General features: G+C 47.1%; 53 protein-coding genes, 5 tRNA genes and 1 other annotated feature (1 of these 59 cut by a window edge). Of the genes, 35 read left to right on the forward strand and 23 right to left on the reverse strand.

Going from position 1 to position 56,476, the window contains the following annotated elements; genetic code table 11:
• Window positions 1–108: 108 nt before the first annotated feature.
• Together Q5L94_RS11545 and Q5L94_RS11550 are read left to right on the forward strand one after the other, a co-directional pair.
• Window positions 109–184 (forward strand) — tRNA-Glu (locus Q5L94_RS11545).
• 35 nt (window positions 185–219) lie between these two features.
• Window positions 220–295: transfer RNA gene (locus Q5L94_RS11550), tRNA-Glu, on the forward strand.
• Between the two features lie 45 nt (window positions 296–340).
• Here Q5L94_RS11550 and Q5L94_RS11555 read toward each other — a convergent pair.
• Window positions 341–958, reverse strand: coding sequence for an arylesterase (locus Q5L94_RS11555; RefSeq protein ID WP_317498546.1), 618 nt, complete (start codon window positions 956–958; stop codon window positions 341–343).
• Window positions 959–961: 3 nt separating this feature from the next.
• Between Q5L94_RS11555 and Q5L94_RS11560 the strand changes: the two genes are divergently transcribed.
• From Q5L94_RS11560 to Q5L94_RS11575, 4 genes are all read left to right on the forward strand, one after another.
• Window positions 962–1,642 carry an ABC transporter ATP-binding protein gene (locus Q5L94_RS11560; RefSeq protein WP_317498547.1) on the forward strand — a complete coding sequence of 227 codons (681 nt, stop codon included), beginning with the start codon at window positions 962–964 and terminating at the stop codon, window positions 1,640–1,642.
• A complete protein-coding gene (locus Q5L94_RS11565; protein WP_317498548.1) occupies window positions 1,632–4,136 on the forward strand; it encodes an ABC transporter permease in 2,505 nt (834 codons plus the stop codon). Before Q5L94_RS11560 ends, Q5L94_RS11565 begins: the two co-directional genes overlap by 11 nt.
• A gap of 22 nt (window positions 4,137–4,158) precedes the next feature.
• Window positions 4,159–5,049 carry a TIGR01777 family oxidoreductase gene (locus Q5L94_RS11570; protein ID WP_317498549.1) on the forward strand — a complete coding sequence of 297 codons (891 nt, stop codon included), beginning with the start codon at window positions 4,159–4,161 and terminating at the stop codon, window positions 5,047–5,049.
• Window positions 5,050–5,112: 63 nt separating this feature from the next.
• Window positions 5,113–5,520 carry a septal ring lytic transglycosylase RlpA family protein gene (locus tag Q5L94_RS11575; RefSeq protein WP_317498550.1) on the forward strand — a complete coding sequence of 136 codons (408 nt, stop codon included), beginning with the start codon at window positions 5,113–5,115 and terminating at the stop codon, window positions 5,518–5,520.
• A 26-nt stretch (window positions 5,521–5,546) separates the two neighbouring features.
• Here Q5L94_RS11575 and Q5L94_RS11580 read toward each other — a convergent pair whose 3' ends face one another.
• The 13 genes from Q5L94_RS11580 to Q5L94_RS11640 all read right to left on the reverse strand — a co-directional run bounded on the left by Q5L94_RS11580 (window position 5,547) and on the right by Q5L94_RS11640 (window position 18,957).
• Window positions 5,547–6,161, reverse strand: a complete 615-nt coding sequence (locus Q5L94_RS11580; RefSeq protein ID WP_317498551.1) for a thiol:disulfide interchange protein DsbA/DsbL — start codon at window positions 6,159–6,161, stop codon at window positions 5,547–5,549.
• 66 nt (window positions 6,162–6,227) lie between these two features.
• Window positions 6,228–7,355 carry a DSD1 family PLP-dependent enzyme gene (locus Q5L94_RS11585; protein WP_317498552.1) on the reverse strand — a complete coding sequence of 376 codons (1,128 nt, stop codon included), beginning with the start codon at window positions 7,353–7,355 and terminating at the stop codon, window positions 6,228–6,230.
• A 25-nt stretch (window positions 7,356–7,380) separates the two neighbouring features.
• Complete coding sequence (locus tag Q5L94_RS11590; RefSeq protein WP_317498553.1) at window positions 7,381–8,643, reverse strand: MgtC/SapB family protein; 1,263 nt, start codon at window positions 8,641–8,643, stop codon at window positions 7,381–7,383.
• A 41-nt stretch (window positions 8,644–8,684) separates the two neighbouring features.
• Window positions 8,685–9,533 carry an alpha/beta fold hydrolase gene (locus Q5L94_RS11595; protein ID WP_317498554.1) on the reverse strand — a complete coding sequence of 283 codons (849 nt, stop codon included), beginning with the start codon at window positions 9,531–9,533 and terminating at the stop codon, window positions 8,685–8,687.
• A gap of 18 nt (window positions 9,534–9,551) precedes the next feature.
• Window positions 9,552–9,854 carry a YciI family protein gene (locus Q5L94_RS11600; RefSeq protein ID WP_317498555.1) on the reverse strand — a complete coding sequence of 101 codons (303 nt, stop codon included), beginning with the start codon at window positions 9,852–9,854 and terminating at the stop codon, window positions 9,552–9,554.
• A complete protein-coding gene (ispZ, locus tag Q5L94_RS11605) occupies window positions 9,854–10,396 on the reverse strand; it encodes a septation protein IspZ (RefSeq protein WP_317498556.1) in 543 nt (180 codons plus the stop codon). Before ispZ ends, Q5L94_RS11600 begins: the two co-directional genes overlap by 1 nt.
• 20 nt (window positions 10,397–10,416) lie before the next feature.
• Entirely contained in the window at window positions 10,417–11,226 is an 810-nt protein-coding gene (gene trpA / locus Q5L94_RS11610; RefSeq protein ID WP_317498557.1) for a tryptophan synthase subunit alpha, read from the reverse strand.
• On the reverse strand, window positions 11,223–12,446 hold the full coding sequence (gene trpB / locus Q5L94_RS11615) for a tryptophan synthase subunit beta (RefSeq protein ID WP_317498558.1): 1,224 nt from the start codon (window positions 12,444–12,446) through the stop codon (window positions 11,223–11,225). The genes trpA and trpB overlap by 4 nt, the downstream gene beginning before the upstream one ends.
• Entirely contained in the window at window positions 12,443–13,897 is a 1,455-nt protein-coding gene (trpCF, locus tag Q5L94_RS11620) for a bifunctional indole-3-glycerol-phosphate synthase TrpC/phosphoribosylanthranilate isomerase TrpF (protein ID WP_317498559.1), read from the reverse strand. Before trpCF ends, trpB begins: the two co-directional genes overlap by 4 nt.
• Window positions 13,890–14,903 carry an anthranilate phosphoribosyltransferase gene (trpD, locus tag Q5L94_RS11625; protein ID WP_317498560.1) on the reverse strand — a complete coding sequence of 338 codons (1,014 nt, stop codon included), beginning with the start codon at window positions 14,901–14,903 and terminating at the stop codon, window positions 13,890–13,892. The genes trpCF and trpD overlap by 8 nt, the downstream gene beginning before the upstream one ends.
• Window positions 14,900–15,535 carry an anthranilate synthase component II gene (locus tag Q5L94_RS11630; RefSeq protein ID WP_317498561.1) on the reverse strand — a complete coding sequence of 212 codons (636 nt, stop codon included), beginning with the start codon at window positions 15,533–15,535 and terminating at the stop codon, window positions 14,900–14,902. The genes trpD and Q5L94_RS11630 overlap by 4 nt, the downstream gene beginning before the upstream one ends.
• Entirely contained in the window at window positions 15,535–17,133 is a 1,599-nt protein-coding gene (locus Q5L94_RS11635) for an anthranilate synthase component 1 (protein WP_317498562.1), read from the reverse strand. Before Q5L94_RS11635 ends, Q5L94_RS11630 begins: the two co-directional genes overlap by 1 nt.
• Before the next feature lie 55 nt (window positions 17,134–17,188).
• Window positions 17,189–17,293 (reverse strand) — a sequence feature (Trp leader region).
• A gap of 128 nt (window positions 17,294–17,421) precedes the next feature.
• A complete protein-coding gene (locus Q5L94_RS11640; protein WP_317498563.1) occupies window positions 17,422–18,957 on the reverse strand; it encodes a S10 family serine carboxypeptidase-like protein in 1,536 nt (511 codons plus the stop codon).
• 122 nt (window positions 18,958–19,079) lie between these two features.
• On the opposite strand from Q5L94_RS11640, the gene Q5L94_RS11645 reads away from it, so the two are divergent.
• The 8 genes from Q5L94_RS11645 to Q5L94_RS11680 all read left to right on the forward strand — a co-directional run bounded on the left by Q5L94_RS11645 (window position 19,080) and on the right by Q5L94_RS11680 (window position 26,661).
• A complete protein-coding gene (locus tag Q5L94_RS11645) occupies window positions 19,080–19,778 on the forward strand; it encodes a hypothetical protein (RefSeq protein ID WP_317498564.1) in 699 nt (232 codons plus the stop codon).
• An 80-nt stretch (window positions 19,779–19,858) separates the two neighbouring features.
• On the forward strand, window positions 19,859–21,880 hold the full coding sequence (locus Q5L94_RS11650) for an NADPH-dependent 2,4-dienoyl-CoA reductase (protein ID WP_317498565.1): 2,022 nt from the start codon (window positions 19,859–19,861) through the stop codon (window positions 21,878–21,880).
• Window positions 21,880–22,716, forward strand: coding sequence for a PHP domain-containing protein (locus Q5L94_RS11655; protein WP_317498566.1), 837 nt, complete (start codon window positions 21,880–21,882; stop codon window positions 22,714–22,716). The genes Q5L94_RS11650 and Q5L94_RS11655 overlap by 1 nt, the downstream gene beginning before the upstream one ends.
• 9 nt (window positions 22,717–22,725) lie before the next feature.
• On the forward strand, window positions 22,726–23,349 hold the full coding sequence (locus tag Q5L94_RS11660; RefSeq protein ID WP_317498567.1) for an L-threonylcarbamoyladenylate synthase: 624 nt from the start codon (window positions 22,726–22,728) through the stop codon (window positions 23,347–23,349).
• Between the two features lie 27 nt (window positions 23,350–23,376).
• Window positions 23,377–24,192: a ScpA family protein gene (locus Q5L94_RS11665; protein ID WP_317498568.1), complete on the forward strand. Its 816-nt coding sequence runs from the start codon at window positions 23,377–23,379 to the stop codon at window positions 24,190–24,192.
• On the forward strand, window positions 24,173–24,745 hold the full coding sequence (gene scpB / locus Q5L94_RS11670) for an SMC-Scp complex subunit ScpB (RefSeq protein WP_317498569.1): 573 nt from the start codon (window positions 24,173–24,175) through the stop codon (window positions 24,743–24,745). The genes Q5L94_RS11665 and scpB overlap by 20 nt, the downstream gene beginning before the upstream one ends.
• Window positions 24,745–25,605, forward strand: coding sequence for a 23S rRNA pseudouridine(2605) synthase RluB (gene rluB, locus Q5L94_RS11675; protein WP_317498570.1), 861 nt, complete (start codon window positions 24,745–24,747; stop codon window positions 25,603–25,605). The genes scpB and rluB overlap by 1 nt, the downstream gene beginning before the upstream one ends.
• Window positions 25,606–26,661 (forward strand): agmatine deiminase family protein, encoded by a 1,056-nt coding sequence (locus Q5L94_RS11680; protein WP_317498571.1) that lies wholly within the window; start codon window positions 25,606–25,608, stop codon window positions 26,659–26,661.
• Here the strand turns inward: Q5L94_RS11680 and Q5L94_RS11685 are convergent.
• Window positions 26,651–28,495, reverse strand: a complete 1,845-nt coding sequence (locus tag Q5L94_RS11685; RefSeq protein WP_317498572.1) for a diguanylate cyclase — start codon at window positions 28,493–28,495, stop codon at window positions 26,651–26,653. The genes Q5L94_RS11680 and Q5L94_RS11685 overlap by 11 nt on opposite strands.
• A 71-nt stretch (window positions 28,496–28,566) precedes the next feature.
• The gene (locus Q5L94_RS11690; protein WP_317498573.1) at window positions 28,567–29,286 is read right to left on the reverse strand and encodes an SIMPL domain-containing protein; all 720 of its coding nucleotides are present in this window, start codon (window positions 29,284–29,286) and stop codon (window positions 28,567–28,569) included.
• 50 nt (window positions 29,287–29,336) lie between these two features.
• On the opposite strand from Q5L94_RS11690, the gene Q5L94_RS11695 reads away from it, so the two are divergent.
• The 9 genes from Q5L94_RS11695 (at window position 29,337) to Q5L94_RS11735 (ending at window position 36,650) form a co-directional block, all read left to right on the forward strand.
• The gene (locus tag Q5L94_RS11695; RefSeq protein ID WP_317498574.1) at window positions 29,337–29,804 is read left to right on the forward strand and encodes a regulatory protein RecX; all 468 of its coding nucleotides are present in this window, start codon (window positions 29,337–29,339) and stop codon (window positions 29,802–29,804) included.
• A gap of 81 nt (window positions 29,805–29,885) precedes the next feature.
• Window positions 29,886–32,483, forward strand: coding sequence for an alanine--tRNA ligase (gene alaS / locus Q5L94_RS11700; protein WP_317498575.1), 2,598 nt, complete (start codon window positions 29,886–29,888; stop codon window positions 32,481–32,483).
• A gap of 148 nt (window positions 32,484–32,631) precedes the next feature.
• Window positions 32,632–32,820 (forward strand): carbon storage regulator CsrA, encoded by a 189-nt coding sequence (gene csrA, locus Q5L94_RS11705; protein WP_317498576.1) that lies wholly within the window; start codon window positions 32,632–32,634, stop codon window positions 32,818–32,820.
• A 162-nt stretch (window positions 32,821–32,982) separates the two neighbouring features.
• Window positions 32,983–33,075, forward strand: a tRNA-Ser gene (locus Q5L94_RS11710).
• 21 nt (window positions 33,076–33,096) lie between these two features.
• Window positions 33,097–33,173 (forward strand) — tRNA-Arg (locus Q5L94_RS11715).
• A 21-nt stretch (window positions 33,174–33,194) separates the two neighbouring features.
• Window positions 33,195–33,271 (forward strand) — tRNA-Arg (locus Q5L94_RS11720).
• A 178-nt stretch (window positions 33,272–33,449) separates the two neighbouring features.
• Window positions 33,450–33,710, forward strand: a complete 261-nt coding sequence (locus Q5L94_RS11725; protein ID WP_317498577.1) for an oxaloacetate decarboxylase subunit gamma — start codon at window positions 33,450–33,452, stop codon at window positions 33,708–33,710.
• Window positions 33,710–35,521, forward strand: a complete 1,812-nt coding sequence (gene oadA / locus Q5L94_RS11730) for a sodium-extruding oxaloacetate decarboxylase subunit alpha (RefSeq protein ID WP_317498578.1) — start codon at window positions 33,710–33,712, stop codon at window positions 35,519–35,521. Before Q5L94_RS11725 ends, oadA begins: the two co-directional genes overlap by 1 nt.
• A 1-nt stretch (window position 35,522) precedes the next feature.
• Entirely contained in the window at window positions 35,523–36,650 is a 1,128-nt protein-coding gene (locus tag Q5L94_RS11735; RefSeq protein ID WP_317498579.1) for a sodium ion-translocating decarboxylase subunit beta, read from the forward strand.
• Here the strand turns inward: Q5L94_RS11735 and Q5L94_RS11740 are convergent.
• Together Q5L94_RS11740 and Q5L94_RS11745 are read right to left on the reverse strand one after the other, a co-directional pair.
• A complete protein-coding gene (locus Q5L94_RS11740; protein WP_317498580.1) occupies window positions 36,647–36,820 on the reverse strand; it encodes a hypothetical protein in 174 nt (57 codons plus the stop codon). The two genes, Q5L94_RS11735 and Q5L94_RS11740, sit on opposite strands and share 4 nt — an antisense overlap.
• Before the next feature lie 9 nt (window positions 36,821–36,829).
• Window positions 36,830–39,430, reverse strand: a complete 2,601-nt coding sequence (locus tag Q5L94_RS11745; protein ID WP_317498581.1) for a response regulator — start codon at window positions 39,428–39,430, stop codon at window positions 36,830–36,832.
• Between the two features lie 168 nt (window positions 39,431–39,598).
• Here Q5L94_RS11745 and gshA point away from each other — a divergent pair, with 168 nt between their 5' ends.
• Both gshA and Q5L94_RS11755 read left to right on the forward strand, forming a co-directional pair.
• The gene (gene gshA, locus Q5L94_RS11750) at window positions 39,599–41,212 is read left to right on the forward strand and encodes a glutamate--cysteine ligase (protein ID WP_317498582.1); all 1,614 of its coding nucleotides are present in this window, start codon (window positions 39,599–39,601) and stop codon (window positions 41,210–41,212) included.
• 127 nt (window positions 41,213–41,339) lie between these two features.
• A complete protein-coding gene (locus Q5L94_RS11755; protein WP_317498583.1) occupies window positions 41,340–41,978 on the forward strand; it encodes a hypothetical protein in 639 nt (212 codons plus the stop codon).
• On the opposite strand, the gene Q5L94_RS11760 is transcribed toward Q5L94_RS11755, so the two are convergent.
• Both Q5L94_RS11760 and Q5L94_RS11765 read right to left on the reverse strand, forming a co-directional pair.
• Window positions 41,975–43,273: an HlyC/CorC family transporter gene (locus tag Q5L94_RS11760; RefSeq protein WP_317498584.1), complete on the reverse strand. Its 1,299-nt coding sequence runs from the start codon at window positions 43,271–43,273 to the stop codon at window positions 41,975–41,977. The genes Q5L94_RS11755 and Q5L94_RS11760 overlap by 4 nt on opposite strands.
• 68 nt (window positions 43,274–43,341) lie before the next feature.
• Window positions 43,342–44,136, reverse strand: a complete 795-nt coding sequence (locus tag Q5L94_RS11765; RefSeq protein ID WP_317498615.1) for an inner membrane protein YpjD — start codon at window positions 44,134–44,136, stop codon at window positions 43,342–43,344.
• Between the two features lie 157 nt (window positions 44,137–44,293).
• Between Q5L94_RS11765 and ffh the strand changes: the two genes are divergently transcribed.
• The 7 genes from ffh (at window position 44,294) to tyrA (ending at window position 49,557) form a co-directional block, all read left to right on the forward strand.
• On the forward strand, window positions 44,294–45,658 hold the full coding sequence (gene ffh / locus Q5L94_RS11770) for a signal recognition particle protein (protein ID WP_317498585.1): 1,365 nt from the start codon (window positions 44,294–44,296) through the stop codon (window positions 45,656–45,658).
• Window positions 45,659–45,777: 119 nt separating this feature from the next.
• Window positions 45,778–46,026 (forward strand): 30S ribosomal protein S16, encoded by a 249-nt coding sequence (gene rpsP, locus Q5L94_RS11775; protein ID WP_011234962.1) that lies wholly within the window; start codon window positions 45,778–45,780, stop codon window positions 46,024–46,026.
• Between the two features lie 28 nt (window positions 46,027–46,054).
• On the forward strand, window positions 46,055–46,579 hold the full coding sequence (rimM, locus tag Q5L94_RS11780; protein ID WP_317498586.1) for a ribosome maturation factor RimM: 525 nt from the start codon (window positions 46,055–46,057) through the stop codon (window positions 46,577–46,579).
• Window positions 46,579–47,337, forward strand: a complete 759-nt coding sequence (gene trmD / locus Q5L94_RS11785) for a tRNA (guanosine(37)-N1)-methyltransferase TrmD (RefSeq protein ID WP_404396845.1) — start codon at window positions 46,579–46,581, stop codon at window positions 47,335–47,337. The genes rimM and trmD overlap by 1 nt, the downstream gene beginning before the upstream one ends.
• A 32-nt stretch (window positions 47,338–47,369) precedes the next feature.
• On the forward strand, window positions 47,370–47,729 hold the full coding sequence (gene rplS / locus Q5L94_RS11790; protein WP_317498587.1) for a 50S ribosomal protein L19: 360 nt from the start codon (window positions 47,370–47,372) through the stop codon (window positions 47,727–47,729).
• Between the two features lie 71 nt (window positions 47,730–47,800).
• Window positions 47,801–48,403 carry a DNA-J related domain-containing protein gene (locus Q5L94_RS11795; protein ID WP_317498588.1) on the forward strand — a complete coding sequence of 201 codons (603 nt, stop codon included), beginning with the start codon at window positions 47,801–47,803 and terminating at the stop codon, window positions 48,401–48,403.
• Between the two features lie 11 nt (window positions 48,404–48,414).
• The gene (tyrA, locus tag Q5L94_RS11800) at window positions 48,415–49,557 is read left to right on the forward strand and encodes a bifunctional chorismate mutase/prephenate dehydrogenase (protein WP_317498589.1); all 1,143 of its coding nucleotides are present in this window, start codon (window positions 48,415–48,417) and stop codon (window positions 49,555–49,557) included.
• Window positions 49,558–49,634: 77 nt separating this feature from the next.
• On the opposite strand, the gene Q5L94_RS11805 is transcribed toward tyrA, so the two are convergent.
• Window positions 49,635–49,991, reverse strand: coding sequence for a response regulator (locus Q5L94_RS11805; RefSeq protein ID WP_317498590.1), 357 nt, complete (start codon window positions 49,989–49,991; stop codon window positions 49,635–49,637).
• 78 nt (window positions 49,992–50,069) lie between these two features.
• Between Q5L94_RS11805 and Q5L94_RS11810 the strand changes: the two genes are divergently transcribed.
• On the forward strand, window positions 50,070–50,717 hold the full coding sequence (locus Q5L94_RS11810; RefSeq protein ID WP_317498591.1) for a cytochrome b/b6 domain-containing protein: 648 nt from the start codon (window positions 50,070–50,072) through the stop codon (window positions 50,715–50,717).
• Here Q5L94_RS11810 and Q5L94_RS11815 read toward each other — a convergent pair.
• Window positions 50,714–51,178 carry a cytochrome c gene (locus Q5L94_RS11815; RefSeq protein ID WP_317498592.1) on the reverse strand — a complete coding sequence of 155 codons (465 nt, stop codon included), beginning with the start codon at window positions 51,176–51,178 and terminating at the stop codon, window positions 50,714–50,716. The two genes, Q5L94_RS11810 and Q5L94_RS11815, sit on opposite strands and share 4 nt — an antisense overlap.
• A gap of 141 nt (window positions 51,179–51,319) precedes the next feature.
• On the opposite strand from Q5L94_RS11815, the gene Q5L94_RS11820 reads away from it, so the two are divergent.
• Both Q5L94_RS11820 and Q5L94_RS11825 read left to right on the forward strand, forming a co-directional pair.
• Window positions 51,320–54,400: an amidohydrolase family protein gene (locus tag Q5L94_RS11820; RefSeq protein WP_317498593.1), complete on the forward strand. Its 3,081-nt coding sequence runs from the start codon at window positions 51,320–51,322 to the stop codon at window positions 54,398–54,400.
• Window positions 54,400–55,701 (forward strand): amidohydrolase family protein, encoded by a 1,302-nt coding sequence (locus Q5L94_RS11825; protein WP_317498594.1) that lies wholly within the window; start codon window positions 54,400–54,402, stop codon window positions 55,699–55,701. Before Q5L94_RS11820 ends, Q5L94_RS11825 begins: the two co-directional genes overlap by 1 nt.
• 99 nt (window positions 55,702–55,800) lie before the next feature.
• Here Q5L94_RS11825 and Q5L94_RS11830 read toward each other — a convergent pair whose 3' ends face one another.
• A protein-coding gene (locus tag Q5L94_RS11830) for a response regulator (RefSeq protein ID WP_317498595.1) crosses the window boundary here: on the reverse strand, window positions 55,801–56,476 show its 3' portion. It continues 119 nt past the right edge of the window; the window shows 676 of its 795 coding nt (coding positions 120–795); its start codon lies beyond the right edge, outside the window — the gene reads right to left on this strand; its stop codon occupies window positions 55,801–55,803.

A 56,476-nucleotide genomic window follows, 5' to 3' on the forward strand; every position in this document is an offset into this window, starting at 1 on the left:
TCCCCTTCGTCTAGTGGTCCAGGACACCGCCCTTTCACGGCGGTAACAGGGGTTCAAATCCCCTAGGGGACGCCATTCAAATACAAAAATGTAAAAAGTAATTTCTGCGTCCCCTTCGTCTAGTGGTCCAGGACACCGCCCTTTCACGGCGGTAACAGGGGTTCAAATCCCCTAGGGGACGCCATTACTTTTCAGCATGTATTAAATTAAGTTCCATGGGTCCCCTTCGTCTAGTGGCCTAGGACACCGCCCTTTCACGGCGGTAACAGGGGTTCAAATCCCCTAGGGGACGCCACTTAAATCAACCGCCCGCAGGCGGTTTTTTTGTTTCTGGCTTTCGCTACTGCGCCAACTCCAGCAAATAAGGTTCCAGAAAATCAGCTATCTTCGGCTGGGCTTCCGCGGTGGGGTGAATACCATCATCCTGCACATAATCTGGGTTGGTCGCTATTTGCTCCATAAAAAAGGGGATAAGCGTTACATTTTTTTCTTCTGCAACTTCCTCAAACATTTTTCGGAACTGTTCAGCAAAACGCTGACCATAGTTTGGTGGCACCATAACCTGACTTAAACCGACTTTAACGCCTTGTTGCTGCGCCTGGTCGATGATCTGTTTCAAATTTGAACGAACTGTGTTTAGGTCGAACCCACGAAGTCCGTCATTACCACCCAGCTCAATAAATAATGCATCGGGTTGATGACGCTCTAAAACGCCTTCTAAGCGACGCAAACCACCACGAGTGGTTTCGCCACTAATGCTGGCGTTAATGATGTTAATATCGGGGTGAGAGCTCTCCCAGCGGCGATCTAACTCGGCAACCCAGGTTTGTTCCTGAGAAAGCCCATAACCGGCGCTTAAGCTGTCACCTAAAACGACAAGTGAGACATTTGCGGAAACGCTGCGTATAACCAACAACAGCGCTAAAAATAAACACGTTTTCAAAAGGAAGTTTTTCATTTTATGCTCATTCAAGCTCAACAACTGGAAAAAACCGTAGACACCTCTGAGGGTCCATTACAGATTCTGCAGCCAATTAACGCCAGTATCAATGCCGGTGACACCGTAGCTATTGTTGGCGCTTCCGGTTCAGGTAAGTCGACGTTATTGTCACTACTGGCGGGTTTAGACCTCGCATCCTCCGGAGAGGTTCTTATAGAGAACGAAAAATTAAGCGAATTGGATGAGGAGCAGCGGGCAAAAGTTCGCGCAGACAAAGTCGGCTTCATTTTCCAGTCGTTCCTGCTGGTACCTAGCTTAAGTGCCTTAGAGAACGTTATGCTGCCGGCGGAACTGGCCGGTCATAAGGGAGCAGAAAAAGAAGCCCGGGAACTGTTGGCAAAAGTGGGGCTGGAAGATCGCTGGCACCATTACCCGAACCAGTTGTCTGGCGGTGAGCAACAACGAGTCGCTATAGCCAGAGCCTTTGTCGGACAACCCAAAATTCTGTTTGCTGATGAACCTACCGGTAACCTTGATGCGAAAACCGGCGGCAAAGTTGAAGAATTGCTTTTCGACTTAAACAAGGATTACGGTACCACACTCGTTGTGGTCACTCACGATCAGCGACTTGCAGAGCGCTGTCAGCGCGTGTTGCAAATGGACGCCGGGCAGTTATCGGAGGCAGCTCAGAATGTGGCATAAGATTTCATTTCGTCTGTTAAAGCAGGAGCTGAGACGCGGCGAACTGACCATTATGGCACTGGCCATTATATTATCGGTTACCGCGGTATTGTCGTTATCGATATTCAGTGATCGGCTGCAGGCCGGGCTTACTGAACGTAGCAGTGAATTTTTAGCAGCGGACAGAGTATTAAGCTCCAGACGGGATATTCCGCAGGAATGGCTTGAACAAGCCGGTCAAATGCAGTTGGAAACGGCCTGGAAAGTGGTTTTTAATTCAATGGCTTTTGCTGACGGAAACATGACCCTGGTTGATATTAAAGCCGTGAGTAACGGTTATCCGCTACGCGGTGAGCTGGAAATAGCGGATCAACCTTTTGGACAGGGTTATGTTGCTGAGGGCCTCCCTGCAGAAGGTGAAGCCTGGGTGGCGTCGCAGCTGTTTCAGGCGCTGCAGTTAGATATTGGCGACGATATTGAAGTCGGCAACAGCAGCTTTAAAGTCACTAAGGTCATTACGTATGAACCTGACGTCGGCTTTTCAGTTTTTACTGACAGTCCAAATGTACTGATTCGCCATTCGCAGCTGGAAGAGACCGGCTTGATCCAGCCAGGTAGCCGGGTGCGCTTTAATGTGCTGATGGCTGGTAATAACAACGATATTGATGCTTACGAAGAATGGCTCTTACCACGCCTGAATGACGATACACACAGCTGGCGTAGTATTGAAGACGGGAATAGTCCGTTGTCGCGTTCTCTGAACCGTGCTGAGCGTTTTATGATGCTGGCAAGCCTGCTGGGTGTGGTTCTGGCTGCAACCGCCGTTGCGGTTGCAGCACAGCGTTATTGCCAGCGAAATTACGATGTGGTCGCCATATTCAAGACCTTAGGTGCCAGTCGTCAGCAAATCCGTCGTATTTTTATGCTGCACCTGTTGCTATTAACCGCTGCGAGTGTGGCCATCGGTATGGCGCTTGGCTGGGCTCTTCAGTATCTGGTTATTGAGTGGGTCGCACAGAAACTGGATGCGACTTTACCTCAGGCGGGCTGGCAGCCTTATGTTTTAGCCGGAGCCACCGGTGTTATAAGCGCCGTTATGTTTACTCTGTATCCGTTATTCCGGCTGGTCTCTATTCCGCCGCTGCGCGTATTGCACCGTCAGTTAACGGCGGGTAACGCGGTACGCTGGCTGCAATGGGTGTTAAGTGGCGGAACTATTTACGCATTGCTGGTTATTTACAGCCAGCAGTGGTGGTTGTCGACAGCCTTATTTGCAGGAGGTGCGGTTGCTGCCGTTCTACTTCTTGGGTTAGGTCGATTGTTTATTTCTGCCAGCCGCAAAGCCGGTATGCAGGCAGGCAGTAGCTGGCGTTTGGCTATGGCTGGCCTTCAGCGAAGAGCCGCAGCCAATAGCGTACAGATGCTCAGTTTTTCGACGGCCATTATGCTGCTCTTGCTCGTTATTGTTTTGCGTAACGACTTACTGGAAGACTGGAAAAGTCAGTTACCGGAAGATGCACCGAACTATTTTGCTATTAATATCGCTGAAGATAAAGTCGATGATATGCAGACTATGTTTGAGCGGGAGAACATTCCGTCGACGGATCTGTATCCTATTGTACCAGGGCGTTTAACCCATATTAATGGGGAGAAGCTGCTAGACGAAGTCACCAAGGAAGATCGCGACGACAATGAAGCGGAAGGCCGCGAGGGCGTAGGACGGGAGCTTTCACTGACCTGGCGGGATACTTTGCCACCCAACAATGAACTTACAGCCGGTGAGTGGTGGGGAGACAATGCTGAACCTCAAGTTTCGGTTGAACTAAATGTATCCGAACGACTGGATATAAAAGTGGGTGATGAACTACGCTTTAACTTAGGTGGCGAAGAGTTCACTGTGCCTGTAACCAGTTTACGTAAAGCCGACTGGAATACCCTGCAGCCAAACTTTTACATGATCTTTAACACTTCGACACTGGAAGATTTTCCGGCAACTTACATCACCAGCTTTAGGTTAGGTGAAGACCGAAAAGACGAATTGTACCAATTGTTTAAACCTTTTCCGCAAACGTCGTTGATTGATCTGGACGCTATGATTAATCAGATTCGTGAAGTGATTGGACAGGTCAGTTTAGCCATTGTTTTTGTACTGGTGCTGGTCATTATTGCCGGAGCTTTAGTGCTGGTTGCGCAGGTGCAGGCCAGTATGGAAGAACGGCAGAAAGAACTGGTGATTCTGCGCACGCTCGGAGCGCCGGGTAAATTATTGAGTCGCAGTATTACTTATGAGTTTTTGGTGCTTGGGGCAATTAGCGGGCTAATAGCAACCTTAGCCATGGAAGTCTCGCTATTTATATTGCAAAACCAGGTGTTCAATATGACGCCAGTTATTCATTGGAAACTTTGGTTGTTAGGACCGGTATTTGGTGCTGTTGTGGTGGCTGTTTTAGGTCGTTTATCCTGCCACCGGCTCATTCAGAGAAATACGGCGCAGCTAATACGTAAGCTGGCCTGATGGAATTTAAAAGAGGTGACCGATGAACATTTTAATGACAGGTGGAACCGGGCTTATTGGCTCAGCTTTTATTCATAAGTATCAGAACACGCACCAGTTTACGGTGACCACTCGCAACAAAGAAGGGGCGAGAAAAAAGCTGGGCGACAATGTAACTTTGCTGTCTTCGGTCGATGAGATTGCTGATATTGGTCAGTTTGATGCGATTATAAACTTACAGGGCGAAGGTATTGCTGATAAACGTTGGTCTGATTCCCGTAAGCAAGCTTTAAAAGACAGTCGTTGGCAGGTTACAGAAAAGCTCGCCGTCATGATTAACAAAGCAGAAAAGCCGCCTAAAGCCTTTTTGAGTGGCTCGGCAATTGGCTATTATGGCCCGCATGATGCGGAGCCGGTTAATGAAGACCATGTCGCTGAACATAAGGACTTTGCGGTCACTTTGTGTCAGGGGTGGGAGCGACGAGCCCTGGCTGCGGAGAAGGCTACTCGTGTGGTTTTACTGCGTACCGGTGTCGTTTTGGCAAAAGGTGAAGGGGCTTTAGCTAAAATGCTGCCGCCTTATAAGTTTGGTTTAGGCGGCCCGTTGGGTGAGGGCAATCAGATGATGTCCTGGATCCAGCTGGACGATATGATTCGAGCTATTGAGTATTTGTTGGAGCACGATAATTTGTCCGGGCCCGTAAATATGACGGCGCCAGGACCGGTGACTAACGAAGCCTTTAGTCGTACCCTGGCATCGGTTATGAATAAACCGCACTTTATGAGAGTACCGGCGTTTGTTCTTAAGTTAGGCCTGGGTGAAATGTCGTCGATGCTACTTGAAGGGCAAGCTGTGGTGCCGGATAAACTGCGCAATCATGGCTTTCAGTTTGAGTATCCGACAGTTCGTGAAGCTTTTAAGGTAAGTGTATAATTCTTTACACGTCTTTTGGGTTTCTTAACGGACAGTGTTTTCTGAACTCAGTAAAATTAAGAAATGAAAACAAAAAACCAGTATCCACTTAAACAATTCACCCTTGGCGTTGGCATTTTTATGCTGGCGCTTACCGGGTGTACTTCAATTCCCGCTGAAAGTCCTCAAAACTTAGTGGGTTCTCAAGAGTCTGGTAAAGCCTCTTATTACGCTATGAAATACCAATTCAGAACGACCGCAAGCGGTGAGACTTATAACCACTTTTCCAGCACCGCAGCTCACCGAACCTTGCCGTTTGGAACCAAAGTACGTGTCACCAATATTGCTAACAATAAAAGCGTCGTGGTCAAAATTAATGACCGCGGACCTTTTATTGACGGCAGAGTTATTGATTTGTCGCGTTCCGCTTTCGATAAAATAGCTGATCTTGATTTAGGTGTTATCAAAGTGACTACTGAGGTTATCAGGTAACGTTATTTGCTGTTTTTTCTGATAACTCACTTATCCATCAACTGCTCAATAACGAGCTTTAAGTCACCGATAAGATCATCGCTGTCGCGAAATCCATTCATCAGAATTTTGTATTTGCCGTTCACAATCAACGTTGGAGTACCGGTAATATTTTTATCGCGGACGTCTTTTTCCATCTGTTTGGCGCGAGCTTTGACCGAAAAGCTATTAAACCCACGGTTAAACTCGCTTTCAGAAACGCCTGCCTGAACAAATATGTCTTTAATTTTTTCCTGTGTATCAATTGACTGGCGTTGTCCAAATTGCCGTTCGAAAATACGCTCGCTAATAGCTTGCTCTTTATTCAGCATTAAGGCCAATGAGTAAGCTTGAGTCATTTTGCTACCCATACCCGGTTTAGGGCTCAACCCTGAGGTGTGTGACTTCTTAAAGGCTTCAGGAAAGGTAGCGGCAAGCTCTTTTGCGATAGGTTCAAAACGGTAACAGGCCATGCAATAAAAAGAGAAGTACTCAATAATTTCAGGCTCAGATGAAGCTGAGGTATCAAGAACTTCGTAATGTTCGTTCTCGCTAAACTCTTTAGCCTGCAGTGTTACTGCTATAAATAGTGCGCAAACTAACGTCGTGATTCTTACTAACATAGTGAACTCCTTTTCGTTGTTCTTGGGCATTGAAGTATTGCAAGTAATGATTTCAAGAACAAGTAGTTACCAGCCAGTAATGCGTTGCCAGGTGTTATGTGAGCCGTCACTCATTAGCAAATGGTAAACCGGATGCATAGCTGCCGTAGCACAGGCGTGGTTAGGCAAAATGCGTAGCTGATCGCCAACGGGGAAGTCTTCTAATGGGTAAGCGTCGTTTAACTCTATAACGCCGTGCTCTTGCGAGGTGCTGTTAACACAAAGGTCATTAAGCACTGAACCGTCTGCTCTGCACACTTGTCCGTAGCCAAAGTCCTGACGCTGACCAGCGGTACCGCGATCACGCGATAGCGCCATCCAGCCGCTATCGGTCAGCAGCCAATTCTTCTCTTTGTTGTGGCCAATGACTGTTGTGACCACTGACATGGCTATATCAGAAAAGTCGCATACACCGATGTTTTTCATCACTAAATCAAAGGTGGTGTAAACGCCGGCTCTGACCTCACTTATGTCACTAAAGTCCTCGCCAAAATGAGCTGTCGGCGTTGAACCAACGCTGGTTATAGCGCAGCGAATACCGGCGGTTTTCAGCTTGTCTTGTGCCATTCGAACGGCATCGCATTCTTGTTTGGCGAAGTTTTTTAACCCTTGTTCCGTATTGCAGGCGTATGAGCCCCCGGCGTGGGTCATTAAGCCGGTAAAATGTGAGCCTAAAGATTTGGCGATAGTGATTAGTTGAGGAGCCTGAGGTTTAATACCGCCACGGTGGTCATCGCTGTCTATTTCAATAAAAACGGAAAAGTCTTGCCCGAACTCAGCAGCAAAATCAATAACCGCCTGCGCCTGTGTCATATTGTCTAACAGAACATGAAGGTTAATACCTTGCTGCCTTAGTGCGGCTACTCGCCTCAGTTTTGCCGGCGCTATGCCAACAGCATAAAGTAAATCGGTATAACCTGCCTTCGCGTAGGCCTCTGCCTCAGCTAAAGTTGATACCGTGGCCGGAGCATTCTTATTATCGAGTAGATATTCAGCCGCTTCCAGAGTACGCAGAGTTTTCAAGTGCGGGCGTAAATGACTTCCCAGTGACTCAACCCGTTGTTTAAGATACCGAATGTTACTCTTCAATTGAGCTTCATCGATGAGCAAATAAGGTGTGTTCGGTTGTGATATCCAGTCAGGAGCGGATTTCATAGTGGTTGTCCTGCGTTTGTGATAACTAAAACTGCCAAAAGGCGTAAAGCAAGCCAGGAATAACGCTTAAAATCATGTAAACAGCGTAACGATAGTGCAGTTTAATGCCGGCAACAGAAGCGAACATAATGCCTTTAAGCAGAGTATTACTGACACAGGCTAAGATAATTCCCGTAGCGGCTACCTGGCGCGAGAGTTCACTCTGAGCTGAGCGTGACAGTGACAAGGTAATAGCGTCAACATCCATCAGACCGGATATTATAGCAAGGCCGTATATCCCGGCATCACCAAACCAGTTTTTCATTCCCTCAGCCAATAACAAAATAACCGCTAATAAAATACCAAATTGGATGGCGGTGGTTAGTTGCAGTGGGTTACTGATGGTTATCTCTCCGGTTTCGGTCGGAGACGTGCGTCTTTGTTGTCTATACATGAGTGCCATGACAGCTAATAACCCGGTGAACATAAGAAGAATAGGCGGCCACAATAGTGGTAAAAGTTCACGGTTAACCACAAAGACCTCAATAAGAACACGTGGGAACATAATGCTACAGGCGAGCAGCATGCCGCTGACGTAAATGACGCTCTGAGAGTTCTTTTTCGCAAAACGAGCCATAGTTAAGGTAACCGCGGTGGATGATGCGAAGCCTCCGGCGATTGCGGTGATTAAAGTGCCGCGCCTCTCTCCCAACAGTTGGGTAAACAGGTAGCCAATAAAAGACAGACCCGAAATTAAAACGACCATCCACCATAGCCAGTAGGGGTTCAATGCCTGCCAGGGACCGTACCCTTCATTTGGCAGCAAAGGCAGGACAACCACAGATATCAGCAGTAAAGTGATACCTGAGTAAAACGTCTTTGGTGAAATACGCTTAAGTAATTTGTGCAGACTCTTTTTATGGCCAAGAAGCGCAACCACGACAGCCCCGCAACTGAGCGCCGGTAGTGGGTCGCCGGAGGCTGCCCAAATTGCCAGCGCAAAAGTCAGCAGCATGGAGAATTCGGTAGTGATACCCGCGTCATCAGAGAGCTTGCTATGACTGATATAAGACGATGCAATGAGTATGGTTACAACAACGAACCCCGTAACGATAAGCCATACGCCCCATTGTTGAGCTAAAATGGCAAAAACGCCGCCACTAAGGCCTATTAAACTGAAAGTTCGCACACCGGCAACACGCGTGCCGTCATCACTGTCTCTGCCGCTCCAGCCGCGCTCAATGCCTATCATCAGACCGAGAGCAAGGGCTGCAAGCAAAGATAACGCCAGTTCAATTTGGTAGTGCATTACAAAGCGTCCTTATTAATTGCTTTAATTTTATAATGACTTTAATTGACTTGCAGGGCGCCCAGCAAGCGTTCACGCCAGAGAGACTCTTTGAATTGGCTGCGAAAAAAGTTGAAGTGACCAATACCTTTGCTCTTAGTCATTTCTGGATTCAGGTCTTGCAATACCTTGGGTGCATTAGGGTAGTGCGCGAGCAGGTTTTCGATATTGGATCGTTGCAGCAACTCGTCGTCAGTAATATGAAAGGCGCTGATGGGTGCCGAAAATACTTTATATCGGTCTTTCTGTTCCGTACTGATGTTATCAAACAAGTAGTCCTTACTGCGGCACCAGCGACTCCATTGTTTCATGGCTGCCGCTGGCATATCGCCGACCATATTTAAACGTTTACCCGGGAAATAACCGGCAATGGGTGTACTAATAGGGGCGGCAAAATACCAGAGTAACCACGATGTCCAACGAACCTGTTTACTGGCTTTCAACCAATAACCGGTACCGCTGGCTATGGTTATCATCTTATCTATCTTATTGGCGTTATGTGCCATGGCGACAATTTGCCCGCCCAGGCTGTGTGCCAGCCAGATTAAGGGCTCGCCCTTTTGGCAAGATTGCGCATAGTCAAGTACAGAGGTAATATCGAGCTCGGCCCATTCGGTAATGTCGGACTTAATTTGTTTCAGCGGTTTATCAACTGACTGGCCAATACCGTAGTAGTCAAAAGTAATGACCCGGTAACCTTGTTCGCTGAGCCACCGGGCTATGGGTTGGTAAAAACGTTGTTTTACACCTAACGCCGCAGCTATAACAACAGTGGCCTTAGGGCTCGATTCAGGTTCAAAGAGGACACAGTGCAGGTAGCGATTATTGGTGGTGAGTTCGACGCTCTGCATAGTAACTGATTAACTTGGTTAGTTCGGTAAAACGGCGTTAAATGGCTTAACCGTTGCTTTTTTATAGACACCGGCTTGCCAGTAAGGATCGTCGTTGGCCCATCGTTCCGCTTCTTCCTGAGTATCAAATTCAGCGATAACGACTGAGCCGGTAAAGCCCAGTACGCCTGGGTCAAGCTCTGCAATAGCCGGGCAGGGACCGGCAACCAGCAGCCTGCCGTCGTTTTGTAAGGCTTTTAAGCGCTCAAGGTGAGCAGGGCGTGCCTGCTTGCGACCTTCCAGTGAGTTTTCATGGTCTTCTGCGAAAATAACAAACCACATTAGTCCTGGGGCTCCTCATCAATGGCGTGATGGTACATATAGAATCCGGTACCAATTGTGAATACGAGTGAAATACCCAGTATGCCAAAGACTTTAAAGTTAACCCATGCCTCCTGGCTCCAGAATTCCGCAATGTAAAGGTTTACTGCTGCCAGTGCCAGACAGAATACGATCCAGGCGTAGGTTAAGCGGAACCAGGCCGTATCGGGCAGCTTTATATCTTTACCCATCATAGCCTGAATTGGACTGCGTTTTTTCCATATCAAGCCGCCTAAAAGCATGAGTGCTATGGCCACGTAAACGACGGATACTTTCATTTTAATGAACCAGTCGTCGTGTAATAACAGTGTTACTGCTCCAAATACCATTACTACAGCCAGTATTACCCAATGACGAGTCGTTATTGGCTGCTTAAGTAGCTTCAGCGTCAGAATTTGTAACACAGTACCTGCCATTAGCACGCCGGTAGCGACGTAAATATCGGCCATTTTGTAAAACACAAAAAAAGCGATTATGGGTAAATATTCTAACAACAGGGCCATTAACTACTCCGGTGGCAACTTTAAGACAATTGGGTTGCGGCCTTCATACCTTTTACAAAAGCTTTCAGGTCCGCTATTTGCTGCGCATTATTGTCGAGGTTTTTCTCGATAAGCGCAACCACAGCCGAGCCACTAATGGCACCGTCTGCGCCTGCTGCTAACGCTCGCTGAACATGTTCAGGCTGGGATATACCAAACCCAAGCAACGTCGGTGGCGCACCGGCTTCCTTCAGTTTGTTAATCAGTTCCGACGCAGGTGCCTGCATTTGTGTGTCAGCGCCGGTAACCCCTGAGCGACTCAGTAGATAAACATAGCCGGCACATTGCTTCGCAATATCAATTAACAGCGCATCACTGGCGTCTGGTGGCGCAATAAACACCGCTTCAACTCCAATTTCTTTGGCTATGTCGGCGAAGCGCTTGGCTTCTTTGGTCGGAACATCAGCAATAAGTACTGAATCTACGCCAGCATCTTTCATTTGCTGATAAAAGTTGCGAACACCTTTCGCGTAGATGAGGTTTGCGTAAACCAATAAACCTATCGGTATCTGTGGTGAATAGTCTCTAACTTCCTTTAAAATCTCTAAAATGTGTTTAAAGGTTGTTCCCGACTCTAAGGCTCGTAAATTTGCCCGCTGGATCATGGGGCCATCGGCAACCGGGTCCGAAAATGGCAGGCCGAGTTCCAGTGCATCGGCACCGCCATCAATAAGAGCCTTGATAACTTCCACACTTTGCCCGGGAGTTGGGTCACCAAGCGTGACAAAAGGCACGAAGGCACCCTGGTTATTAGCTTTTAACTGTGCGAAACAGGTTTCATACCGGCTCATTTTTGTTCTCCTTTCGCGCTAACTTCAGCATTTTCCTGAGCACTAAAAATACGACGTACGTGGTCAATGTCTTTATCGCCGCGGCCGGATAAGTTAAGTAATAATATTTCCGGAGCGTCCGGTTCGGCGGCCCGTTTGAGCGCGTAAGCCAGCGCATGAGCGGGTTCCAGCGCAGGAATAATGCCTTCATGACGGGAGAGCAGTTTAAAGGCTTCCAGCGCTTCTTCATCGGTTACTGACTCGTAACGCGCGCGGCCACTTGCTTTTAAATGCGCATGTTGAGGGCCCACGCCAGGGTAGTCCAGACCGGCTGATACTGAATAGGACTCTTCAATTTGTCCTTCGCCGTCCTGCATTAGAAACGACAGGCAACCATGCAAAATTCCGGGTTTACCTGCAGCCAGTGTGGCGCCGTGCTGCTTGGTTTCCACGCCTTTACCTGCGGGCTCAACACCCACTAGATCAACACCCTCTTCGTCGATAAAATCGGCGAACATGCCAATAGCGTTGGAGCCGCCGCCGACACAGGCAATAACTTCGTCCGGTAAGCGACCCGCCTGCTCTATAATCTGGGCTTTAGCTTCTTCGCCAATCATGCGGTGAAATTCACGCACTATAGTCGGGAAGGGGTGTGCGCCTGCAGCTGTCCCTAATAAGTAATGGGTGTCGGGGTAACTTGCAGTCCAGTCACGCAGAGCTTCATTGACCGCATCTTTCAGCGTACCGCTGCCGGTGTCCACAGGTACCACTTTTGCGCCCATTAATTCCATGCGAAAAACATTGGGCTGCTGGCGCTCAACGTCTTTTTTGCCCATATAAATAATGCATTCCAGGTCCAGCAGGGCACAGGCAAGGGCTGTTGCGGTACCGTGCTGTCCGGCGCCGGTTTCGGCGATAATGCGCGTTTTGCCCATGCGCTTAGCCAGTAACGCTTGTCCCAGCACCTGGTTGGTTTTGTGGGCGCCGCCATGAAGTAAGTCTTCACGTTTAAGGTAAATTTTGGTTTTATTCGGGCTGTTCAGCGGCAGGTTACGGCACAAACTCAGTGGTGTCGGTCTGCCTAAGTAGTTTTTCAGTAATCCGCGAAACTCAGCCTGAAATTCTTCGTCCTGCTGCGCTTCGATAAAGGCCTGCTCCAACTGCTCTAATGCCGGTAGCAAGATTTCAGGAACGAACTGGCCGCCGAAATCGCCAAAATAAGCGGGTAATGACTGACTCATACAGCCTCCTGTTGGGTATTCTTGTTTAAAAGATGACTTTCTGAAAAACGACCATAATGGCGGATTTTCGTGAATGTTTGAGCTACTTTTCGGCTGTTTTTAATGCCGGGTTTCCATTCGGCTTGTGAGTTGATGTCCACTCCGGCAAAGCCTAATTCAATTGCACTGGCAATACTGTCGGGGCCAATCCCCCCGGCTAGCAAACAGCGTTGACGTTCTTCAGTACTTAATGGTTCCAGCAACTCCCAGTTAAAAGCCTTGCCGCTGCCGCCACCGCGGTTGTCCAGAACAAAAGCGTCAACCGGAAGATCCGGCAATTGTGCCGGGCTTTCAATAGCTAAGGCTTTCCATATTTTTACTGCTTCCAGATCGGCCTGACGCAATTGTTGACGTAATTGAACCACATAGTCGATATCTTCATGACCATGCAGTTGAATAGCGGAAAGCCCGATTTTTTTAGCCGTGTCGATTAAGCTTTCTAATGGTTGGTCGGCAAAAACACCGACGTACTCGAGGCCAGGGGCTTCTGCTGTTATTTTCTTCGCCTGCTCCTGGGTCACGCAGCGGGGAGAGTGCTCAACAAATATCAGCCCCCCGAATACCGCACCCTGAGAACGTGCGTTTATAGCATCTTCAGCGCGAGTCAGGCCGCAAACTTTATTTTGCCCATAAAGCAGTTTGCGGGAGGCTAAATCAACGTCCGGCTGGGCGCTCAATGCGCTGCCGATAAGAAAGCCGTTAACAAAAGGGGCAACCCGGCGAATGTCGGCGTGCTCAGCAAAACCTGACTCTGCAATAAGTAAAGCATTTGGGGGAGCCAACGGAGCTAACTGCGCACTGCGTTTCGGGTCAATGCTCAAGTCTGTTAAGTCGCGGTGGTTAATTCCTATAATGTTTGCGTCCAGTTTTGCCGCACGTTTCATTTCCTCTTCGTTGGCAACTTCAGTGAGTACATCCATCGCGAGCGATTTGGCGATATCTCGCAGGGCGATATATTGTGTATCATCCAGGACTGATAACATAAGCAAAATAGCGTCTGCACCAAAGTAACGGGCACGATAAACCTGCTCTTCATCAATAAAAAAGTCTTTGCATAAAACCGGCTGGGTCACTTGTCGGCGCACGGCGGTCAGATAATCTAACCGGCCCTGAAAGAATTCAGGCTCAGTTAATACGGAAATTGCTGCAGCATACGGCTGGTAGCTTTTTGCCAACTGCGGTGCGTCAAAATTAGCCCGGATTAACCCTTTTGAGGGAGAGGCTTTTTTACATTCCAGAATAAAGCCTGCATGCTTACTGCTCAGAGCTTCAAATAAGCTGCGGTCACTCGGACTGAGTTGAGAGTGAATTTCCGCTAACGGCATCAGTTCAGCCTGAGCTTTGTTTTGCTCAACTTTGCGCTCAACAATGGTTTTAAGTACGTTCTTTTTTAAATTAATGGTCTCAGACATGGTACGTCTCCTGAGCATCTTGTACGCGACGTAAATGCAAGAGTGCCTGGCCGGTGTCTAAATGCTCCAGCGTTGCTGCGGTTGCGGCTTTCATATCGCTGTATTGTCCACTTAAATACAGCAAAGCGGCAACGTTCATTGCAACCGAGTGGCGCTGGGCCGGGCTACCGCCTCCGGCAAGAATGTCTTCCAGAATACGAGCGTTAAAGTCAGCGTCACCGCCTTTTAATTCGTCAAGCGGGGCGCTGGGAACACCAAAGTCACTAGGTGTCATCTGGTAGTCGTTAAGTTTGCCGTTGCGCAGTTCAATAACTCGCGTTGGGCCGTGCAAAGCCAGTTCATCCAGCCCGCTTCCGTGCACGACCATAGCACGTTTAAGCCCCAGTCGTTGCAGGGTTTCAGCCATTGGCCTTACCCATTCCTCACTATAAACGCCAAGCAGTTGAGCATCGGGGCGCGCGGGGTTAACTAAAGGACCAATCAGGTTGAATAAGGTGCGTGTTTTCAGCGTTTGTCTTACCGGCATCGCATGCTTAATGCCCGGGTGATAATGTGGAGCAAATAAGAAGCAAAAACCATTGTCGGCCAACTGAGTCGAGGCATCCGACGGGTCCAGATTAACGCGAAGTCTGAGTGCTTCGAGTACATCGGCCGATCCAGAACGTGAAGACACACTGCGATTACCATGTTTGGCCACAGCCAGACCCATACTGGCAGCAACCAAAGCCGCCGTCGTAGAAATATTGATGGTGTTGCTGCCATCGCCGCCGGTGCCGCAACTGTCGATGACCGTGGTGTCGGGGCGTAAAAATGGCTTCGCTGCGGATAATATGGCTTCCGCGGCGCCAGCTAATTCAGCGGGGGTTTCGCCCCGCATTTTCATAGCGATAAGCGCTGCGGATACCTGAATATCGTTGAGCTCGCCTTTAATTAAGCGCTGGAAGAACTCACGGGTTTGATCTTGTGTCAGAGCCTCACCAGACATCAGAGTTTGTAGGGCTTTCATGGCTTTGCTCCTGTTAATAAATACTGAATACTGTTGCTAAGTAATTGCTTTCCCTTTGGCGTTAGAAGCGATTCAGGGTGAAACTGAAAACCAATAGCATTGGTGTTGTTTTCTTCTTTACCGAAGAACTCAGCCGCCATAGGAATAGTATCGTCAGGGCCATCCAAACTGGCTATTACCCTCGCTGTGTCCGGAAGGTCGTAACCACTTAATGAGTGATAGCGCGCTACAACACATTGGTTGTTATCGGTTGCGGAGGTAAATACCGGATGCGTCACAGTGTCGACCTTAGCGGTTTTGCCATGAACAATTTCCCCACAGGTATCCACGCGGCCACCGGCGTGTTCAATGAGCGCCTGAAAGCCGAGGCAAATACCCAGCATGGGTATACGTCCGCTGCAGTATCGGATCACTTCCATTAAGTTGCCGGCGTTTGCCGGGTGCCCGGGGCCGGGTGACAAGCAGACCAGTTGAGGGCCACTGTAACTTTCCAGCTGTTCAATCACATCGGCTGCTGCCAGCTGGTTACGATAAACGACCAAGGGAAAGCCTAACTGGCGCAACTCATCCACCAGGTTGTACGAGAACGAGTCGACGTTATCTATCAGTACGATACGAGCTGACTGAGTCATTATATCGCCTCCTGGTCAGGTAAAGTGTGAGCCTGCTGAATTGCCAGGATAACGGCTTTAGCTTTGTTCTCGGTTTCGGCGACTTCGCTGGCCGGATCCGAGTCATGCACCACGCCAGCACCGGCTTGCACTATGGCTTCGTTGTTTTTAACAAAAGCGGAGCGAATAACAATACAAGTATCCATGTCGCCATTCCCGGCCAGATACCCAACAGCGCCGCCATAGCTGCCGCGGCGTTGCTTCTCTACCTGACGAATGAGAGTCGCTGCGCTTACTTTGGGTGCACCTACCAAGGTGCCCATATTCATGCAGGCACGGTAAGCATGCAGCGCATCGCAGTCGTCTCGTAGTTTTGCCACCACGCGCGACACCAGATGCATGACATGAGAATAACGGTCAACCTGAAGTAGGTCTGCAACGTAACGAGTGCCGGTTTCGCTTATGCGGGCTAAGTCGTTGCGGGCTAAATCAACCAGCATTAAATGCTCTGCCAGTTCTTTTTGGTCTAGGCGCAGTTCCAGTTCCATGCGGCTGTCTAAATCCGGATTAATGCTGCCATCAGCGCTTTTCCCGCGCGGACGCGTGCCGGCTATAGGGTAAAGTTCTACCTGATTGGTGTCCTGCTGGTATTTCAATGCGGACTCAGGTGAGGCACCAAAGAGGGAAAAGTCTGGGTGACTCATAAAAAACATATAGGGCGAGGGGTTATTCTTTTTCAATTGCTGGTAAGCGGCTAACGTATCGGGGCAGGGCATTTTGAAACGTCGTGACGGCACCACCTGAAAAATATCGCCCGCGACAATGTTTTTTTTTAGCCGGGTAACAATGCGTGCAAATTCTTCCGCTGAGGGTGTCGCTGTTACTTGTACATCAACCGGCTGAGGCTGGGGTTCTATTACCGGTAACTGACAACGTGCAGCCAATTCTCCTATTCGCTGGCTCATAGCCTGATAACGTTGGTCGTGGCCTTTACCGCTGAACACACTGCCAAGCAGTTCAGTGGTTTGCTGCTGATGATCAATAATCAGCAAGGTTTCCGCCAGATAAAAGACGTAGTCAGGGCAGTTGTTTTCTCCTTCTTCAACTTCGGGTAACTGCTCGTAACTGGCAACAAAGTCATAGGCGAAAGCACCGCCAAGAAAAACCGAAAACGGATGCCGTTTTGCTGTGTCGTTGGCTTTATTGAGTTTTTGCTGCAGCAACCGAAGCGGTTCCATGTTACTGGTTTGACGCAAGCGGGAGTCTTCATCAAGCGGTGTATTGGCCGCACTGAAGGTTAATGTCAGTTGTTCAGGCGCTTTCTCAATGGCGGCGCTGTCTCTGAGCTGCTCTTCAATCCAGCTGAGCAGGGCAGCACCGTTGTCGGTCAGTCCATTAATAGTGACTTGCTGGTCGTTACAGGTAATTCTTAACGCCGCATCAATCAGGAGCAAGCTCTTTACTTGTTGCTTGGTGCCAATATCGGCTGAGTCCAGCAGTAAATGTTCACCTTGTGTGCTGCAAGTATTCTGAAATACCTTTAGTGGCTCCGCCTGATAAGGCAGTGATACTCGCAGTGTTTCTAAATTGCCGTTTTGTTCAGTTGTCAGGTTTTTCACCTCAGACCTCGTATTCTCTTGTTGTTGTTGTTCAAACCTGCTCCAGTGAAACGGCAATAAAAAACCCGCTCAAAGGAGCGGGTTTTTCAAAGTGAAGCTATTTACGTTACACGCACAACTACACCACCCGCTCGTTTGGGAAGTGCCACCACCAATGTTGTGTTGTTGTGCGTAAAAACATAAGTTGTATAGCTCTCTTAATTCAATTTAATGCTGACAAACTAACGCTTGCGCGAAAGTCTGTCAATAGTTGTTTTTATTTCTGTCTAGATTCTTTATTTATACTTTCTATTTATATTCTGCCGGTTTGCCTTTTGAATCAGATTTACGAATAAATTCGCGTAAATCATCATTCGCCTTCTCCAGGTCGGCACGGCGTAGATACATCATATGACCGCTACGGTAACCTTTAAAGTCGATACGGTCGCTCATTTGGGTGCTAGGATCCAAGTGCCACATGTTGTACTTCGCATCGAAGTAGTTAGTTGCACCGTCAAAGTAACCTGACTGAATTAACACATTCAGATAAGGGTTTTGCGCCATGGCCTGACGTAACTGTTTACCTGTGTTGTTATTTGAGCGATCCCAAGGATGAACCGGACCGAACATGTTGTATTTAATGTCGGTTACAAAGTCTAATTCTTCACGCAGATAGTAGTTAATAGCCGGCGTAAACGAATGTAACCATGACGTCAGCTCGGCGTTGTAGTCGGGACGGTCGCCTGAGCGCTTCTCATCAAGGCCTAAATAGCGTGAGTCAAGGCGGCCAATAGTGCGATCGCGGTCACGCAGGAGTTCTTTCCAGAAATACCAGGTGCTCGGTGCCAGATTGTTATCTAATACTGCTTGTTTCGACAAACCTGAATAATAAGCGACGCGCTCAGCCATTTGCTCGCGGGCTTCGCCGGTTAGCATGGCGCCTTTCGCCAGTGCCGGTAAGTACTGGTTCAGCGTGAATTGCTCAACTTCTGGTAGTAACTCGTCCAGATCCTTGCTTTGTAAGGCTTCAGGCAGCGCATCGTGATACCAGGCGGCTGCAGCAAAGTAAGGTAACTGGTTCGCTTGTTTTACCGGGCCGTCGCGGTCAATGCCGATGTCTGTTGGTGACACTAAAATCACACCATTTAAGTACATCCATTGACTGTTTTGAAGCTCTAAAGCAAGGCCAGACACGCGCGTTGTACCATAGCTTTCGCCAATTAAGTACTTAGGCGACTGCCAGCGGTTCATGCGTGAAGTAAAAGTATTCATCCATTCGGCAAGGTATTTCACGTCGGCATTAACGCCAAAAAACATGTCTTTTTGCTTCTCGCGAGAGGGCATTTCGCCATTTTCATTTGGCAACACGCGCGAGTAGCCGGTATTCACCGGGTTAATAAAAACAATGTCAGCTACATCGAGAATGGAGTGCGGGTTGTCCTGCACGCCATAAGGCTGAACCGGGTAACCTTCGTCACTCAGGTTTAGGACCTTTGGACCTGTGTAGGCAATGTGCATCCAGACCGATGCGGAGCCCGGGCCACCGTTAAAAGAGTAGACAACTGGGCGAGATTCACGGTTATCAACGTCCTGACGTTCGTAATAAGTATAGAATAACGATGCGGTCGGGTTACCTTCGTCATCCCACACGGGTTGAGTGCCGGCGGTGGCTGTGTAGTCCACGGTTTCGCCGTTAATTTCTACGCTGTGTTCGGTAACGACTTCGGTGTCGACCGGCAGCATGCGCTTGTGGTTATTTGGTACTTCTTCTGCAATAACGGGGGCAGAAACGACTGAGCAGCCCATTAGAGATAAAGAGGCAACTAAAGCGAGACTCTTTCGCATAATATTGTTCTCCGTTTTTATAATCTTGTCTCAGATTAACAAATAATTACTTTAAAGAGTCAAAGGTTATGCGATTATTGGGTTTATTCCTGCGACTGGAGCCTATTTAAATGAGGTCATCAATGAAACTTACAAATATAACACGGGCGGCTTGTTGGTTAGTTTTACCCTTGCTTAGCTTCTCAGTTGCGGCTCAGAATTTGTCTGATGCGATGAAAGAGGGGCTACAGACAATGGCTTCGGAGCAGTTAAATGCGGACCTGGAAGTAGGCGAACTTGAGGTTAACTCGTTAACCGATGGTCTGACCGTAAATAATGTTCGTTTTGCGACCCGGGTCAAAGCCTTGTCGGAGCCTGAAAATCAACTTCTGCTGGCTAAGCAGTTAATGCTAACGGGTGATTGGCAGGCGCTTGGCAGCAGCCGTGTGGATATTTCAAAAATTGAGATGTCCGGCGCTCAATTAACCGTCGCATATTATGATACTGGGCGCTCAAACTTGCATGAATTTCTAAAGCAAATGAGTGGTGTTAAAGTTCAAAAGATAAATTCGGTGCCTTTAAACTGGCGGGTTGATACGTGGTTGATGGAAGACGTTACCATTAACCTGTTTGATAAAGGTGAGCCTATTTTAAGTGTGCATGTTGATCAGCTTAAATTGAAAGACCTGCAGTCAATGCAAGACGCGAATGATCAGGTACAGGAACTGCTGTGGCCGATTTTTGAGCAGGTTTCGAAACAAGTGCGCAAAGGAACCCCGAACATACAAGTCGATAGCATAGCGCTTTCGCGGTTTTTATTGCGTGAAGCAATGGCGTTCTGAGCTTGAGTTAAACGGGTTTAAGCAGTAAAGTTAGAAAAATTAAACACCCGTTTAAAATAAGTTTAAAATAAGAGGTTGGCGTGGAAAAATCATACCCAAATTTACTGAAACCCCTGGACCTTGGTTTTACGACATTGAAGAACCGAGTTTTAATGGGCTCAATGCATACAGGCCTGGAAGAAGAAAAAAATGGCTTTAGTAAATTAGCCAGCTTTTATGAAGAGCGGGCGAAAGGTGGCGTTGGTCTTATTGTCACCGGCGGTATCAGCCCTAACTTTCGTGGGCGTCTGGCGCCTTTTGGCAGTGAAATGTCCAAACCCTGGCACGTGGGAAAACACCGTCAGGTAACCGACGCCGTTCACAAGTATGGCAGTAAAATATGCCTGCAGCTTTTGCATGCCGGGCGTTACAGTTATCATCCGTTTTCTTTGGCTCCCAGCGCTATAAAAGCCCCGATAAACCCATTTAAGCCAAAAGCCATGTCGGAGCGCCAGATTAAAAACACCATCAAGCATTATGCCCGCGGCGCAAAGCTGGCGCAGAAGGCTGGCTACGACGGTGTGGAAATCATGGGCTCGGAAGGTTACTTGATTAACCAGTTTTTGTGTCCAAGAACGAATAAGCGCGATGATAACTGGGGCGGCAGTTTCGAAAATCGTATGCGTTTCCCGTTGGAGATTGTTAAAGCTGTGCGCGCGGCTGTGGGTGAAAAATCGATTATTATTTTCCGTTTGTCGATGCTGGACTTAGTTGAAGACGGTCATCAGCTGGATGAAGTTCTGCAACTGGGTAAACTGCTGGAGCAGGCGGGTGTTACTATTATTAATACGGGTATTGGCTGGCATGAAGCCCGGGTACCAACCATTGTCACCTCGGTACCACGTGGCGCCTTCAGTTGGATAACTGAGCGCGTGCGCCGGGAATTATCGGTTCCTGTGGTGGCGGTTAACCGTATCAACACGCCGGAAATTGCTGAGCATATTCTGGAAAGCAACCAGGCCGATATGGTTTCAATGGCACGACCGTTACTGGCTGATCCGGAGTTTGTGAAGAAAGCGGAACAAGGTCAGTCTGAACGTATTAATACCTGTATTGCCTGTAATCAGGCTTGTCTGGACCATGTTTTTGAGAATAAAAGGGCGTCCTGTTTGGTTAACCCCAGAGCCTGTTTTGAGCAGGAACTGGTCATGAAGCCGGCGGAGCAGAAAAAGCGCATTGCGGTAATCGGTTCTGGTCCGGCAGGGTTAGCCTTTGCCTGTCATGCTGCAGAGCGCGGTCATCAGGTCGATTTGTACGACAAGTCCGAAGAAATTGGCGGTCAGTTTAACTACGCTAAACAGATTCCGGGTAAAGAAGAGTTTTATGAAACCCTGCGCTACTTTAAGTACCGCATTGAAGACACCGGGGTAAATTTGAAGCTTGGAAAAGAGCAGACTTGCGAAGGGTTGCTGGCAGAAAAATACGACGATGTGGTTCTGGCAACCGGTGTCAGTCCTCGCCAGGTGGATATTCCGGGTGTTGATTTGCCGCATGTGCTGGGTTACTTAGATGTCTTACGCGATCACAAAGCTGTGGGTAAAAAAGTGGCTGTGATTGGTGCCGGTGGCATTGGTTTTGATGTATCTGAATATCTGACCACTGAGAAGTCGCTGACACTGGATGAACCCGAGTGGTCAGAGCGTTGGGGGATTGATAAAAGCTACACTGATCGTGGCGGTCTGAAACCGCAGCAGCCAGAGCAAAGCCCGCGTCAGGTGTGGTTGCTTCAGCGAAAAGAGAGCAAAGTCGGTAAAGGCTTAGGTAAAACCTCTGGCTGGGTTCATCGCAACGAGTTAAAAAGTAAGTCTGTGAACATGTGGAATGGGGTGACTTATCATCGCATTGTGCCAGAAGGTATTGAAATAGAACGTGAAGGTGAAAAACAATTGCTGGAAGTCGATAATGTGATTATTTGTGCGGGGCAGGTACCGCAACGCTCCTTGCACGACGCGCTGCAGGCGGCCGGTCAGACTGTGCATCTAATTGGTGGTGCCGATGTCGCTGCCGAGCTCGACGCCAAACGCGCGATTCGTCAGGGTACAGAACTGGCGGCGGAGATTTAATGCCAGTTTACGATTTGCATTGTCACAGCACCTGTTCTGATGGCTCTCTATCAGTTTCAGAGCTTGTGCTGCGCGCTTGTGAGCAGAACGTCGATGTACTGGCGATAACCGATCATGATTGCGTTGACGGGCTGGCAGAAGCGAGTCGTCTCATCGAACATGATAACTTGCCGATTGAGCTGGTAAACGGTGTCGAAATCAGTTGTCGCTGGCACAGCTTTGAAATTCATATTGTTGGACTTAATATCGACCCGAGTGCGGAACCTTTAAAGGCTTTATTGAGCGAACAACAGCAACGTCGCTATAATAGATTCGATGCGATGCTGAAAAAGTTATATCAGCGGGGTGTCAGTTTATCAGCAGAAGAATGCCAGGCGGAAGGTTTGCCTACACGTAAGCACATTGCCGACGCTATGGTACGAAAAGGTATTGTCAGCAACCCACAAAAAGCTTTTGACCGCTTTATTGGCAAAGGCAATAGTGCCTATGTAAATCCTGAATGGTGTGATATTCCTACCGCGATAGAAGCTATCCATGAAGCCGGAGGGAAGGCGGTACTGGCGCATCCGCATGGCTACAAAATGTCGAATAAATGGCTGCGCAAGCTTTTAATACAGGGCAAAGAGTGGGGACTCGATGCCATGGAAGTCAGTTTGTGTCAGCAGTCTCCCGGTCACCGTGATGCCCTGGCGAAAATGAGCCAGGAATATGGCCTTTTAGCCTCGCAGGGCTCGGATTTTCACTATCCGGGGAATTGGCGCGAACTGGGTAAAAATCTTTGTCTACCAGCGGACTGTGTGCCAATATGGGAGCATTGGTCACAGTATCAGGATTGAGGTGAGATTATGAGTCAATATTTTGAAATTCATCCGGAAAATCCTCAAGCACGTTTAATTCAGCAATCGGTTCAGATTATTCGTAAAAGTGGAGTGGTGGTTTACCCCACCGACTCGGGTTATGCCATTGGTTGTCAAATTGGTGATAAAGCAGCGGCTGACCGTATTTGTCAGATTCGTGAAATAGACAAAGAGCACAACTTTACTCTAATGTGCCGTGATTTATCTGAGCTTGCGACTTATGCGCGGGTTGATAACGATGCCTTTCGGTTGCTGAAAAATAACACCCCCGGACCTTACACTTTTATTCTAAAGGGAACGAAAGAGGTTCCCAAGCGGCTGTTAAATCCTAAACGTAAAACTATTGGTATAAGGGTTCCGACGAATCGTATCGCAATGGCTTTGTTGGAAGAGTTAAATGAACCATTAATGTCGACCAGTTTGATCCTTGGCGAAGGAATGCTGGCTGAATCTGATCCGGAAGAGATTCGGGATAAGCTGGAAAAGCTGGTGAATTTAATTATTGATGGCGGCCATAAAGGTGAAGAACCAACGACGGTTGTGGATTTATCGGAGGGGGCACCGACCATTCGTCGTGAAGGTTCCGGAGACGTAGAGCCTTTTGATTTTTAGTCAGTTAGACAGGCATTCGGTTTAATTATGGCGGAACAACAGTCACTGCCTTTAGGCTTTGTTCGCGGCGAGCCGGTTATAGAAAAGCCTGAAGACCTCTATATACCACCGGATGCGCTGGAAGTTATACTCGACACTTTCAGTGGTCCGATGGATCTGTTGTTGTATTTAATTCGCAAGCAAAAGCTCGATATTGTGGACATGCCTGTTCTGGCCATTACTCGGCAATATGTTGAGTATGTGGACATGATGCAAGAGCTGAAGCTGGAGCTTGCTGCCGATTATTTGGTGATGGCTGCCATTCTGGCCGAAATAAAAAGCCGTTTGCTGTTACCAAAACCGCCTCAGGAAGAGGATGAAGAAGAAGATCCGAGAGCGGAGCTCATAAGACGCCTGCAGGAATATGAGGCGATACGCCAGGGTGCTGAATATATTGATCAGCAACCGCAGGTGGGACGAGATATTGTATTGGGTGAGGTTGGCAGTAATGCACGCGAGTGGTTAACGGCTGCGCCGCCGGAAGTGACTCTTGAAGACTTAACTCTCGCTTTTAGCCGTGTGTTACAACAGGTGGAGTTAAAAGCTCACCACCAGATAAAGCGCGAGCAACTATCGACACGAGCGCGAATGAGCCAGGTACTGGAATTTTTGAGCCATAAAAAATACGTTTCTTTTAGCCAACTCTTTACCCGAAAAGAAGGTCGCGCCGGAGCTGTGGTCAGTTTTTTAGCAATTTTGGAACTTGTGAAAGAATCAATGATAGAATTGTCACAAGTAGAGCCTATGAGTGATATTCGCCTGAGTTTGAGACAGCACAGTCACGATGAATCCGTTACAGCTTAAACAACTTATTGAAGCGGCCTTGTTTGCGCATCCGCAGCCGTTATCGGCTGAGCAGCTGTATCAGCTGCTGCTGAATGAGGGCGAGGCCTCGCTGGCGGCTATAAGGCAGCAACTTAAAGAGTTGCAGTCAGACTACCAGGAACGTGGTATTGAGTTGGTGAAAGTGGCTTCCGGTTACCGTTTTCAAACACGGGCGGAGTTGGGACAGAGGTTAGCCGGGCTTTGGCAGGAAAAACCGCCTCGTTACTCAAACGCTTTGTTGGAAACTTTGGCGTTAATTGTTTACCGGCAGCCCATTACGCGTGGTGAAATTGAACAAATACGTGGTGTAAGTGTCAGTAGCCAAATAATGAAAACATTGCAGGAACGAGGTTGGATTAAAGTCGTAGGGCACAAAGAAGTGCCGGGAAGACCCCAGCTTTATGCCAGCACTAACGATTTTTTAGATGATTTTAATTTAAGTGATTTATCAGAATTGCCTGATATCGACACACTTGATGAAGATGATGAACGTACCGCTGAGACAGCGACTAACGAGAGAGATGATTCGTAATGACCGAGAAATTACAAAAGGTTTTAGCCCGATCTGGACATGGTTCACGCCGCGAAATTGAAACAAAAATTTCAGCGGGGCGGATTCGCGTGAACGGCAAAGTAGCACAATTGGGTGAACGTATTGATGCCGACGCAAAAGTACGCATTGATGGCCACGAAGTTCAGATTAAACCTGAAGAAGAGGTCATTTGCCGAGTTTTGATTTATCACAAACCTGAAGGGGAATTGTGTACGCGCAAGGATCCTGAAGGACGGCCGACCGTTTATGATCGCTTGCCAAGAATGAGCGGTGCGCGTTGGGTCGCTGTGGGTCGGCTTGATGTGAACACCTCGGGTCTGTTGTTGTTCACTACTGACGGTGAACTTGCAAATCGTCTGATGCACCCCAGCCAGCAGGTTGAACGTGAATACGCGGTACGGGTGTTTGGCGAGGTGGATGAAGCCATGATGCAGCGCCTGAGAAAAGGTGTGCAACTGGAAGATGGCCCTGCGCATTTCAATAGCATAAAGCCTGCCGGTGGTGATGGTATGAATCGCTGGTTCCATGTAACTATCAGTGAAGGGCGTAATCGTGAAGTTCGTCGCCTGTGGGAATCACAGGAAGTGCAGGTGAGTCGTCTTATCCGTGTTCGTTATGGAGATATTCCTCTGGAGCCGGGCTTGCCGCAAGGCGGCTGGGCTGAAATGTCATTGCCTCAGGTCAATGCGTTAAGAGCTCAGGTTAATTTACCGGCGGAAAAAGAGTCTTTTCTCGACCCTCGTAATGAAGAGTCTAAGCAGCGTCGTTTTGCGAAAATTCGTAAAGCCACCGCCCGTCACAGACTGGATAAAAAACAGAGTAAACGACGGGGTAAGTAAGTGACCACTACTGCGCGCTGGTTACCTGATTTTATGGAAAACCAGCGTTTGTTGCTGGCCTGGCCATACCGCAGTGATGTTTGGCGTAAGCATGCCGAACCAGCTCGTGACGCTCTCATAAAGCTAATAAAACAATTGTCTGCTAACACGCCGGTTTCGCTCGTTGTTCCTGCGAGCACAAGCGACAGTGTACCCGAGGCACTTAAGTCCGTTCAGCGCATTGAAATTGATTATGACGATATCTGGCTACGCGATACTACGCCACTGTGGCAGTTAAACAGCGACGGCCAGCTGGCGGCATTGTCTTTTGATTTTGATGGCTGGGGTGGTGTCCAGAACGATATTGCTGCTGATAAAGTTTTTAGTCAAAGTCTGTGTTCTCGCTTGAAAAGCCCATTAACAAATAACCTGCTTATTGCGGAAGGTGGTGCTTTTACGCACAACGGTCAGGGTGACTGGCTCATTGGCCTGGCCTGTATTAAGCTGCGCAACCCGGCAATGACAGAGCTGGAGATAACGTCTTTATTAGGCCGGTTGCTCCCCGGGCAGCGTTTACACTTTTTTGATGGCGCCTTGGTTGCTGATGAAACGGGCGGGCATATAGATAATATGGCGTTATTCGTTGACGCAAATACTTTGTTGTATGCGGCCACTGATAATACCGCGCACCCTGATTATAAAACCTGCCAGGCGCTTAAAAAACAACTGGATAAACTGCCTGCTTACATTCAAACCATTCCACTACCTTTGCCGCTTCCACAACTGCCTGCGAGTGAAGAAAGAGAGGGGATTGAGCTTACATCGTCAAGCTTAAAACGTACTGTTGAACTGCCTTTACTTTGCAGTTATGTGAATGTTTTGCAAACGAGCAAGCTAGTTGCAGTACCTCAGTTTGGTTTAACCACAGACGCTCAAGCCTTGATGACTGTTTGCGAAGCGCTTCCGGAGCGCAAGGTCATTGCCGTTGACGCACGCGAATTTGTCTTAGGGGGCGGTGGTTTGCACTGTATCAGTCATAATTTGCCTGATTTAGAACAGATGAGCTCTAATCGGTGATGATTAGGCGCTCCCGGCCTTTATCCTTAGCTTCGAACAAAACGTCATCCGCACGTTTATAAAGAGAATCAAAGCTATCTTCCGGGTGAGCGTTGGTAAAGCCCATACTGAAGGTAATACGATAGTCTTTCGGCAAACCGCTAATGGGCTTGCTGTTCAGCTCTTCGGTAATGCGTTCGAAGATGTTTTTCGCGTCCTCTTTACTGACATCGAAAAAGACCAGCAGCCACTCTTCGCCTCCCAGGCGACCAAAGTTGTCCTGATCACGCAGGCTGAGTTTGGCAACTTCTGCAAAACGTTGTAATACGCGGTCACCAACGTCATGACCAAACTGATCATTTATTGCCTTAAAGTAATCGAAGTCGACAACGGCCAGGGCTAACTGACGTTGTTGTTCGCGAGCTTGCTCCAGACCTTTTTTGCAAATGCGGACAATGGCACGTCGATTCGGCGCGTTCGTTAAGTCGTCTTTTAATGCCAATTCGGCGAAGTTTTTACGAGCCCGCCACTGCTGATACAGAAAAGCCGAAACAATAATAACCACTAAAAGGCCTGAAATAATGATCCACACCAGCAGGTAATAGGAGGTTTGCTGCTCTTGCAGTTCTAACTCCTGCAATTGATTTTCTTTTTGAAGTAATTCATTGGTGGTCTCCTGTTCTTTAATTTCCAGGCGCACCATAATTTCCTGTACTTGCTTATCCTGAGTTTGCTCCCTTACTTTCTGCATATAATCGACGGAAGTCTTGTAACTTTCCAGAGCCGGCTTGTAATTTTCTATACGCTGATAATACTCAGACCAACGCTCATTAAGGGTTTGGTACAACTCGTTATCAGTCAATGTGTTAATAACCGAATTGGCGGCTTCTAGTTGAGCAAGCGCTTTTTCAAGTTGGTTGGTACCTAAATAAGCCGAAACCATGGCTAGCCGGCTCCGTGCCTCCATAGGGTGGGCTCCGGCCGCTCTAAATTGCGGCATGGCTCTGTTGAGACGTTTTAGGGCTTGCTGATAATTTCCGTTTTTGATGTTAATTGAGGCGATTTGGAAGAGGGCGTAAGCGACGCCAAGATCATCTTTAATGGCTTTACTGATTTCCAAAGCCGTTTCAAAATGCTGCCTGGCTTTTTCATTATTCCCCCCATCTCGATAGGCAGTGGCTAAATTGTATTCGAGTACTGAAACATCCCATTGACCCAAATGCTCTCTGCTGATGTCGAGTGCATCCTGAATGTGCTCTAAACCAATTTCGTTTGCCCCGACATCGAGATAAACAGAGCCAATTAGAGCGTGAAACTCTACCTGCAACCTGGGGTGTGCCGTGTAGGCATTACGGTTGAGCTCTTCCAGGGTTTGCAGTGCCTGGGCTATATCGCCCGTATTCTTCATTACTTGCGCATGAAGGATGTCGGTTTCTATCTGTAAATCCTTATTGCCGGAGGCTTTAGCATTTTTGAGTGCGTGGGTAATACTGGTATTGGCCTGGCGAAGTTTGCCTCGTTGTAAGAAATACGAGGTTTGGTTAATTCTCAGCAGAGTTTTTGCTATTTTTGAGTCGGCCAATTCCGCAAAGCGTAAGCCTTCATCTATAGCTGCATGTGCTTTACTCTCCTGGCCGGAATATCGGTAGGCCTCAACTTGCAATGCGTAAGCCATTGCAAGTTCTTCAAACTGGCGCTGGTTATTGTACTGTTCTATTAATTCAGAAGTCTTTTTTATCCATTTGTCCGGGCTACTGCTGGCATCAACGCGTTGCTGCTGCCACTCCTGAGCTGAAACGAATGAAGTGACAGCGAGTAAAGTAATAAATAAAAGACTTTGAATTTTTAGAAACAAGATAGCTCTATCTGTTAAAATTTTGTTGATTGTTAAGCTATTTTACTCTGTCTATTCAACATAGCAACGATTTAATTGTCAGCGCCCGACAGAGTTTTGGTTGAGAATATAACCTCAACTTGTGCCTCAATGGTTTGCTGTCCGGGTAATGACACTTTGTTTGAGCGGCTGCTCATTTCTGCCATTTGCATGACCATCGGTCGTGACATAGAACGTTCCGCGATACTTAATGTTCCTGTCAGCTTGAGACCCGCGGCGGTAGCCAAACGTTCGGCCTTATTTTTCGCTTGTTCATAAGCGTTAACGAGCGCTTTCTGGTACAAACCCTGCTGATCACTAATTTCAAACTGAACCTGGCCAACGCGAGTGACTCCCCGCGCTAATGCCAAATCGATAATTTTGTCGTAGTTTTCAGGTTCTAACAGAGTGATCTGAACTTCCCGTTTAACCACAAAGCCATCTTGTTCTCTTTTCCCGTCATCGTTTTGTTCATAGCGGGGGTAAATTTGTAATTGGTAAGAACGAATGTCTTTGTCTTCTACGCCTTTATCGTTTAGATCGTTAATCAGGCGGCTGGTGGTGTCATCAACCATAGACTTTTGGGAGCTAAGTTTATTGCCACGTTCCTCAATCCAGAAAGTCAGTGACATCTGATCGGGAATAGCAGAAACACTACCGCTACCGGATATTGATAAGGTGCGCTCGTCTGCTTGAGCGAAAGTGGTAAATCCTGCCGTAAGAAAGACAAGACAAACGAAGAGAAACCTTGATTTTGAATTACTCTGAGTCATATTAAGCATCCTTAGACCAAATTCCATAGTTAGGTGTTGGAGTATAGACCATGGACGAAAGTTCAGAGTATGACGAAAAAGCACTGCGTGACAGTGCTTTTCGGTTGCTGGCAATGCGAGAGCAGAGCAGAACTGAATTAAAGCGTAAATTAATCCAGAAACAATGGCCCGCAGAAATGGTTAACCGTGTTGTTGACGAGCTTAAACAGGAAGGCTGGCAGAGTGATGAACGCTTTGCCGGTAGTTTTATTCGCGAAAAAGTCGGGCAAAAGCAGGGCAGATTAAAAATCATGGCACAGGCCACTCAGCAAAAAGGTGTTGCTTCAGACATTGTTGAGGACGTGCTCGAATCCATGGAAGTTGACTGGTTTGAATTGTGTGCAGAGCTGAAGCAGAAAAAGTTTGGAGATGATGACCCGGCAGACGAAAAAGAATGGAATCGTCAGGTACGCTTTTTACAGCAGAGAGGCTTTACTCCGGAGCAAATTTTCGCTTGCGTCAATCGACCACGACGCTAGGCTAGACGGCTACTTCGTGATAGTCTTAAAGCATTAAAACATTGACCTAAAGTCACTCAGTTAAGAAAAGTAGGACTCAATATGAGCATGAACAGTGCCCAAATTCGTGATGCATTTTTAAATTACTTTGCTGAGCGAGGACACGAAAAAGTTCCTTCAGCATCAATGATTCCCGGTAACGATCCCACCTTGTTATTTACTAATGCGGGGATGGTTCCATTTAAAGACGTTTTCCTGGGGACTGATAAACGTCGTTATGATAAGGCGACTTCGGCGCAGCGTTGTCTGCGTGCCGGTGGTAAACATAACGATTTAGAAAATGTTGGCTACACAGCCCGTCATCATACTTTCTTTGAAATGATGGGTAACTTCAGTTTTGGTGACTACTTTAAGAAACAAGCCATTCAGTACGCTTGGGACTTTTTAACCAAAGAGTTGAAGCTGCCGGCTGAAAAGCTCTGGGTTACGGTGTTCACCGAGGATGACGAAGCATACGATATCTGGGCCAAAGACATTGGTGTGCCGGAAGACCGTATTTCGCGTATTGGTGAAAAAGACAATTTCTGGTCTATGGGTGATACCGGGCCTTGTGGTCCATGTTCTGAAGTGTTTTACGACCACGGTGAGGAAGTATGGGGTGGCCCTCCGGGAACCCCTGAAGAAGACGGTGATCGTTACATCGAGATTTGGAACCTGGTCTTCATGCAGTATAACCGTCAGGCAGACGGTACCTTAGAATCTCTACCGGATCCTTCCATTGATACGGGCATGGGCCTGGAGCGCATTTCTGCCATTATGCAGAACGTTCACAGTAACTATGAAATTGATTTGTTCCAGGCGCTGATTAAAGCGGCGGCTGAAATTATTGGCACCAATGACTTGGATAATAAATCATTGCGCGTTATCGCCGATCATATTCGTTCGTGTTCATTTTTGATAACGGATGGTGTGATGCCGTCGAACGAAGGTCGCGGTTATGTTCTGCGTCGTATAATACGTAGAGCCGTGCGGCACGGGCATTTACTGGGCGCTAAAGGTATCTTCTTTTTCCGTTTAGTGGACGAGTTGGCTCGCCAGATGGGGGAAGCGTACCCTGAGCTGGAGCAGAAAAAGCAAATTATTAAAGACGCGCTGGAGCGTGAAGAACAGCAGTTTGCGCGCACGCTGGAGCGTGGTCTGGCGATTTTGTCAGACGAAATTGCCGAATTGAAAGGTAATGTCATACCGGGCGATGTGGTATTCAAACTCTATGACACTTATGGCTTTCCGGTTGATTTAACCGCGGATATCGCGCGTGAACAGGAATTGACAATTGATGAGCAAGGCTTCGAGCAGGCGATGTCAGAGCAACGCCAGCGGGCTCAACAGGCTTCTCAGTTTGGCATGGATTATAATCAGCAGCTTAAATCTGACAACAAAACCGCATTTACCGGTTACGATGATGTTGCCGGGCAGGCAAAAGTGGTCGAGTTATTTAAAGACGGTAAGCCGGTAGAGCATTTGCAGGCGGGTGAAAACGGTATTGTGGTTTTATCAGAAACCCCGTTTTATGCAGAAAGCGGCGGTCAGATTGGTGACAAAGGTGTTTTGGTTGCCAACGGACCTGCCTTTGAAGTGACAGACACTCAGTATATTGGCAAAGCGATAGCGCACCACGGCGTAGCGAAAGCTGCGGTTAAGCTCAACGACAGCGTTAAAGCCGAAATTGATTCCGAGCGTCGTGAGAATATTAAACGCAACCACTCGGCAACACATTTGCTGCATGCAGCACTTAGAAACTTGCTGGGCGAGCACGTTACGCAAAAAGGATCTTTGGTTGAGCCGGACAAAATGCGTTTTGACTTCTCGCACTTTGAACCAGTGACGACTGAGCAGTTGGCTCAATTAGAGCGTGAAGTAAATGCACAAGTTCGCGCTAACCTGCCACTGCAAACCGAGCTTATGGCCATTGATGAAGCAAAAGAAGCGGGCGCAATGGCATTGTTCGGCGAGAAGTATGATGAGCAAGTACGAGTTGTACGCATGGGGGATTTCTCCATGGAGCTTTGTGGTGGTACTCATGTCAAAGCTACAGGCGATATCGGTTTGTTCAGAATAACGTCAGAGGGTGGTATTGCTTCTGGTGTGCGTCGTATTGAAGTGGTAACCGGAGAAGCAGCCGTACGATATACTCAACAGCAGCAAAGTGTGTTGCAGCAAATTGCTGGAGAGTTGAAAACAGAACCAAGCTCCTCGGTTGATAAAGTCCAGCAGCTGCAGCATAAGTTCCGTGAATTAGAGCGTAAGAACGAGCAGCTGCAACAGAAACTGGCACAGCAGGCCGGTGGTGGGTTAATTGCTCAGGCTGTTGATATTAATGGGGTTAAAGCAATCATTGCAGAGTTAGATCAGGCCGATCCGAAATCTTTGCGCGGATTAGTTGATGATTTGAAGAACCAAATGGGCTCAGGCATCGTACTATTGGGAACTGCAAACGGTGATAAAGTCAGTTTAATTGCTGGCGTTACTACCGATTTAACGTCTAAAGTTAAAGCAGGAGATATCGTGAATCAGGCTGCAAATGTCGTTGGTGGCAAGGGCGGAGGTCGTCCTGATATGGCGCAGGCAGGTGGCTCACTTCCGGAGCAGCTAAATGAAGCTTTAGCCACTGCGACGACTTGGTTACAGCAACAGCTTTAGCTGTCGGTGTAAGAGTTGAAAATATAACGAAATAGTATGTGCTTCGTTATAGTGTAATCACTCTCAGTGTTGGTAGACTGCTTACGCCAGTTCAGGGAAAAGTTCGATATTCGCGGTAAGAATCGGAACAGTATTGAAGGAGCAATTTATGCTAATTTTAACTCGCCGTGTAGGTGAAACATTAATGATAGGTGATGATGTTTCGGTCACCGTTCTCGGCGTTAAGGGAAACCAAGTACGTATTGGTGTTAATGCCCCGAAAGACGTTTCCGTTCATCGCGAAGAAATATATATGCGTATTCAGTCTGAAAAGGACGATGAGCAAGACACAGAATAAGAGATCAGATAAGACCGGCGAAAGCCGGTCTTTTTTTATGTTTTTGACCATTATGAAGAAAAATTACGCGAGATGGTCAATTATCCCACACTTAAACCCTAGTTTTTAAAAAAGCGATTGACATTATTGCCAACATCGCTAGAATTCACGCCACAACGATTTGGAGAGGTGGCCGAGTGGCTGAAGGCGCTCCCCTGCTAAGGGAGTATAGGGTTTGTAGCCCTATCGAGGGTTCGAATCCCTCCCTCTCCGCCAGTCGTTTGCAGTAACAATTACGCGCTCGTAGCTCAGCTGGATAGAGTACCTGGCTACGAACCAGGCGGTCGGAGGTTCGAATCCTCCCGAGCGCGCCATATTGTTACTAACCTGAATACGCGCTCGTAGCTCAACTGGATAGAGTACCTGGCTACGAACCAGGCGGTTGGAGGTTCGAGTCCTCCCGAGCGCGCCATTCTTTTCCTACCCCCTCCCTTAATTATCTTAGTTTCATATTAATCCCGTTGAATGTTTTTTAATCTCATTAAAATTCTGAATACCCACTATTTACTGCTGTATCTCCTTGCGTGACTTGCTACCATAGTATTTAATAATTTTATAACAATACCTTAGCAACCAATCAGGAGTGCTTAGTGTCAGAATTGCTCAGCCAAGCTGCGCAACTCATGCTGGTCGGTATGGGCGCAGTCATCATCTTTCTTTGCTTATTGGTCGTTGCCATGAGCGTTATGAAACGCTTGATTCCAACACCAGAGCCTGTCGCCAGCACGCAGCCATCGCTCAAAGATAATAACTCTGATGCAGCAACTCCTGCGGTACTGGCTGCAATTTCTGCTGCGGTACACAGTTACCGTCAAGGCAAAAAAGCAGCGAATCACAAGGAGAAATCATAATGAGTAAACCCCTGTTACTAACAGAGTTGGTGCTGCGTGACGCACACCAGTCACTACTCGCAACGCGTATGCGTCTGGACGACATGCTTCCCATCGCAGAAAAGCTAGACAGCATTGGTTACTGGTCAATGGAGTCCTGGGGGGGCGCGACTTTTGATTCTTGTATTCGCTATCTTGGTGAGGACCCCTGGGAACGCATTCGACAACTGAAAAAAGCAATGCCGAATACTCGCCAGCAAATGCTGCTTCGAGGGCAAAACCTGTTGGGATATAGGCATTACGCCGATGACGTGGTGAAACGTTTTGTCGAGCGGGCAAAGGAAAATGGCGTTGATGTTTTCCGTATTTTTGACGCGATGAACGATGTTCGTAACTTAAAAACAGCGATAAAAGCGGCTAAAGACGTTGATGGCCACGCACAGGGCACAATGTCTTATACGGTTAGTCCGGCGCATACGCTGGATACCTGGGTAAATATGGCTCAGGAGTTGGAAGACTTAGGTTGTGATTCTATATGCATAAAAGATATGGCGGGTCTGCTGCGTCCTAATGATGCTTATGAGCTGGTCAGTGCGTTAAAGAAAAACACAGATTTACCAATTGCCATGCAATGTCATGCCACAACCGGACTGAGCGTTGCAACTTACCAGAAATCAATCGACGCTGGCATCGATATGCTGGATACCGCGATTTCGTCAATGAGTATGACTTACGGCCACTCGCCTACAGAAACTCTGGTTGCGATGACTGAGGACAGTGATCGCGACACTGGCCTGTCACTGCCTGACTTGGCTGAAGTGGCGAGCTATTTCCGCGACGTACGTAAGAAATACGCTAAGTTTGAAGGATCTCTTAAAGGCGTTGATGCACGAATTCTCCTGGCTCAGGTGCCGGGCGGTATGCTGACCAATATGGAAGGGCAGTTAAAAGAGCAGGGCGCGCTGGACAAATTTGATGAAGTACTGGAAGAGATTCCTAAAGTACGCGAAGACCTTGGTTTTATACCTCTAGTCACGCCAACCTCACAAATTGTGGGAACACAGGCTGTACTGAATGTGTTGAGTGGCGAACGTTATGAGAATATCTCTAAAGAAACTGCTGCGGTTCTGAAAGGCGAGTATGGAGCAACCGCTGCCGAGGTGAATAAAGACCTGCAGAAGCGTGTTCTGGACGGCGAAGAGCCTATTACCTGTCGCCCTGCCGACTTACTGGATAACGAACTGGATGCGTTGACTAAAGAACTAAAAGATAAAGCGACAGACGAAGATATTCGTCTGGCGGATGATGTTGTTGATGACGTCTTAACTTATGCGCTGTTTCCGCAAATTGGGCTTAAATTCCTTAAGAACCGTGATAACCCGGATGCTTTTGAGCCGGTGCCCGGAGAAGAGCCTGAAGAGACAACGGAATCTAAAGAGCAACAAGCTCCAAAGGCAACTGGAGATGTCGAGCAATACGAAGTTGAGGTTGAGGGTAAGCGTTATAATGTAAAAGTCGGGCCAACGGGTCAGCTCGATTCTGTGAAGTCATCGTCTTCAGCAGAGTCTTCACAATCATCACAGGAGGCATCGCAAGAATCATCAGGTGGCTCAGGTGAAGGTGAAACTATAAAAGCGCCATTAGCTGGTAATATTTTTAAAGTTGTAGCCAAAGAAGGCGCTGCAATAAAAGCCGGCGACGTTGTCTTGGTAATGGAAGCGATGAAAATGGAAACCGATATTAAAGCACCCAAAGACGGCACTGTTCAGTCTCTTCATGTAAAAGAAGGTGACGCAGTGACCGTAGGTGATGCTCTGGTGACGGTAGGTTAATATGGAGAAGCTGCAGACTTTATGGGAAACCACCGGCATTGCTGCAATGACATTTGGTCAATTCAGCATGATTCTGGTGGGTGGGTTGCTATTGTACTTAGCAATCTCAAAGAAATTTGAACCTCTATTACTGTTACCTATTGGTTTTGGCGCAATACTGGCAAATATCCCTTTAGGTGGTTTCACTGAGCCTGGGGGAGTTCTTTACTACGTGTACAGCGTTGGAATTGACACCGGGATGTTCCCATTGCTTATTTTTATGGGCGTCGGGGCGCTTACCGATTTTGGGCCCTTACTGGCAAACCCTAAAATGCTCTTTTTGGGTGGAGCGGCTCAATTCGGTATCTTTGCTACCTTGTTTGGTGCTATTGCTCTGAATGGCATACCGGGCATTGAGTTTTCGATGTCCGATGCGGCGGCGATTTCAATTATCGGCGGCGCTGATGGTCCCACGGCTATTTTCCTGGCGTCGAAGCTGGCACCGGATTTATTGGGCGCTATTGCTGTTGCCGCTTATTCATATATGGCGCTGGTGCCTATTATCCAGCCACCAATAATGAAACTGCTGACAACTCAGGCCGAGCGTGAGATAAAAATGGAGCAGTTACGGCCGGTGGCTCGTCGTGAAAAGCTTTTCTTCCCGCTAATAGCTATGGGGCTAACGTTGTTATTTTTGCCTTCAGCAACGCCTTTGGTTGGCATGTTCTGCCTGGGTAACTTAATGCGTGAATCTGGCGTGGTGGAACGCTTAACGAAAACCACTCAGAATGAACTGATTAATATTGTCACCATCTTTCTAGGTTTGGCTGTGGGCTCTAAACTGCAGGCAGATCAGTTCCTCAGCTTCCAGACGCTGGGCATTCTGGTGTTAGGTGCTGTTGCATTTTCCATTGGAACCGCCAGCGGCATTTTAATGGCGAAATTGATGGGGAAATTCAGCAAAGACCCGATTAACCCGTTAATTGGTGCTGCCGGAGTCTCCGCTGTACCTATGGCAGCAAGGGTAGTTAATAAGGTGGGTTTACAGGCTAACCAGCAAAACTTCCTGTTAATGCATGCGATGGGGCCAAATGTCGCCGGCGTACTGGGTTCAGCTGTGGCTGCGGGCGTTTTGTTAGCTTTGGTTTAACGCCCGGTAAGAAACATCATCGTCGTGTAAAAAGCGGCGATGACAGCGCTGAATACAGCAATGTAAATAAAACCTTTATAGCCCTGTTTAATGCTCCAGCCATTGACTTGTAAATACAACAGCCAAAACAAGCTGAGCAGCAGCGGAATAATAAAAAAATATCGAGTCATAGTAATTCCTCAAGACTGATGTTGTTGAATAGCTTCTAAGTCTACAGCCGCCTGATGCGCATAGCGCAAACGTTTTTCCAGCTCAGTGATCTGGTCAGCAACTTTATCGATGTTACCTTCTGCCATAAATTGCTCTAAGTCGGCGGCTTTGCTTTGTAAATGAGTAAAGCCAAGATTAGCGGCGGCTCCTTTCAATGAGTGGAAATAGCGTCGCGCGCTTTCATGCTGGCCCCGGGTAATAAAGTCAGAGACTTTAGTGGCGCTACCCTGGTAGGTTTCATACAGCTGCTCTACTAACTTCAGATAAAGCTCAACATTGTACTGTAAACGCTTTAATGCCGCTTCAAACTCAATGCCTTTTACCTGCGGTATTCGAACCGGAGATTTCGGTGCTTCTTCCTGTTTAGGCTCGCGCACTTTTTCCTGCTGCTGATTATTGGTGTAGTCACCGGGAACAGCCCATTTCACAATGGCTTTAATGAGTTGTTTTTCATCAATAGGTTTTGCAATGTGTCCCTGCATACCTGCAGCCAGCGAGCGCTCTTCATCACCGCTCATCGCATTCGCTGTCATTGCCAGAATTGGTAGTTGTTGATAATTGAAGTCGGCGCGAATAGTACGAGCCGCCTTTAGCCCATCCATAACAGGCATTTGAATGTCCATTAATACCAGCGAGTAATTATTATTCTGAACAGCTTCTACCGCCAGTTGACCATTTTCGACAATGTCGACTTTAAACTTATGGCTTGCAAGGATTTCACGTGCCACTTGCTGATTAATTTCGTTGTCCTCTACGACTAAAATTGGCGCTCGCAGAATGCTTTCCGGAATGCCGTCGTTATTGTCAGCATCATTCTCATCCGGAAGCTCGTGCTGAACCAGGGTAGACGTCAGGCTTCGTCCTAAAGTTGAAGCGGTAAATGGCTTTGAAATAATATCGTTTACGCCCGCCTGCTTCGCTTTTTCGGATAATTCCTCGGCATAGTAGCCCGTTGCCAGAGTCATTTTCGGCCGAATGTCTTCTGCATAACGCTCGGTTATCGTTTGGCAAAATTCCAGACCATCCATACCCGGCAAACGCCAGTCAACCAAAACCAGTTGATAAGGATTGTTGTCCTCGACAGACAACTGAAACACTTGCAGAGCTTGTTCCGCCGTGCGGCAAACTTTTACATCAACCTGATAACTGCGCAGCATTTCATAGAGCATTTCACGGGTACTTAAGTTGTCATCAATGGCGAGAATTCGAACCCCTTTAAGTTTCTGCAAAAGATACTGATGATGACTGTTGTCCTGCTCTGTCTGTAACGGCAGTTCGACTTCGATGTAAAACGTAGAGCCTTGACCGGCGGCGCTGGTTACGCCGATATCGCCGCCCATTAACAAAATAAGGCGTCGGGAAATAGCTAAACCAAGGCCGGTGCCACCATACTTACGGGTTGTAGATGTGTCTGCCTGAGTAAAGGCTTTAAAGAGGTTTGCGCGCTGCTCTTCGTCCATACCAATACCGGTATCGGTAACCGAGATCCGCAGCAACACATTATCCCGTGAATTGTCCAGTAAATTAACAGCAACATTTATTTCACCGTCTTCGGTAAACTTAATGGCGTTACTGATCAAATTGACGAGAACCTGGTTTAACCGCAGCGGATCGCCAATTAAACGCGTGGGTATATTGGCTGGTAAGTTAATAATAAACTCAAGATCTTTATCGTAAGCTCGGTAGGCAAACATATCCGCCAATGAGGTCAATACGTCTTGCAAGTCGAAAGGAATGCGTTCGACAGTTAACTTCCCTGCATCAATCTTTGAAAAATCGAGAATGTCATTAATTACGCCCAGTAACGCTTGCGAAGAAGAGTCTATGACTTTGATATAGCGTTTTTGTTTTTGCGTAAGCTCGGTTTTGAGGCAAAGGTTTGCCATACCGACAATAGCGTTAATTGGAGTGCGAATTTCATGGCTCATATTCGCCAGAAACTCACCTTTCGACTGGTTGGCACGTTCGGCAGTTTCTTTGGCTTTTTCCATTTCTTCTGCAACCGACTTAATACCGGAAATGTCGTAGTAGCTACCGAGAATGCCTATAATATTGTCGTCGTCATCGTAAAGGGGAACACTGGAGTGCTCGACCCACTGACTTTCCCCATTGGCTTTCAATTCGATTTCAGCATTAGCGGACGGTGTTTGCTGGCTAAAAGTTTTTCTGTCCCTTTTCAGTAACACATCGTTACTGGCAAGAGAGTCTATTTCTGCATCCGCTTTACCGGCCAGAGATTCAGGATCAATACCAAAGTCATTGGCAAAAGCACGGTTTCCGCCTAACAATTTCAGTTCGGGATCGCGCCAGTACACTCTGGTTGGCAGGTCGTTAAAGACTTGTTCAAACAGTTGTAATGAATCGGACGATAAAAAGGGTTGCCGAAAAGGCGCTGTCAGCGCGTTGCGCCGGGACCACCACCAAATGACAATGCCAATAATCAAACTGAACAGAATCATTGCGACTAATACAGTGTCACTCCAGGGGGAAGGTAACAGGGCATATAACGCAAGACTGGTTACCTGAAGAATGACAAAAATGAGCTGTAAAAATGTCCAGAATGAATTCATGGTTGATCCGTAACCGAAAGGTTAGATAAACAGCAGCTAGTCTGCCACGTTGAGCCTTAATCGCCAAGTTATGTGCTCAAATTAAGAGTGACAAACATAGACCTTTTAGCGAATTACCAGTAAGCTTAGCGACAGAAAACCTTCCGTCTTAGTGAGTGGAGTTGTCATTTGCAAGCAACATTTCAAGCAGTTATCGAAAAGCTTAAGCAATCGGGTAAAACAGCAGTTTGGCAAGGCATTAAGCGTGGTATTGAACGTGAAGCTTTGCGCATAAAAGAAAATGGAACGCTGGCGCCGGGTGACCATCCTCAGGAGTTAGGAAAAACTCTGACGCATCCAACCATTACAACCGATTACTCAGAGAACCTACTTGAGTTTATTACTCCGGTTGCCTCCGATATTAACACCACACTGTCACAGCTCCGTGATATTCATCGTGTGGCCTATAACGCCATTGATGACGAGTTGTTATGGCCGATGAGCATGCCTTGCTACATTGGCTCAGATGACGATATTCGTATCGCTAAATATGGTGACTCGCATTCGGGACGTATGAAAAGCCTCTACCGACGAGGTCTGACATACCGTTATGGCGCTACCATGCAGGTTATTGCCGGAGTGCATTACAATTTTTCCGTGTCCGATGCGATGTGGGAAGAATTAGCGGAGATTGAAGGCGTTCGTAATAACCAGAGTTTCCGTACGGAACGGTATTTCGCGCTCATTCGTAACTTTAAGCGTGTTGCCTGGGTTATTCCGTACTTGTTTGGCGCTTCACCCGCTTTGTGTAAATCGTTTTTCAGTCAGACGAAAAACGAAGAGATTCTGCAAAAGTGGAATTTTGATACGGTAGGTAAAGGAACGGTATTTTTGCCTTACGGCACGTCGTTGCGAATGAGCGACTTAGGTTATACCAATAAAGAACAGGCAACGCTGAAAATAACGTACAATTCATTGGATGAGTATGTGAAGGGCCTGCGCCGCGCAATTACAACGCCTTCTCAGCAGTTTTCGAAAATCGGTGTAAAAGTAGGCGACGATTACCGTCAGCTTAACGATAATATTCTGCAGATAGAAAATGAGTTCTATTCGCCAATTCGTCCTAAACAGACAGCACGCGATGGCGAAACGCCTAGCCAGGCTTTAGAGCGAGGCGGCGTGGAGTACATAGAGATTCGTGCGCTGGATGTGAACCCGTTTAGTGATGTTGGTATCACTGCGCAGCAAATGCACTTTCTGGACTTAATGCTTCTGCATTGTTTATTACAACCAAGCAAAGAAATGAGCTGGGAACAGCAGCAGCAAGCTGATGAAAACTTTACTAAAGTGGTGATGCAGGGGCGTAACCCGCGCTTAAGCTTGCAGCAAAACGGTATTGATCGCTTAATGGCTGACTGGCTGGAAGAACTTTTTGCAGATTTCGCTTCAATTGCAAAAGCGCTGGATAATAGTTCAGACAGTAAAGTTTATCAGAATCATTTGGCGGATTTGTATGAATGGGTATTAAATCCGGAAAGTACGTTATCGGGACAAATTTTACGTTTGCTTAAAGAAGAAGATCGCGATAATAGTAATTTAGGTATGCAGTTAGCTAAGCAATACCGTGAGCAATTGAAAAATGAACCGCTCAGTTACTATCAACAAGATGATTTTGCTAAATGGGCGGCCGAATCAGAGCAAGCGTTTGAAGATCGTTATCAGCAAGACAATAACGTTGATTTTGATACGTTTTTGGCAAACTATTTCAAACAGGCGGCACGCTCAGGCCAGGTCGCTGACTGATAAACATAAAAAAACGCAGCCCAAATTTGGACTGCGTTCTATAAACGTTCAGGGGATGAACATGAATGCGTTTTTCAGCTACAACATGTGTTCAATTACTGAGAGTTTAGCGAGTGAATAAAGTTCAATGGCGATAAAACTTTTTTTTTCAATTCAACCGAAAGTGCTGGTAAGTGCTTTTTTTGTAGCGACTCTGAGTGGTTGTGCAACACCTCCTCCGGCTAATCCTGAAAATGTTTGCCATATTTTTGAAGAACACCGTGACTGGTATCATGCGGCCGCAGATGTGCGTGAGCGCTGGGGTGTGCCTATTCACGTGCCAATGGCGATGATGTATCAGGAAAGTTCCTTTAAGCATAATGCTTTGCCTCCCAGAGATTACCTTTTAGGTTTTATTCCGTGGGGGCGGGTGAGTTCGGCTTACGGTTACTCGCAAGCGAAAACGATGACCTGGGAAGATTACCAGCGTGAAACGGGTAACGGTTGGGCCAGCCGCGATGATTTTGAAGATGCGATTGATTTTATGGGCTGGTTTATAGCAAAAACCTATAAAATTAATGGCGTATCGAAATGGGATGCTTACGGACAATACCTTAACTATCATGAAGGTTGGGGCGGTTATCAACGTAAGTCTTATTTAAAGAAACCCTGGTTGGTAAAAGTATCCAGGGTTGTGAAAAGCCGCTCTATGACATACGCCGCGCAATTGAATAAATGTGAGGAAGACTTAAAGCACGGCTGGCTATGGCGTTTATTCTTCGGTTAGTCATTGGTCTGGTTGTCGGTTTTTTGGTAGAGCTCGGGAAATACTCTAATTTGTTTTATCATGGTGTCACCAATTTCAACAAGCTCTACCGGATAACCGCCTAAACGCAGCGACAACCGGGCATCAGGAATATCTCCGAACTGCTCAATAATAAGGCCACTTAAGGTTTTTGGACCATCCGTCGGAAAATCCCAATTCATTTCTTTGTTTAATTCGCGCAAGTTAGCTGAGCCGTCGACTAAAAAGCTGCCATCGGTTTCAAGCGTTACTGACTCACTGGGAGCCGGCGCCATGGAAGTCGTAAAGTCGCCAACAATTTCTTCCAGAATATCTTCGAGAGTAACGAGTCCCTGAATGTCGCCGTATTCGTCAACAACCAGTCCGATACGTTCTTTACGACGCTGGAACTTTAGCAGTTGAACATTCAGTGGTGTGCCCTCAGGAATAAAGTAGCTGTCCCGTGCTGCGCGAACTAATATGGATTTATCAGCGGTAAACTGGTTCTTGCTCATCAGACGCATGATATCGCGGGCATGCAGAAATCCGATAGCATCATCTATTTCATTGCGATAAAGCAGTACGCGGGTGTGCTGGCCATTCGACAATTGTTTAACGATAGATTTCCAGTCGTCACTAATATCGATACCGACTATTTCGTTACGGGGCACCATGACGTCTTCTACCGTAACTTTCTCGAGATCCAGAATACTGACCAGCATTTCCTGATGCGAAGTTGGAATTAAGTTTCCGGCCTCGTTAACCACGGTGCGTAACTCGTCGGAACTTAATGCGTCAGCCATTTGTGACTGTTTCGGGTTGACCCCCAGCATGCGCATAAAGGAATTGGTGATGAAGTTCATACCAATAACGATAGGGTACATGATTTTCAGCAAAGGCATCAAAATTAAGGAGCTGGGGAACGAAATGCGTTCCGGGTGCAGTGCTGCAATAGTCTTTGGCGTGACTTCAGAAAAAATCAGAATAATTAAGGTTAAACCAAAAGTAGCGACAACAATTCCTGCGTCACCAAACCAGCGCAGACAAAGAATTGTTGCGATAGCGGATGCGCCAATGTTGACCAGATTATTACCAATAAGAATAAGGCCGATTAACCGATCGGGGCGATCAAGCAGGTACTGAACACGCTTAGCTCCGGGATGATTGTTTTGTACTAGGTGGCGCAGACGGTACCGGTTGATAGACATCATGCCAGTTTCGGAGCCAGAGAAATATGCGGATAAAAATAACAGTACGGCTAAAATCACGAGCAACATGCTCGTTGATATCTCGTCCAACGGTTTATTCCTTAATTATACTGTGAATGTGACAATGTAGAGTTCTCAGCTATGAAGTCAAGTATCATTCAGGATAAGAGAAAATCTTTCACGAAGCGGCTGCCAAAATAGCCTAAGGTTAATAGCGTGCTGGCAAGTACAGTAATGACCACAATAATGCGGCCACGTAAGCCAGATGTTCTGTGCAGGACCACGGCTAATAGATAAAGCAGAGCTGCGACGCTAGTTAAAATAGTTTTGTGAGCTTGCTGCTGAGCAAGCATGTCATCGAGGAAAAGAAACCCTGAGCCCAGAGCGAGAAATAGTACAAAAGTACCCAGCGCCAGAAGGTTAAAGAAGTATTTTTCGACGGTCATTAATGGTGGCAGCTTGCTCAGCAGAATATGACCTTTGCGATTTTTTAACACACGGTTTAAATAACTGGTTTGTAGTGCGTAAAGTGTGGCTAAAGCCAGTATTCCATAAGCGACCAACGACAAAGTGATGTGAAAAACCAGCCCGTGCCCTACGCTTATGTCGGCTCCCCAGTTAACAGGAATAAATACGAGTAACAGTGTGGTAAGCGCAGAGAATAGATAAATAACCGGTTTCAAAAATAAGTTACTGGCCTGGTTATTTTTCACTACGGTTAAAGCGGCTATCAGAAAAGCCACAATAGCCAGGCTGGACGAGATATTAATGTGATCAAAATCATCGTCAGCGAGCTCTATTATGATAAGCCAGCCATGCGCAGCGACTGCCAAAGCAGCTGGTATGATCTGATAAGCTGGATGAAGCACTTTGTTTTTTAATATATTTTGTAGAATAACAAAAGCGCTGGCACTGTAACCCAATAAGCTGATTAGCAACAATAAAGAGAGCATCACGCGCTCGACTTCCCTGGTTCCTGTTGTTCGTGTCTCGAGTATACGACGTCAGTCGGCTAAACCCAATACTTACGGGGCGAAACTTTCTTGCAAATCAGATATACTGTCCCCATTACTATTAACGTCAGAAATCGCAATATAAGAGACGATCGACATGTTTGAGAATTTATCGGAACGTTTGTCGCAAACGCTACATTCTATTGGCGGCCGAGGCCGACTGACCGAAGACAATATTAAAGAGACGTTGCGCGAAGTTCGCATGGCGCTGCTTGAGGCTGATGTTGCCTTGCCTGTGGTCAAAGACTTTATTGCTAAAGTTAAAGAACGGGCAGTAGGTACAGAGGTCAACAAAAGCCTGACGCCGGGTCAGGTATTTGTAAAAATTGTCCAGTCTGAGCTGGAAGCAGCCATGGGTGAGGCGAATGCGCCACTGCAATTAAATACCCAGCCACCGGCTGTTATTTTGATGGCAGGTCTGCAGGGGGCAGGTAAAACTACCAGTGTGGGCAAGCTGGCTAAATATTTAACCGAGCGCCAGAAGAAAAAAGTGATGGTGGTCAGCGCCGACGTATATCGTCCGGCCGCTATTAAACAGCTGGAAACTCTTGCCGAGCAGGTTGGGGTAGAGTTCTTCCCATCCACGACTGAGCAGAAGCCGGTAGATATTGCTAATGCTGCTATTGCGCAGGCACGTAAGCAGTTTATTGATGTGGTGTTAGTCGATACGGCCGGTCGTCTTGCTATTGACGAAGATATGATGCAGGAAATCCAGCAACTCCACTCCGCCATCAACCCAGTTGAAACTCTGTTTGTCGTTGATGCGATGACGGGTCAGGATGCGGCAAATACCGCTAAAGCATTCAGCGAAGCTTTGCCGTTAACTGGGGTTATTTTGACTAAGACTGATGGTGATGCTCGTGGTGGTGCGGCTCTGTCTATTCGCCATATTACCGGTAAGCCTATCAAGTTTCTGGGTGTTGGTGAGAAAAACGATGCACTCGAGCCTTTTCATCCTGACCGCGTAGCCTCCAGAATTCTCGGCATGGGTGATATGCTTTCTCTGATTGAGGAAGTGGAACAAAAAGTCGATAAAGAGAAAGCGGAGCGCGTGGCGAAAAAAGTCATGAAAAAAGGCCAGTTCTCACTGGAGGATTTTCGTGATCAGCTCGTACAGATGCGTGAAATGGGCGGCATGATGGGATTAATGACGAAAATGCCTGGCATGGGTAAAATGACTGAGCAAATGAAAGGTCAGATGGATGACAAAATGACCTTGCGCATGGAAGCCATTATCAACTCCATGACTCCGAAGGAACGGCTACGTCCCGACGTAATAAAGGGCTCGCGTAAGCGCCGTATAGCGACCGGTTCTGGTACTCAGGTACAGGATGTGAACAAGTTGCTTAAACAGTTTACTCAAATGCAAAAAATGATGAAAAAAATGAAAGGTGGCGGCATGCAGAAAATGATGCGCGGCATGGGCGGAAAGATGCCACCAGGAATGTTCCCCGGACGCTAGGAAAAAGCGCGTCAAGCTTGCATTTGCAGTAAAAATCAGTAGAATTGCCGAGCCTTCCGACTCCGTCGGAGGGCTTTGCTATTTTTTACATTTACAAAACAGTTATATTGAGGAACGCAATGGTAACCATTCGTTTACAACGTGGTGGCGCGAAAAAACGCCCCTTCTACCAAATGGTAGTTGCTGACAGTCGCAATGCTCGCGACGGTCGTTTCATTGAGAAAGTAGGATTTTTTAACCCTGTAGCTCGTGGTCAGGAAGAAAAGCTTCGTGTTGATGTTGACCGCATCGAGCATTGGGTAAGCAAAGGCGCTCAGTTATCTGATCGTGTTGCTAAATTAGTTAAAGATGCAAGCGCTGCGGCGTAAGCATTAACAGATTCAGGTAGGTAAATTAATGCAGCAATCAGAGCAAATCGTCGTTGGTCGCATCGGTGCGGTGTATGGCGTAAAAGGCTGGTTGAAAGTGCAGTCATTTACCGATGATCCAGAATCGATATTTGAATACAGCCCTTGGTTACTTAGCCAAAAAACTGAGCGGGAAATGAAAGTTGTCGAGTGGCGTCGCCACAACAACGGATTTATCGCCAGGTTAGAAGGCATATCCGATCGTGATGAGGCTGCACGCCTTACAGGCGCGGATATCTGCATTACTGCAGATGAGTTACCGGCATTAGCTGATGACGAGTTTTACTGGCGCGACCTTATTGGTATGCGTGTAGTGAACACCAACGGCTATGATATGGGTGTGGTTGAACAAATTATGCCCACCGCATCGAACGATGTGTTGGTCGTAAAAGCAAACAGCAACGATGGGTTCGGGAAATCTGAACGTTTAATTCCTTTTATCCAAAGTGAATATGTCACTGCGGTTGATAAGGAAGCCAAACAGATTCAGGTTGAGTGGCCATCGGACTTTTGATGGGCAAACCATTGCAGGTTGGCGTCATCAGTTTGTTTCCTGAAATGTTTTCGGCCGTTACCGATTACGGTGTTACCGGCAGAGCAATAAAGGAAGGTTTGCTGACAGTGAGTGTATGGAATCCTCGTGATTTCACTCATGATCGCCACAGGACTGTTGATGACAGACCTTATGGCGGTGGTCCAGGTATGTTGATGATGGTGCAGCCACTTGTGGATGCTATCAACGCAGCAAAAAAAAGCCTGGGTGAGGAGACTCCTGTTATTTATTTGTCACCGCAAGGGCAAAAACTTGATCACAGCGGAGTGCAACAGCTCTCCAGCAATGATCGAATGATTTTGATTGCTGGCCGTTATGAAGGCATTGATGAACGCGTTATCAAGCAATACGTTGATGCGGAATGGTCGATAGGGGATTACGTTTTAAGCGGTGGTGAGTTACCGGCAATGGTGCTTATTGACGCGGTATCACGGTTAATTCCCGGGGTGTTGGGACACCATAATTCAGCAGCAGAAGATTCTTTTGCCAGCGGTTTACTGGATTGCCCTCACTATACTCGGCCTGAAACTTATAATGAGCAGCAAGTACCGCCAGTGTTATTAAGCGGTGATCATGAAAAGATACGTCGCTGGCGTTTACAGCAGTCTTTGGGTAAAACCTGGCTGCAACGACCAGAGTTAATTCATAGCCTAGCTCTGACTGACGAGCAGGAAATATTGTTGAACGAGTTTATCGCGCAGCAATCATCCGGCAAATAAAGTACAGTTTACCTAGGATAGGAGATACGAAGATGGCAAAAGTTAGCCAAAATATCATTAAGGCTCTTGAAGAAGAGCAGATGAAACAAGATCTACCTGAGTTTGCACCAGGTGACACTGTTGTTGTAGATGTAAAAGTAAAAGAGGGTAACCGCGAACGTCTTCAGGCGTTTGAAGGTGTTGTTATCCGTATTCGTAACCGCGGTCTGCATTCAGCGTTCACAGTACGTAAAGTATCGAATGGTGAAGGCGTAGAGCGTACTTTCCAAACGCACAGCCCATTAGTTGACAGCATTAAAGTCAAACGTCGTGGTGCGGTTCGTCGCGCGAAACTGTACTACTTGCGTGAGCGTTCTGGTAAGTCTGCACGTATCCGCGAGAAGCTGTCTTAAGCTTTTAGCAAACAAACGAAATAGCAAAGAAAAACCCAGCCTTGTGCTGGGTTTTTTGATAGTGTTTTAGAATGAACGAAGATATCGAAATATTAACCCAAATTTTAGCTGAAAATTTGGATATTCAGCACCACTGGACTGAACACGAACTGATTGCGTCTTTGCAGGGGCCGCCTTATGAATTCTTTGACAAAGAAGCTCTGCGTGATCCTTTGACCCTGTTTCAGACTCACTTTTTATTGTTTCACTGTCTTTATAAATTGCGTGAACGCTGGCGGGAAGAAAAAAAGTGCGAACTTTTTATTCATACCCTGAATATTGAGTGTCAGCCATGGCAGCGTGGGGTTTCTGCATTGACAGAAAAGGACGCGCTAGCAGAATATTATTTAGACCTGAATCAGCTGGGCTCAACATCCGGCGCTGACGTTGAATCTATGCTGGATGATTTTTGGCAGCGCATGGGGCATGCTTCTTCTAACGTAGAAACCAGTATGTCTGTGAATGATGCCTGGCAGATTATGGAAGTTGAACCGCCGGCAAGCCAGGCCTTTATTAAAAAGCAATATCGCAAACTAGTGCACAAATACCATCCTGATAAAGGTGGAAGTGTGGCTAAAATGCAAAAAATTCAAAAAGCCTACCATCGTGTTATAAAAGCCATAAAAGAGGAATAAAATATCATCTCATGAGCCATGACCCGGACCAACAATTAGCAGAACTGCGCAATGCAATTGATGCCACTGATAACGAATTAATTGAGATAATTGCGCGGCGAGCAAAGCTAACTGCCGCTGTGGGAGAAACCAAACGTTCGTTGAAACAGCCTCTTTACGTTCCACAGAGAGAACGTTCTTTAATAAAAGCGCGCAGAAGCAAAGCCAAAGAGGCCGGCTTGTCGGAAGACTTAATTGAAGATGTTATTCGTCGTATTATTCGAGAATCGTATCGAACGCAAACGGCACAGGCTGCTGCGACTTCGACTCAACTTGAACGACCGGTTTTTGTGTTTGGCGGTAAAGGGGCTTTGGGTGCACGTTTGGTCAGTCAATTACGACAGACAGGATATTCGGTAATAACCATTGATAAAAACGATGACTGGCCAGATAAGGACGATTTGAGTCAGGCGCAGTTGGTATTGATGAGTGTTCCGGTGAATAAGACCGTTGAATTGATAAAGCAGTTACCACCTTTAGCGGAGGACTGTGTTCTGGCAGATGTAACCAGCATTAAAGCGGCTCCTTTAAATGCCATGCTGGCACAGCATAGCGGGCCGGTCGTTGGTTTGCACCCTATGTTTGGTCCTTCTGTGCAGAATTTGGCGAAGCAGCTGGTGGTTGTTACTCACGGACGCCAACCAGAGCGTTATCAGTGGTTACTGGATCAGTTTGTTAACTGGGGTGCCCATTTACACGAAGTGAATGCTGATAAACATGACGACGCCATGGGCTGGATCCAGGCGATGCGCCATTTAAGCACCTTTGCTTACGGTGTTCACCTGGCTAATGAACGCGTCGATATTAAAGAGCTGCTGGAACTGAGCTCGCCTATTTATCGGATGGAATTAATGATGATTGGTCGTTTGTTTGCGCAAAATGCGGAACTTTATGCCGATATTATTGCTGCGAATAAAGGACAGTTTTCGTCGATAAGACGTTATTTACAGCAATTTTCAGCAATCATCGATGATATAGAAAGCGGTAAAAAGTCGGATTTTATCTCGCTTTTCGATGAGGTTAGCCAGTATTTCGGTGAATTTTCCAGTCAGTTCCTGAAAGAAAGCGAATCTTTGGTGCAATTGGCGGACGACCAAAGATTCAAGCATCAATAATAGTTGCTGTTTATCGACTTTATCTAATGCTGCCGAGAAAACCCCGAGATCAGAGCGAAGCGACGTCGCGGGGTAGTTCACAAGTATTCAGTCATTAACTCGCTAAGCGCTTCTGGTGAAACCGGTTTATGCAATGTCGCATTCATGCCGGCTTCACGGCAAGCGTTCATTTCGCTTGCGCTTTGATGACTGGTAATAGCGATAACCGGTGTGTTCTTGTGCATATCACTTTGTCGCAACTCCTGGCAGACTTGAGCTCCCGACATGTCCGGCATTTCGTAATCCAGAAAAATGAGATCCGGAGCTTCTTTAGCCAAAGTCAGGGCTTCTTCTCCCGTCATTGCCGTTAATATACTTACCTCAAAATTGGCAAGCATGGCTTTTAACACTTCAAGGCTGATAAAGTCGTCGTCAGCAATAAGAACTTTGCGCATAGTCACTACCCATTTAATCGAATTAATTATACCCTAGCACTTAGCTTTTTATATTCCCAGTAATTTGGAGCTAACAATATGAAACAGAAAGGAAATTCTATAAAAGTTTGGGACAGCTTTATTCGGGTGTTTCACGGCTTGCTTATCGTTCTTTTAGGCGGCCTCTGGTGGACCGTTGAAAATGGCCGCATGGAGCTGCATAAGGATATTGGAGTTGCGTTACTTGCGTTACTTTTAGTCAGAATTTGCTGGGGAATATTTGGTAGCGAAAATGCCCGCTTTAAAACCTTTTTAAAGTCGCCTAAAGCTATCTTTAAGCATTTGCATAATGTTTTTAAAGGGCGCTATGAAGCAGAGAATACCCACAGTACGGCTGGTGGCTGGGCTGTCATTATTATGCTTGGGTTGCTCTTAAGTCAGGTTATTACAGGGTTATTCTCAACCGACGGCATTTTATTCTCGGGACCATTATCAAATTGGCTATCTTCAGATGGTCAAAAAGCTGTAACCAGCTGGCATAAAACTCAGTTCGACGTGATATTAATTGTTATTGCCGTACATGTTCTGGCGGTGCTTTTTTATCGCCTTAAAGGAACACCTTTAGTGGCTTCCATGGTGCATGGTTACAGAACCACCAGTCAGCAAGCGCCAAATCTTAAACCCGGCTGGCAGGGGCTCATTTTAGCGGTTGCTGTCTGGTTAATTTTAATGTTGCTGCTTAACTAGTCTTTATATTCGTCGTGGCAACCTTTGCAGGTTTTTGCGGCGTCCATAAAAACCGGTTTTATTGAGTCAATAGAGCCTTTTTGACTAACGTCCGCCAGTCTGGCAGCGTACTCTTGCAAGTCATTAGCGCGCTGCTGAAAGTCATCCCAGTTATCCCATATGGCGGTTAATGCATCAGAGTTGTTGCCTGGCATTGCGCCTTCAACACCGAAACCTGACCATGGAATACCTGACATTTTCTCAAAATCATTTGCACGACGTTGAAAAAAGTCTGCGTTGTATTCAACTTCGCCTTTAACCATTGCAGCCATAGCCGCAAAGTTTTGCTGCATAACCGATAACGCTTTTTGGCGGTATTCTACGGCTTTATCGCCATCATTAAAGGCGTTCTCATTAGCCGTAGCATTGAATGACAAAGTCACCAGTCCAGCTATAGCTGTTGTTAATAGTTGTTTTTTCATTGAAACACTCCGTTTGTTAAATTCACTGAACGTTAATAATACACGATCTGTCGGTTAATGCTTGTCACCTCTATATATAACAAAGTAACTTATCTAATGAGATAACTAAATGACAAAAATAAGTCAAAATGGGGACAATTCATGAAAAAAGTGCATCAGTTCAGTGCTCTGACGTTAGCGGTAACGTCGGTACTGACCGCGTCGGTTGCGGCTGATCAGACTTCCCGGACAAACGGAATGCGCGATAACACGCCAAGTCTGACGGCAATTCAGAATGCAACAATTATCAGTGAGCCGGGAAAATCTATCACTAATGCCACTTTGGTTATTGAAAATGGCGTCGTTCAGTCAATTGAGCGTAATAACCGGGCGCCTGCCGGAGCGCGGGTGATTGACGGGACCGGATATACAATTTACCCGGGATTTATTGACCCCTACAGCAGCTACGGAATTAACGTTAGCAGTGAGCAGGAACGTTCGGACACGCCCATTTATAACAATGAGCGTGAGGGTGGTAACGCGGCAAATGACGCGATTCACTCGCAAAAACACTGGTTCAGCGAATTTAAGACAAACTCTGAAGATGCAAATAAATGGGTGTCACAAGGCTTCACCAGTGTCCAGTCAGCTAACTTAGACGGCATTTTTCAGGGACAGGCGGTAACGGTTTCGCTGGCAGACAGAATACCTAACGACGTTATTTACCAAAGTGAGGCAAAGCACTTTGGTTCATTTGATAAAGGCTCCTCACAGCAGCAGTATCCGTCATCTCTGATGGGCAGCATTGCGCTAGTCAGACAAACCTTATCTGATGCTAACTGGTATGAAAACTCTTATGGAAAGCAGTCGCATAATCAATCGGTCGAATTTAATGCGGCGCTTGATTCACTGACAGATATAGAGAATAACGGAATTGTTTTTAAGGTTGACAATGAGAAATCACTCTTGCGTGCTGATGATGTTTTTGATCAATTCAAAGTTCCGTCAGTGTATGTAGCCTCGGGTTACGAATACGCGCGCTTAGATGCAGTAAAAAATGCCGGAAGTGACTTAATTCTTCCGCTTAATTTTCCGGCTGCACCAGACGTTGACGGTGTCGATGCGCATCTCGACGTCGATTTAGCAAAGTTGCGCCACTGGGAGCGGGCTCCGTCTAACCCGGCAATGTTAGCTGAGGCTGGTGTGGACTTTGCTCTGACTTTACACGATTTAGAAAGTACAGAGAGCTTTTGGCCTAACCTGCGTAAAGCGGTTGAGTATGGCTTGAGCGAAGAGCAGGCTCTTGCAGCGTTGACGACTATTCCGGCGAAAATTGCCGGGGTAGACGACAAAGCAGGGAGGCTGGCTCAGGGCTACAAAGCTGACTTTGTTATGGTTAAAGGCGATTTGTTCGCGGATGGCACTATTCAGTCAGTTTGGTTGCAGGGCGAAGAAAACGAGTTGGTATCCCGGGATAAAGTCGACTTTGTCGGCAATTACAGTATGAAACTGAATAATCAGGATATCGAGATTGACATTAAGCCTGGTGCCGCGCTGAGCGGTGAAGTTAAGTCAAATGAAAAGACCAGCGCTCTACGTCACGTGCAGTCAGGTAACGAATCTTTATCCTTTGTTGCCGACCTTGATGCAGAACCGGCCGGAAGTTGGCGCTTTAAAGTGGAACCTGAAGCTCAGGGAACGTTTTCAGTAACGGCGGTTTCTCCTGAAGGTGAAGAAGTTAGATTACAGGCTCAAATGGATTCAGACGAAAGCGAGACTGAAACGAGCGGTAAAGCGGAACCTGTGGAATATGTTAGCGAGCTGACGTTCCCTAATGTGGCATATGGCCTTGACGGTTTGCCGGAGCGTCAGGATGTCCTTATCCGTAACGTAACGGTCTGGACTGCAACTGACGATGGGATTCTTGAAGAAACGGATGTGCTGGTTCGAAATGGTGAATTTGCAGCTATTGGCAAAAATTTGTCTGCGCCGTCTGGCGTGACTGAAATTGATGGCGCGGGGATGCATTTGACTCCGGGCATTATTGACGAGCATTCACACATTGCTATTGAAGGTGGTGTTAACGAAGGTTCTGAAGCGGTGACATCGGAAGTTCGAATTGGTGATGTGATTAACCCGGATGATATTCACATTTATCGCTCGTTGGCGGGTGGTACCACCATGGCACAGTTGCTTCATGGTTCAGCGAACCCTATTGGCGGTCAGGCGCAAGTGATTAAATTACGCTGGGGAACCGATGCTAATGTCATGAAATTCGATGCAGCCCCTGAGTCTATCAAGTTTGCATTGGGTGAAAACGTTAAGCAGAGTAACTGGGGCGACAACATGACCGTTCGCTACCCTCAAACTCGTTTGGGCGTTGAGACCATTATGCGTGACAGTTTCCAGGCTGCACTTGAGTACCAGCAGCGGAAGCAGGCTTATGAACGTATGAGCCGTTCAGAACGTAATAGGGCTGCAGCTCCAAGGCCTGATTATCGTCTGGAGACGTTGCTGGAAATTCTAAACAGTGAACGTTTTGTGCATGCTCACTCTTATGTAGCGTCAGAAATTTTGATGTTAATGGAAGTAGCAGAGGATTTTGGGTTTACCCTGGATACTTTTACTCACATTCTGGAAGGCTACAAAGTCGCTGATGAAATGGCTGAGCATGGTGCCAGTGGCTCGACCTTTGCGGACTGGTGGGCATATAAGTTTGAGGTGTACGACGCTATCCCTCATAACGCGTGCTTGATGAAAGAACGCGGAGTCTTAACCAGCATTAACTCTGACAGTAATGACTTACAACGTCGTTTAAATACTGAAGCGGCTAAATCGGTTCGGTACTGTGATATGGAGCCACACGAAGCACTGAAAATGGTGACCATTAACCCGGCTAAACAGTTGAAAGTGGACAGTTATGTGGGGTCTGTTGAAAAAGGCAAACACGCTGATTTCGTACTTTGGAGTCATTATCCTTTAAGTGCTTATGCGCAAGCAGAGCAAACCTGGATTAACGGCCGTAAGTTTTTCGACCGCGAACTGGATAAACAGCGACAGCAGGCGGTTAAACAAGAAAAGAACGCACTTATCCAGAAAGTTTTAGCGGCAGGTGGTGATGCAAAAATAGGGTCTAAAGACGGTTATAAGTCGGATCAGCCTACCTGGCACTGTGATACTGAACACGACTTTTGGCTAGATCACTTTACCGGTAAAGGGCATCAGCACGGAGGACAACATTAATGAATAAATTACTTACAACCGTTAGTGCCGCATTGGTCAGTGCGCTGACGCTTAATAGTGCTGCGGCACATGATGAAATTCCGGGCGAAAAGCAAAGCAACCCTATTGTACTTCAGGGAGGAACCTTGCATACCGTTTCTGATGGGGTGCTTACCAACTCAGACTTAGTGTTTGAAAACGGTAAAATCACCGCTATTGGTCAGGATGTCAGTATCCCGGACGGCGCTGAAGTTATCGATATTTCCGGTCAGCACGTGTATCCGGGAGTTATCGCCATGGATACCACTATTGGCCTGAATGAAATTGAAGCAGTAAGGGCAACCCGCGACGCGCGTGAAGTGGGTGATGTGCATCCGGAAGTTGCCGGTCACATTGCCTTTAATGCTGACTCGGAAATTATTCCGACGGTACGTTACCACGGCATTGCTCACGCTCAGGTCGCCCCTGAAGGTTCGCTGGTAGCCGGCCAGTCATCTTTAATGAATTTAGATGGGTGGAACTACCAGGACGCTCTGGTAGCGGCAGAAATGGGTGTGCATGTTTCCTGGCCGCGCACATACGTTGTAAATACCTGGTGGGAGAGCCGTTCACCCGAGGAGCAGCGTAAAGCGAACGAGGAATCCCGTCAGCAATTAATGAAAGTCTTTGCTGATGCAAAGGCTTACTACGATGCAAAGCAGGCCGATCGTAAAATTGATCTGGACCAGCGCTGGGAAGCTATGATGGGCTTGTTTGACGGCAGTAAGAAGCTGTACGTACATGCCGACGATAAACGTCAGTTGGAGCAGGCCATTGATACCAGTCAGGAGTATGGTTTTGAACTGGTGCTTATGGGAGCCAGAGATGCCTGGCGTATTGCCGATAAGCTAGCCGAGCTTAATGTTCCCGTTGTTTTTGGCTCGCCTTACGGTCTGCCGGCTCGCAATGACGAAGGTTATGATCAGGCCTTTGCCACGCCGGCTCGTCTGGCTGAAGCCGGGGTAAACTTTGCTATTTCTTATCCGGGTTACTGGGACGTACGTAACTTACCTTTTGCCGCGGGAAACGCAGTTGCTTTTGGTTTGGAGCAACAGCAGGCTCTTGCGGCTATTACGTTGAAGCCCGCTGAGATTATGGGTGTTGCTGACAAGCTGGGTTCACTGGAAGTCGGTAAAAGCGCTTCACTGAGTGTGTCTGAAGGTGACTTACTTGATCCCATTGGGCAGAAGTTAACGCACCTTTATATCGATGGACGCCAAGTAAGCTTAAGCAGCCGACATACTGAGCTTTACGAGAAGTATCGCCAGAAACCATCTGAATAGCCGTTCTTTGGCTAAAGCTAAAATGATAAAAGCCCCTGTCAGTCCAACTGGCGGGGGCTTTTCGTTTTAACGAACAAATATTAATTCTTAAATTCAGGATCAGCTGTTTAATAAACGGGCGATCAGTTTTCTTAACGTTGCCGGTTCAAAAGGTTTGTCGGTTAAGGCATCGACCCCGCTTTGTTTTACGTTAGCAAGTTGCGGCTCGTTAGCGCGTGCAGTCACCATGAGAACCGGAGTGTGAGCGTGTGCTGAACTATTACGAATGTATTGAGTGAGTTCACTGCCGTTTACCTCCGGCATATGAAAGTCGGTGACAATCAAGTCAAATTGATGTTCCACTAAGATATCAATGGCCTGCTGACCATTTTCTGCTTCGACAAAGCTTTCAACACCGAGGTTTTCAAATACACGTCTTAAGACATGGCGCGAGGTCATGCTGTCATCAACAATCAAGACCCGCAAATCCTCGATATCATAAAGCTCAAGATGAAGCAGCTCGGGTTCCATCATGTCCATGGTGGCGGTAATGGCCCGCTGGAGCTGATCTGGCGTAAAAGGTTTTGGTAAAATGGCGATAATACCTGCTTGTTTGAACTGCTCCAGTTGATCGGCACGATGTTCTGATGATACCAACATAAAATGTAAAGTATCTTTTAAGTCATTAGTATTAATGAATTCAATGAGTTCATGTGAAGTGCCGTCAGAAAAATACATAGCGCTGGTGACAATATCGGGCTGCCAGCGAAGTATTTCTTCTTTTGCTTCAGCAATG

This window comes from Idiomarina sp. Sol25 (assembly GCF_033052775.1).
Classification (GTDB): domain Bacteria; phylum Pseudomonadota; class Gammaproteobacteria; order Enterobacterales; family Alteromonadaceae; genus Idiomarina.

Excerpts from the sequence above, each read along its gene's own strand:
- Q5L94_RS11555 (WP_317498546.1), bottom strand. The coding sequence starts at position 958 with ATGAAAAACTTCCTTTTGAAAACGTGTTTATTTTTAGCGCTGTTGTTG.
- Q5L94_RS11560 (WP_317498547.1), top strand. The coding sequence starts at position 962 with ATGCTCATTCAAGCTCAACAACTGGAAAAAACCGTAGACACCTCTGAG.
- Q5L94_RS11565 (WP_317498548.1), top strand. The coding sequence starts at position 1,632 with ATGTGGCATAAGATTTCATTTCGTCTGTTAAAGCAGGAGCTGAGACGC.
- Q5L94_RS11570 (WP_317498549.1), top strand. The coding sequence starts at position 4,159 with ATGAACATTTTAATGACAGGTGGAACCGGGCTTATTGGCTCAGCTTTT.
- Q5L94_RS11575 (WP_317498550.1), top strand. The coding sequence starts at position 5,113 with ATGAAAACAAAAAACCAGTATCCACTTAAACAATTCACCCTTGGCGTT.
- Q5L94_RS11580 (WP_317498551.1), bottom strand. The coding sequence starts at position 6,161 with ATGTTAGTAAGAATCACGACGTTAGTTTGCGCACTATTTATAGCAGTA.
- Q5L94_RS11585 (WP_317498552.1), bottom strand. The coding sequence starts at position 7,355 with ATGAAATCCGCTCCTGACTGGATATCACAACCGAACACACCTTATTTG.
- Q5L94_RS11590 (WP_317498553.1), bottom strand. The coding sequence starts at position 8,643 with ATGCACTACCAAATTGAACTGGCGTTATCTTTGCTTGCAGCCCTTGCT.
- Q5L94_RS11595 (WP_317498554.1), bottom strand. The coding sequence starts at position 9,533 with ATGCAGAGCGTCGAACTCACCACCAATAATCGCTACCTGCACTGTGTC.
- Q5L94_RS11600 (WP_317498555.1), bottom strand. The coding sequence starts at position 9,854 with ATGTGGTTTGTTATTTTCGCAGAAGACCATGAAAACTCACTGGAAGGT.
- ispZ (WP_317498556.1), bottom strand. The coding sequence starts at position 10,396 with ATGGCCCTGTTGTTAGAATATTTACCCATAATCGCTTTTTTTGTGTTT.
- trpA (WP_317498557.1), bottom strand. The coding sequence starts at position 11,226 with ATGAGCCGGTATGAAACCTGTTTCGCACAGTTAAAAGCTAATAACCAG.
- trpB (WP_317498558.1), bottom strand. The coding sequence starts at position 12,446 with ATGAGTCAGTCATTACCCGCTTATTTTGGCGATTTCGGCGGCCAGTTC.
- trpCF (WP_317498559.1), bottom strand. The coding sequence starts at position 13,897 with ATGTCTGAGACCATTAATTTAAAAAAGAACGTACTTAAAACCATTGTT.
- trpD (WP_317498560.1), bottom strand. The coding sequence starts at position 14,903 with ATGAAAGCCCTACAAACTCTGATGTCTGGTGAGGCTCTGACACAAGAT.
- Q5L94_RS11630 (WP_317498561.1), bottom strand. The coding sequence starts at position 15,535 with ATGACTCAGTCAGCTCGTATCGTACTGATAGATAACGTCGACTCGTTC.
- Q5L94_RS11640 (WP_317498563.1), bottom strand. The coding sequence starts at position 18,957 with ATGCGAAAGAGTCTCGCTTTAGTTGCCTCTTTATCTCTAATGGGCTGC.
- Q5L94_RS11645 (WP_317498564.1), top strand. The coding sequence starts at position 19,080 with ATGAAACTTACAAATATAACACGGGCGGCTTGTTGGTTAGTTTTACCC.
- Q5L94_RS11655 (WP_317498566.1), top strand. The coding sequence starts at position 21,880 with ATGCCAGTTTACGATTTGCATTGTCACAGCACCTGTTCTGATGGCTCT.
- Q5L94_RS11660 (WP_317498567.1), top strand. The coding sequence starts at position 22,726 with ATGAGTCAATATTTTGAAATTCATCCGGAAAATCCTCAAGCACGTTTA.
- Q5L94_RS11665 (WP_317498568.1), top strand. The coding sequence starts at position 23,377 with ATGGCGGAACAACAGTCACTGCCTTTAGGCTTTGTTCGCGGCGAGCCG.
- scpB (WP_317498569.1), top strand. The coding sequence starts at position 24,173 with ATGAATCCGTTACAGCTTAAACAACTTATTGAAGCGGCCTTGTTTGCG.
- rluB (WP_317498570.1), top strand. The coding sequence starts at position 24,745 with ATGACCGAGAAATTACAAAAGGTTTTAGCCCGATCTGGACATGGTTCA.
- Q5L94_RS11690 (WP_317498573.1), bottom strand. The coding sequence starts at position 29,286 with ATGACTCAGAGTAATTCAAAATCAAGGTTTCTCTTCGTTTGTCTTGTC.
- Q5L94_RS11695 (WP_317498574.1), top strand. The coding sequence starts at position 29,337 with ATGGACGAAAGTTCAGAGTATGACGAAAAAGCACTGCGTGACAGTGCT.
- alaS (WP_317498575.1), top strand. The coding sequence starts at position 29,886 with ATGAGCATGAACAGTGCCCAAATTCGTGATGCATTTTTAAATTACTTT.
- csrA (WP_317498576.1), top strand. The coding sequence starts at position 32,632 with ATGCTAATTTTAACTCGCCGTGTAGGTGAAACATTAATGATAGGTGAT.
- oadA (WP_317498578.1), top strand. The coding sequence starts at position 33,710 with ATGAGTAAACCCCTGTTACTAACAGAGTTGGTGCTGCGTGACGCACAC.
- Q5L94_RS11735 (WP_317498579.1), top strand. The coding sequence starts at position 35,523 with ATGGAGAAGCTGCAGACTTTATGGGAAACCACCGGCATTGCTGCAATG.
- Q5L94_RS11740 (WP_317498580.1), bottom strand. The coding sequence starts at position 36,820 with ATGACTCGATATTTTTTTATTATTCCGCTGCTGCTCAGCTTGTTTTGG.
- Q5L94_RS11745 (WP_317498581.1), bottom strand. The coding sequence starts at position 39,430 with ATGAATTCATTCTGGACATTTTTACAGCTCATTTTTGTCATTCTTCAG.
- Q5L94_RS11755 (WP_317498583.1), top strand. The coding sequence starts at position 41,340 with ATGGCGATAAAACTTTTTTTTTCAATTCAACCGAAAGTGCTGGTAAGT.
- Q5L94_RS11765 (WP_317498615.1), bottom strand. The coding sequence starts at position 44,136 with ATGCTCTCTTTATTGTTGCTAATCAGCTTATTGGGTTACAGTGCCAGC.
- ffh (WP_317498585.1), top strand. The coding sequence starts at position 44,294 with ATGTTTGAGAATTTATCGGAACGTTTGTCGCAAACGCTACATTCTATT.
- rpsP (WP_011234962.1), top strand. The coding sequence starts at position 45,778 with ATGGTAACCATTCGTTTACAACGTGGTGGCGCGAAAAAACGCCCCTTC.
- rimM (WP_317498586.1), top strand. The coding sequence starts at position 46,055 with ATGCAGCAATCAGAGCAAATCGTCGTTGGTCGCATCGGTGCGGTGTAT.
- trmD (WP_404396845.1), top strand. The coding sequence starts at position 46,579 with ATGGGCAAACCATTGCAGGTTGGCGTCATCAGTTTGTTTCCTGAAATG.
- rplS (WP_317498587.1), top strand. The coding sequence starts at position 47,370 with ATGGCAAAAGTTAGCCAAAATATCATTAAGGCTCTTGAAGAAGAGCAG.
- Q5L94_RS11795 (WP_317498588.1), top strand. The coding sequence starts at position 47,801 with ATGAACGAAGATATCGAAATATTAACCCAAATTTTAGCTGAAAATTTG.
- tyrA (WP_317498589.1), top strand. The coding sequence starts at position 48,415 with ATGAGCCATGACCCGGACCAACAATTAGCAGAACTGCGCAATGCAATT.
- Q5L94_RS11805 (WP_317498590.1), bottom strand. The coding sequence starts at position 49,991 with ATGCGCAAAGTTCTTATTGCTGACGACGACTTTATCAGCCTTGAAGTG.
- Q5L94_RS11810 (WP_317498591.1), top strand. The coding sequence starts at position 50,070 with ATGAAACAGAAAGGAAATTCTATAAAAGTTTGGGACAGCTTTATTCGG.
- Q5L94_RS11815 (WP_317498592.1), bottom strand. The coding sequence starts at position 51,178 with ATGAAAAAACAACTATTAACAACAGCTATAGCTGGACTGGTGACTTTG.
- Q5L94_RS11820 (WP_317498593.1), top strand. The coding sequence starts at position 51,320 with ATGAAAAAAGTGCATCAGTTCAGTGCTCTGACGTTAGCGGTAACGTCG.
- Q5L94_RS11825 (WP_317498594.1), top strand. The coding sequence starts at position 54,400 with ATGAATAAATTACTTACAACCGTTAGTGCCGCATTGGTCAGTGCGCTG.